The sequence below is a fragment of the Plantactinospora sp. CNZ321 genome, assembly GCF_004217235.1.
Genome location: NZ_SHKQ01000001.1, coordinates 2480326 through 2536831, shown reverse-complemented (window position 1 = coordinate 2536831; position 56506 = coordinate 2480326). Strand labels below are relative to the sequence as shown.

The 56506-nt window shown below is 71.8% G+C and carries 57 protein-coding genes, 3 pseudogenes and 1 riboswitch (2 of these 61 running past the window's edge); of the genes and pseudogenes, 15 read left to right on the top strand and 45 right to left on the bottom strand.

Translation table 11 applies throughout. From position 1 onward, the window contains the following. The 7 genes from EV371_RS11355 to EV371_RS11325 form a co-directional block, all read left to right on the top strand. Positions 1–1338: the 3' portion of a molybdopterin oxidoreductase family protein gene (locus tag EV371_RS11355; RefSeq protein ID WP_130462002.1), read on the top strand. 825 nt of this gene lie to the left of the window's left edge; 1338 of the gene's 2163 nt are visible here — the last part of the coding sequence; the start codon falls outside the window, past its left edge; its stop codon occupies positions 1336–1338. After that, positions 1335–2822 (top strand): FAD-dependent oxidoreductase, encoded by a 1488-nt coding sequence (locus EV371_RS11350; RefSeq protein ID WP_130462001.1) that lies wholly within the window; start codon positions 1335–1337, stop codon positions 2820–2822. Before EV371_RS11355 ends, EV371_RS11350 begins: the two co-directional genes overlap by 4 nt. Positions 2823–2898: 76 nt before the next feature. Then, positions 2899–5469 carry a nitrite reductase large subunit NirB gene (gene nirB / locus EV371_RS11345; RefSeq protein ID WP_130462000.1) on the top strand — a complete coding sequence of 857 codons (2571 nt, stop codon included), beginning with the start codon at positions 2899–2901 and terminating at the stop codon, positions 5467–5469. A 110-nt stretch (positions 5470–5579) separates the two neighbouring features. Then, complete coding sequence (gene nirD / locus EV371_RS11340) at positions 5580–5918, top strand: nitrite reductase small subunit NirD (protein ID WP_130465825.1); 339 nt, start codon at positions 5580–5582, stop codon at positions 5916–5918. Further along, entirely contained in the window at positions 5918–7006 is a 1089-nt protein-coding gene (locus EV371_RS11335) for a uroporphyrinogen-III synthase (RefSeq protein WP_130461999.1), read from the top strand. Before nirD ends, EV371_RS11335 begins: the two co-directional genes overlap by 1 nt. Positions 7007–7550: 544 nt before the next feature. Beyond that, the gene (locus tag EV371_RS11330) at positions 7551–8576 is read left to right on the top strand and encodes an ABC transporter substrate-binding protein (RefSeq protein ID WP_130461998.1); all 1026 of its coding nucleotides are present in this window, start codon (positions 7551–7553) and stop codon (positions 8574–8576) included. Positions 8577–8711: 135 nt separating this feature from the next. Next, positions 8712–9488, top strand: coding sequence for an ABC transporter permease subunit (locus tag EV371_RS11325; protein ID WP_130461997.1), 777 nt, complete (start codon positions 8712–8714; stop codon positions 9486–9488). 32 nt (positions 9489–9520) lie between these two features. Here EV371_RS11325 and EV371_RS11320 read toward each other — a convergent pair whose 3' ends face one another. From EV371_RS11320 to EV371_RS11300, 5 genes are all read right to left on the bottom strand, one after another. Further along, positions 9521–10240, bottom strand: coding sequence for an SDR family oxidoreductase (locus EV371_RS11320; RefSeq protein ID WP_130461996.1), 720 nt, complete (start codon positions 10238–10240; stop codon positions 9521–9523). A 73-nt stretch (positions 10241–10313) separates the two neighbouring features. Continuing rightward, positions 10314–10958 carry an ATP/GTP-binding protein gene (locus tag EV371_RS11315; RefSeq protein ID WP_130461995.1) on the bottom strand — a complete coding sequence of 215 codons (645 nt, stop codon included), beginning with the start codon at positions 10956–10958 and terminating at the stop codon, positions 10314–10316. Beyond that, positions 10939–11304, bottom strand: coding sequence for a DUF742 domain-containing protein (locus tag EV371_RS11310; RefSeq protein ID WP_130461994.1), 366 nt, complete (start codon positions 11302–11304; stop codon positions 10939–10941). The genes EV371_RS11315 and EV371_RS11310 overlap by 20 nt, the downstream gene beginning before the upstream one ends. Positions 11305–11366: 62 nt before the next feature. Continuing rightward, the gene (locus tag EV371_RS11305) at positions 11367–11777 is read right to left on the bottom strand and encodes a roadblock/LC7 domain-containing protein (RefSeq protein WP_130461993.1); all 411 of its coding nucleotides are present in this window, start codon (positions 11775–11777) and stop codon (positions 11367–11369) included. After that, positions 11774–14875: a nitrate- and nitrite sensing domain-containing protein gene (locus tag EV371_RS11300; protein ID WP_130461992.1), complete on the bottom strand. Its 3102-nt coding sequence runs from the start codon at positions 14873–14875 to the stop codon at positions 11774–11776. The genes EV371_RS11305 and EV371_RS11300 overlap by 4 nt, the downstream gene beginning before the upstream one ends. Positions 14876–15332: 457 nt before the next feature. On the opposite strand from EV371_RS11300, the gene EV371_RS11295 reads away from it, so the two are divergent. The 3 genes from EV371_RS11295 to EV371_RS11285 all read left to right on the top strand — a co-directional run bounded on the left by EV371_RS11295 (position 15333) and on the right by EV371_RS11285 (position 19997). Then, positions 15333–16526 carry an ABC transporter substrate-binding protein gene (locus EV371_RS11295; protein ID WP_130461991.1) on the top strand — a complete coding sequence of 398 codons (1194 nt, stop codon included), beginning with the start codon at positions 15333–15335 and terminating at the stop codon, positions 16524–16526. 107 nt (positions 16527–16633) lie between these two features. Beyond that, entirely contained in the window at positions 16634–17410 is a 777-nt protein-coding gene (locus EV371_RS11290; protein WP_130461990.1) for an ATP-binding cassette domain-containing protein, read from the top strand. Between the two features lie 124 nt (positions 17411–17534). Further along, complete coding sequence (locus tag EV371_RS11285; RefSeq protein ID WP_130461989.1) at positions 17535–19997, top strand: hypothetical protein; 2463 nt, start codon at positions 17535–17537, stop codon at positions 19995–19997. 88 nt (positions 19998–20085) lie between these two features. On the opposite strand, the gene thiC is transcribed toward EV371_RS11285, so the two are convergent. The 7 genes and pseudogenes from thiC to thiE form a co-directional block, all read right to left on the bottom strand. Beyond that, entirely contained in the window at positions 20086–21678 is a 1593-nt protein-coding gene (gene thiC, locus EV371_RS11280) for a phosphomethylpyrimidine synthase ThiC (protein ID WP_130461988.1), read from the bottom strand. A gap of 130 nt (positions 21679–21808) precedes the next feature. Continuing rightward, the gene (gene thiD, locus EV371_RS11275) at positions 21809–22738 is read right to left on the bottom strand and encodes a bifunctional hydroxymethylpyrimidine kinase/phosphomethylpyrimidine kinase (protein ID WP_130461987.1); all 930 of its coding nucleotides are present in this window, start codon (positions 22736–22738) and stop codon (positions 21809–21811) included. 58 nt (positions 22739–22796) lie between these two features. Continuing rightward, complete coding sequence (locus EV371_RS11270; protein WP_130461986.1) at positions 22797–23429, bottom strand: thiamine phosphate synthase; 633 nt, start codon at positions 23427–23429, stop codon at positions 22797–22799. Further along, the gene (locus EV371_RS11265; RefSeq protein WP_130461985.1) at positions 23426–24223 is read right to left on the bottom strand and encodes a thiazole synthase; all 798 of its coding nucleotides are present in this window, start codon (positions 24221–24223) and stop codon (positions 23426–23428) included. The genes EV371_RS11270 and EV371_RS11265 overlap by 4 nt, the downstream gene beginning before the upstream one ends. 5 nt (positions 24224–24228) lie before the next feature. Next, entirely contained in the window at positions 24229–24429 is a 201-nt protein-coding gene (gene thiS / locus EV371_RS11260; RefSeq protein ID WP_130461984.1) for a sulfur carrier protein ThiS, read from the bottom strand. 296 nt (positions 24430–24725) lie between these two features. Further along, positions 24726–25820, bottom strand: a pseudogene (gene thiO, locus EV371_RS11255) (glycine oxidase ThiO); the annotation flags it as partial. A 101-nt stretch (positions 25821–25921) separates the two neighbouring features. Beyond that, a pseudogene (gene thiE / locus EV371_RS11250) lies at positions 25922–26539 on the bottom strand (thiamine phosphate synthase); the annotation flags it as partial. Next, positions 26534–26644, bottom strand: a riboswitch (TPP riboswitch). (Overlaps the previous pseudogene by 6 nt.) A 455-nt stretch (positions 26645–27099) precedes the next feature. Between thiE and EV371_RS11240 the strand changes: the two are divergent. Beyond that, positions 27100–28065 carry a PDDEXK family nuclease gene (locus EV371_RS11240; protein WP_486484573.1) on the top strand — a complete coding sequence of 322 codons (966 nt, stop codon included), beginning with the start codon at positions 27100–27102 and terminating at the stop codon, positions 28063–28065. A 69-nt stretch (positions 28066–28134) separates the two neighbouring features. Here the strand turns inward: EV371_RS11240 and EV371_RS11235 are convergent, their stop codons facing one another. Then, positions 28135–29082 (bottom strand): aldo/keto reductase, encoded by a 948-nt coding sequence (locus EV371_RS11235; RefSeq protein ID WP_130465823.1) that lies wholly within the window; start codon positions 29080–29082, stop codon positions 28135–28137. Between the two features lie 292 nt (positions 29083–29374). On the opposite strand from EV371_RS11235, the gene EV371_RS11230 reads away from it, so the two are divergent. Together EV371_RS11230 and EV371_RS11225 are read left to right on the top strand one after the other, a co-directional pair. Beyond that, entirely contained in the window at positions 29375–30322 is a 948-nt protein-coding gene (locus tag EV371_RS11230; RefSeq protein WP_130461982.1) for a glycosyltransferase family 2 protein, read from the top strand. Then, positions 30319–31935, top strand: a complete 1617-nt coding sequence (locus EV371_RS11225) for a glycosyltransferase family protein (protein ID WP_130461981.1) — start codon at positions 30319–30321, stop codon at positions 31933–31935. Before EV371_RS11230 ends, EV371_RS11225 begins: the two co-directional genes overlap by 4 nt. Before the next feature lie 155 nt (positions 31936–32090). On the opposite strand, the gene EV371_RS11220 is transcribed toward EV371_RS11225, so the two are convergent. The 5 genes from EV371_RS11220 to EV371_RS11200 form a co-directional block, all read right to left on the bottom strand. Next, on the bottom strand, positions 32091–32903 hold the full coding sequence (locus EV371_RS11220) for a class I SAM-dependent methyltransferase (RefSeq protein WP_130461980.1): 813 nt from the start codon (positions 32901–32903) through the stop codon (positions 32091–32093). Beyond that, positions 32900–34177 (bottom strand): glycosyltransferase, encoded by a 1278-nt coding sequence (locus EV371_RS11215; RefSeq protein ID WP_207230459.1) that lies wholly within the window; start codon positions 34175–34177, stop codon positions 32900–32902. The genes EV371_RS11220 and EV371_RS11215 overlap by 4 nt, the downstream gene beginning before the upstream one ends. A gap of 23 nt (positions 34178–34200) precedes the next feature. After that, positions 34201–35190, bottom strand: a complete 990-nt coding sequence (locus tag EV371_RS11210; RefSeq protein ID WP_165436665.1) for a lysylphosphatidylglycerol synthase domain-containing protein — start codon at positions 35188–35190, stop codon at positions 34201–34203. A 156-nt stretch (positions 35191–35346) separates the two neighbouring features. Beyond that, positions 35347–37026, bottom strand: coding sequence for an ATP-binding cassette domain-containing protein (locus EV371_RS11205; protein WP_130461978.1), 1680 nt, complete (start codon positions 37024–37026; stop codon positions 35347–35349). Between the two features lie 120 nt (positions 37027–37146). Beyond that, positions 37147–37752 carry a methyltransferase gene (locus tag EV371_RS11200; RefSeq protein ID WP_130461977.1) on the bottom strand — a complete coding sequence of 202 codons (606 nt, stop codon included), beginning with the start codon at positions 37750–37752 and terminating at the stop codon, positions 37147–37149. A gap of 671 nt (positions 37753–38423) precedes the next feature. On the opposite strand from EV371_RS11200, the gene EV371_RS11195 reads away from it, so the two are divergent. Next, complete coding sequence (locus EV371_RS11195; protein WP_130461976.1) at positions 38424–38690, top strand: hypothetical protein; 267 nt, start codon at positions 38424–38426, stop codon at positions 38688–38690. A 1154-nt stretch (positions 38691–39844) separates the two neighbouring features. Next, on the top strand, positions 39845–40723 hold the full coding sequence (locus tag EV371_RS11190) for a hypothetical protein (RefSeq protein ID WP_130461975.1): 879 nt from the start codon (positions 39845–39847) through the stop codon (positions 40721–40723). Between the two features lie 136 nt (positions 40724–40859). On the opposite strand, the gene truA is transcribed toward EV371_RS11190, so the two are convergent. The 27 genes and pseudogenes from truA to rplV form a co-directional block, all read right to left on the bottom strand. Continuing rightward, entirely contained in the window at positions 40860–41693 is an 834-nt protein-coding gene (truA, locus tag EV371_RS11185) for a tRNA pseudouridine(38-40) synthase TruA (RefSeq protein ID WP_130465821.1), read from the bottom strand. An 81-nt stretch (positions 41694–41774) separates the two neighbouring features. Then, on the bottom strand, positions 41775–42332 hold the full coding sequence (gene rplQ / locus EV371_RS11180; RefSeq protein WP_130461974.1) for a 50S ribosomal protein L17: 558 nt from the start codon (positions 42330–42332) through the stop codon (positions 41775–41777). A 68-nt stretch (positions 42333–42400) separates the two neighbouring features. Next, complete coding sequence (locus EV371_RS11175) at positions 42401–43423, bottom strand: DNA-directed RNA polymerase subunit alpha (RefSeq protein ID WP_130461973.1); 1023 nt, start codon at positions 43421–43423, stop codon at positions 42401–42403. A gap of 113 nt (positions 43424–43536) precedes the next feature. Beyond that, entirely contained in the window at positions 43537–44163 is a 627-nt protein-coding gene (rpsD, locus tag EV371_RS11170; RefSeq protein WP_130461972.1) for a 30S ribosomal protein S4, read from the bottom strand. A gap of 16 nt (positions 44164–44179) precedes the next feature. After that, positions 44180–44587, bottom strand: coding sequence for a 30S ribosomal protein S11 (gene rpsK, locus EV371_RS11165; RefSeq protein ID WP_030329919.1), 408 nt, complete (start codon positions 44585–44587; stop codon positions 44180–44182). A gap of 142 nt (positions 44588–44729) precedes the next feature. After that, positions 44730–45110 (bottom strand): 30S ribosomal protein S13, encoded by a 381-nt coding sequence (gene rpsM, locus EV371_RS11160; protein WP_130461971.1) that lies wholly within the window; start codon positions 45108–45110, stop codon positions 44730–44732. Positions 45111–45333: 223 nt separating this feature from the next. Continuing rightward, positions 45334–45447, bottom strand: coding sequence for a 50S ribosomal protein L36 (gene rpmJ, locus EV371_RS11155; protein WP_012184307.1), 114 nt, complete (start codon positions 45445–45447; stop codon positions 45334–45336). Positions 45448–45573: 126 nt separating this feature from the next. Continuing rightward, positions 45574–45795 carry a translation initiation factor IF-1 gene (gene infA / locus EV371_RS11150; protein WP_007073013.1) on the bottom strand — a complete coding sequence of 74 codons (222 nt, stop codon included), beginning with the start codon at positions 45793–45795 and terminating at the stop codon, positions 45574–45576. A gap of 215 nt (positions 45796–46010) precedes the next feature. After that, complete coding sequence (locus tag EV371_RS11145) at positions 46011–46586, bottom strand: DUF1707 SHOCT-like domain-containing protein (protein ID WP_486484572.1); 576 nt, start codon at positions 46584–46586, stop codon at positions 46011–46013. A 104-nt stretch (positions 46587–46690) separates the two neighbouring features. Then, the gene (gene map, locus EV371_RS11140; protein WP_130461970.1) at positions 46691–47542 is read right to left on the bottom strand and encodes a type I methionyl aminopeptidase; all 852 of its coding nucleotides are present in this window, start codon (positions 47540–47542) and stop codon (positions 46691–46693) included. 10 nt (positions 47543–47552) lie between these two features. Then, positions 47553–48206, bottom strand: coding sequence for an adenylate kinase (locus EV371_RS11135; RefSeq protein ID WP_130461969.1), 654 nt, complete (start codon positions 48204–48206; stop codon positions 47553–47555). Further along, positions 48207–49538 carry a preprotein translocase subunit SecY gene (secY, locus tag EV371_RS11130; protein ID WP_130461968.1) on the bottom strand — a complete coding sequence of 444 codons (1332 nt, stop codon included), beginning with the start codon at positions 49536–49538 and terminating at the stop codon, positions 48207–48209. It lies immediately after the preceding gene. 232 nt (positions 49539–49770) lie between these two features. Further along, a complete protein-coding gene (gene rplO, locus EV371_RS11125; RefSeq protein ID WP_101368131.1) occupies positions 49771–50214 on the bottom strand; it encodes a 50S ribosomal protein L15 in 444 nt (147 codons plus the stop codon). Further along, complete coding sequence (gene rpmD, locus EV371_RS11120) at positions 50214–50396, bottom strand: 50S ribosomal protein L30 (protein ID WP_130461967.1); 183 nt, start codon at positions 50394–50396, stop codon at positions 50214–50216. Before rpmD ends, rplO begins: the two co-directional genes overlap by 1 nt. After that, on the bottom strand, positions 50396–51010 hold the full coding sequence (gene rpsE / locus EV371_RS11115; RefSeq protein ID WP_130461966.1) for a 30S ribosomal protein S5: 615 nt from the start codon (positions 51008–51010) through the stop codon (positions 50396–50398). Before rpsE ends, rpmD begins: the two co-directional genes overlap by 1 nt. Before the next feature lie 68 nt (positions 51011–51078). Continuing rightward, complete coding sequence (rplR, locus tag EV371_RS11110) at positions 51079–51468, bottom strand: 50S ribosomal protein L18 (RefSeq protein ID WP_130461965.1); 390 nt, start codon at positions 51466–51468, stop codon at positions 51079–51081. Between the two features lie 61 nt (positions 51469–51529). After that, positions 51530–52072: a 50S ribosomal protein L6 gene (gene rplF / locus EV371_RS11105; protein ID WP_130461964.1), complete on the bottom strand. Its 543-nt coding sequence runs from the start codon at positions 52070–52072 to the stop codon at positions 51530–51532. 74 nt (positions 52073–52146) lie between these two features. Then, positions 52147–52554: a 30S ribosomal protein S8 gene (gene rpsH / locus EV371_RS11100; protein ID WP_018784557.1), complete on the bottom strand. Its 408-nt coding sequence runs from the start codon at positions 52552–52554 to the stop codon at positions 52147–52149. Positions 52555–52708: 154 nt separating this feature from the next. After that, positions 52709–52894 (bottom strand): type Z 30S ribosomal protein S14, encoded by a 186-nt coding sequence (locus EV371_RS11095; RefSeq protein WP_007073023.1) that lies wholly within the window; start codon positions 52892–52894, stop codon positions 52709–52711. 41 nt (positions 52895–52935) lie between these two features. Further along, complete coding sequence (gene rplE, locus EV371_RS11090; RefSeq protein WP_130461963.1) at positions 52936–53505, bottom strand: 50S ribosomal protein L5; 570 nt, start codon at positions 53503–53505, stop codon at positions 52936–52938. After that, positions 53502–53816, bottom strand: a complete 315-nt coding sequence (gene rplX / locus EV371_RS11085; RefSeq protein ID WP_130461962.1) for a 50S ribosomal protein L24 — start codon at positions 53814–53816, stop codon at positions 53502–53504. Before rplX ends, rplE begins: the two co-directional genes overlap by 4 nt. Positions 53817–53898: 82 nt before the next feature. Then, a complete protein-coding gene (gene rplN, locus EV371_RS11080) occupies positions 53899–54267 on the bottom strand; it encodes a 50S ribosomal protein L14 (RefSeq protein WP_116067066.1) in 369 nt (122 codons plus the stop codon). A 113-nt stretch (positions 54268–54380) separates the two neighbouring features. Next, positions 54381–54659 (bottom strand): 30S ribosomal protein S17, encoded by a 279-nt coding sequence (gene rpsQ / locus EV371_RS11075; protein WP_130461961.1) that lies wholly within the window; start codon positions 54657–54659, stop codon positions 54381–54383. A gap of 76 nt (positions 54660–54735) precedes the next feature. Next, positions 54736–54972 (bottom strand): 50S ribosomal protein L29, encoded by a 237-nt coding sequence (rpmC, locus tag EV371_RS11070; RefSeq protein ID WP_130461960.1) that lies wholly within the window; start codon positions 54970–54972, stop codon positions 54736–54738. Further along, entirely contained in the window at positions 54972–55397 is a 426-nt protein-coding gene (rplP, locus tag EV371_RS11065; protein ID WP_088647000.1) for a 50S ribosomal protein L16, read from the bottom strand. Before rplP ends, rpmC begins: the two co-directional genes overlap by 1 nt. Positions 55398–55400: 3 nt before the next feature. Then, positions 55401–56279, bottom strand: coding sequence for a 30S ribosomal protein S3 (gene rpsC, locus EV371_RS11060; protein ID WP_130461959.1), 879 nt, complete (start codon positions 56277–56279; stop codon positions 55401–55403). Between the two features lie 77 nt (positions 56280–56356). Beyond that, positions 56357–56506 (bottom strand): annotated as a pseudogene (gene rplV / locus EV371_RS11055) (50S ribosomal protein L22); its annotated part runs 309 nt beyond the window's last position; the annotation flags it as partial.

Sequence of the window (56506 nt, the reverse complement as noted above, 5' to 3'; positions counted from 1 at the left end):
GCCGAGCGGCTCTCCGGGGTGCCGGTCGCCGACCTGGAGGCCGCGGCCCGGACGCTCGGCACCGCCGACCGGGCGATCATCCTCACCGCGCGCGGCGCCGAACAGCACGCCAAGGGCGTGGACACGGTGACCGCCTTCGTCAACCTGGCCCTCGCGCTCGGCCTGCCCGGCCGGCCCGGCTCCGGGTACGGCTGCCTCACCGGGCAGGGCAACGGCCAGGGCGGCCGCGAACACGGGCAGAAGGCCGACCAGCTGCCCGGCTACCGCCGCATCGACGACCCGGCCGCCCGGGCACACGTCGCCGGTGTCTGGGGGGTGCACCCCGACCTGCTACCCGGGCCGGGTGTGTCGGCGTACGAGCTGCTCGACTCGCTCGGCACCGACGGCGGCCCGAGAGGGCTGCTGGTGTTCGGCTCCAACCCGGTCGTCTCGGCACCCCGGGCGGCCCGGGTCACCCGCCGGCTGCGCGACCTCGACCTGCTGGTGGTGGCCGACTTCGTCCTGTCCGAGACGGCCGAGATCGCCGACGTGGTGCTGCCGACCGCGCAGTGGGCCGAGGAGGACGGCACGATGACCAACCTGGAGGGCCGGGTGCTGCGCCGCCGCGCGCTCCGGCCGCCACCGCCGGGCGTACGCACCGACCTGGCCCTGCTGGCCGACCTCGCCGACCGGCTGGACCACGTCGACGGGGCGGCCGGGTCGGAACGCTCCCGCTTCCCGACCGCACCCGAACAGGTCTTCGCGGAGCTGCGTCGCGCCTCGGCCGGCGGTGCCGCCGACTACGCCGGGATCACCTGGGCGCGGATCGACGCCGAGGACGGCGTCTTCTGGCCCTGTCCCGCGCAGGACGGACCGGGGACACCACGGCTGTTCACCGACCGGTTCCCGACCCCGGACGGGCGGGCCCGGTTCCTGCCGGTGGAACACCGGCCGGTCGCCGAGGAGGTCTGCCCGGACTATCCGGTCTACCTCACCACCGGACGGGTGCTGACGCAGTACCAGTCCGGTGCGCAGACCCGGCGGGTCGAGGCGCTGCGCCGGGTCGCCCCGGACGCCTTCGTGGAGCTGCATCCCGACCTGGCCGCCCGGCTCGGGGTGGACGACGGCGACGAGGTACGGGTGATCAGTCGCCGGGGCGAGATGCGGGCGCCGGCCCGGCTGACCCCGACCATCCGACCGGACACCGTCTTCGCACCGTTCCACTGGGCCGGCGCGGCCCGGGTCAACTCGGTGACCAACGACGCCCTCGATCCGGTCTCCGGGATGCCCGAGTTCAAGGTCTGCGCGGTCCGGGTGGAGCGGGTCCAGTCAGCGAACACCGAGGTGACAGCCCCATGACCGCAGTGGAAGCGCACGGGCCACGGAACCGGTTCGTGATCGTCGGGTACGGCATGGCCGGCGCCCGGCTGGCCGCCGAGTTGGCCGCCCGGCGCGGCGACGCGAAGATCACGGTACTCGGCGCCGAGTTGCACCGGGCGTACAACCGGATCATGTTGTCGAGCCTGCTCGCCGGCAAGGTGGACGAGTCCGGGGTGCGGCTGGCCGAGGCGGCCGGGCACGGCATCGACGTACGGCCCGGGGTCGAGGTCACCGCTGTCGACCCGGCGGCTCGGACGGTGACCACCGGCCAGGGCGACCTGATCGGGTACGACCACCTGGTGCTCGCCACCGGCGGGCGGGCCCTGATCCCGCCGCTGGCCGGGCTGGACCGGGCGGCGCTGCCGGACCGGGTCGCCGTGTTCCGCACCCTGGACGACTGCCGGCGCATCCTGGCCGCCGCGGCCGGAGCCCGCCGCGCCCTGGTGCTCGGCGGTGGGCTGCTGGGGCTGGAGGCGGCCCGGGGGCTGGCCGCCCGAGGGCTCGACGTGCACGTGGTGCACCCGGTCGGGCACCTGATGGAGCGGCAGCTCGATCCGGCGGCCGGCGCGGTGCTGGCCCGTACCCTGACCGGGCTCGGTGTCAGCACCCACCTGGACGTGGCGGCCAGCGCCGTGCACGCCCGGTCGGACGGCCTCGCCCTGACCCTCTCCGACGGACGGGTACTCGACGCCGACCTGCTGGTGCTCTCCTGCGGGGTACGCCCCGACGTGACACTGGCCCGCGCCGCCGGGCTCACCGTGGACCGGGGCGTGGTGGTCGACGACCGGCTGCGCACCAGCGACCCGCACATCTCGGCGATCGGCGACTGCGCGCAACACGCGGGCGTGGTCACCGGCCTGGTCGCCCCGGCCTGGGAGCAGGCCCGGGTGCTGGCCCAGGTGCTGGCCGGGCACGATCCCGGCGCGCGCTACCGACCGCAGCCACCGGTCACCCGGCTCAAGGCCGCCGGCATCGACCTGGCCGCGATGGGGGACGCGGCCGCCGGCCCGGCTCCGGACGTCGAGGAACTCAGCTTCTCCGACCCGGTCCGCGGCACCTACGCCCGGCTGCGGATCGTCGGCGAACGGCTCACCGGGGCGATCATGCTCGGCGACAACCCGGCGGTCGGCACGGTGATCCAGCTCTTCGACCGGGGTACGCCGGTGCCGGTCGACCGCCGCACCCTGCTGCTCGGCCGCAGCCGGGACAGCGCGAGTCCGGCGCTGGTCGAGTCACCGGCGCTGATGCCGGACGCGGCCACGGTCTGCCAGTGCAACACCGTGCGCAAGGGTGCGCTGGTGCGCTGCTGGCGGGCCGGGGCGAGGTCCCTGGACGACGTCGTCGCAGCGACCCGGGCCACCACCGGCTGCGGCGGTTGCCGGGACGCCGTCGAGGGGATCCTCGGCTGGCTCTCCTCGATCGACACTCCCGACCCGGTGGAAGCGGAGGCGACAGCAGCATGAGCGAACGAAGTGAGCGAATCGGCCAGCTCAGGGCGGGCGTGCCTCATGACGGCACGGAGCGAAGCGGAGTGCCGTCATGAGAGCACAAGGTGAGCGACTTGTGGTGGTCGGCAACGGCATGGTGGGGCAGCGCTTCGTCGAGGCGCTGCGCTCCCGGGACACCGAGGGCCGCTGGCAGGTCACGGTGCTGGCCGAGGAGGGGCGGCCGGCGTACGACCGGGTGCGGCTCTCGGCGTTCTTCGACGGGGTGGACGCCGACGAGCTGAGCCTGCACCGTCCCGACGACGGGGTGGACCTGCGGCTGGGTGAGCCGGTGGTGGAACTCGACCGGGCCGGGCGGCGGGTGGTCACCGGTGGCGGGGAGTACCGGTACGACGCGCTGGTGCTGGCGACCGGGTCGTACCCGTTCGTGCCGCCGATCGACGGCGCCTACGTGGCGAGGGGGCCGGACGCGCCCGGGCCGACGCCGTCGCTGCGGCCCGGGGTCTTCGTCTACCGCACCCTGGACGACCTGACCGCGATCCGCGACTTCGCCAAGGGCCGGCGCACCGGAGCGGTGATCGGGGGTGGGCTGCTCGGCCTGGAAGCGGCGAACGCGCTGCGGCTGCTCGGCCTGTCCACCTCGGTGGTCGAGTTCGCCCCCCGGCTGATGCCGGTGCAGGTCGACGAGGCCGGCGGCGCGATGCTGCGCCGCTACGTCGAGGAGTTGGGCGTGGTGCCCCGGCTCGGGGTGGCCACCACCGCGATCCGGTCCCGCCCGGACGGCGAGTTGGCCGGGCTGACCCTCTCGGACGGCAGCTGGCTCCCCACCGACCTGGTGGTGGTGGCCGCCGGCATCCGGCCCCGGGACGAGTTGGCCCGGGACGCCGGTCTGCCGCTGGGCGAACGGGGCGGGATCCGGGTCGACCAGAGCTGCCGAAGCGTCGACGAGCGGATCTGGGCGATCGGTGAGTGCGCCGCCGTCGACGGCACCTGCTACGGCCTGGTCGCCCCGGGCTACGCGATGGCGGAGGTGGTGGCCGACCGGCTGGTCGGTGGCACGGCGACCTTTCCCGGCGCCGATCTCTCCACCAAGCTGAAGCTGCTCGGGGTGGACGTCGCCTCGTTCGGCGACGCGCACGGCCGGACCCCGGGCTGCCTCGACGTGACCTTCACCGACCCGGCCACCCGGGTCTACGCCAGGCTGGTCCTCTCCGACGACGCGAAGACCCTGCTCGGCGGGGTGCTGGTCGGTGACGTGTCGGCGTACCCGGCGTTGCGGGCCAGCGTGGGCGGCGCGCTGCCCGGCCCGCCGCTGGCCCTGCTCGCCCCGGCCGGCGACGGCGGCGGGACCGGTGCCGGGATCGCCGCGCTGCCCGGCTCGGCCCAGGTCTGCTCCTGCAACGGGGTGACCAAGGACCAGCTCGTCGACGCCATCGCCGAGGGCTGCACGGACGTACCGGGGCTGAAGGCGTGCACCCGGGCCGGAACGAGCTGCGGCTCCTGCGTACCGATGCTCAAGCAGTTGCTGGCGGTCTCCGGGGTGCCCCTCAGCCGGGCGCTCTGCGAGCACTTCGCGCAGAGCCGGCAGGAGCTCTTCGAGATCATCCGGGTACGCGGGATCCGCACCTTCTCCCGGCTGGTCGCCGAGCACGGCCGGGGCCGGGGCTGCGACATCTGCAAGCCGGCGGTCGCCTCGATCCTCGCCTCGCTCGGGAACGGCTACGTGCTCGACGGCGAGCAGGCGTCGCTGCAGGACACCAACGACCACTTTCTGGCCAACATCCAGCGGGACGGGACCTACTCGGTGGTGCCGAGGATCCCGGGCGGCGAGATCACCCCGGAGAAGCTGATCGTGATCGGCGAGGTCGCCCGGGACTTCCAGCTCTACACGAAGATCACCGGCGGGCAGCGGATCGACCTCTTCGGCGCCCGGGTCGAACAGTTGCCGCAGATCTGGCGCCGGCTGGTCGACGCCGGTTTCGAGTCCGGGCACGCCTACGGCAAGGCGCTGCGGACCGTCAAGTCCTGCGTCGGCTCGACCTGGTGCCGGTACGGGGTGCAGGACTCGGTCGGGCTGGCGATCGCCCTGGAGCTGCGCTACCGGGGACTCCGCGCACCGCACAAGATCAAGTCAGCGGTCTCCGGCTGCGCCCGGGAGTGCGCCGAGGCCCGGAGCAAGGACTTCGGGATCATCGCCACCGAGGGCGGCTGGAACCTCTACCTCGGCGGCAACGGCGGCTTCCGGCCCCGGCACGCCGAACTCTTCGGCCAGGACCTGTCGACCGAGGAACTGGTCCGGTACGTCGACCGGTTCCTGATGTTCTACATCCGCACCGCCGACCGGTTACAGCGGACGGCCGCCTGGATCGAGGCGCTGGAGGGCGGCCTGGAACACCTGCGAGCGGTCATCGTCGACGACTCGCTCGGGCTCTGCGCCGAACTCGACGCCGCGCTGGCCCGGCACGTCGGGTCGTACTCCGACGAGTGGCGGGACACGCTGGCGGACCCGGACCGGCTGCGCCGGTTCGCCTCCTTCGTCAACGCGCCCGACGTACCGGACCCGTCGATCACGTTCGAGGTGGAACGGGGACAGCCCGTCCCGGCCCTGGGGGAGCGTCGACCGGTGGCGCTCGGCCTGCCGACGACCGTGGGGGTACCGAGTTGACTTCGCACACCACGCACACCACGCACACCACGACTTCGCACACCACGATCGGCGACGGCCCGCCGGTCGACGACGAGTTGACCGAGGTCGCCGGTACGGGCGGCCAGGCGGTGCGCTGGACGGTCGTCTGCCCGTACCGCCGGCTGGAGCCGGAGCGCGGGGTGGCCGCGCTGGTCGGCGGCGAGCAGGTGGCGGTCTTCCGCACCCACGACGGCCGGGTCTACGCGATCGGCCAGCGGGACCCGGTGGCCGGCGCGCACGTGATGGCCCGGGGCATCGTCGGCAGCCGCGGCGAGATCCCGACCGTCGCCTCCCCGCTGCACAAACAGGTGTACGACCTGCGTACCGGCGACTGCCTGGACCTGCCCGGGGTGGCGGTGCCGACCTACCGGGTGCGGTGCCGTGACGGGCTGGTCGAGGTGGCGGCCCGGCCGCCCGGGGACACCTGATGTCCGGCGAACTCTCCGGCTTCACGGTCGGGGTCACCGCCGACCGGCGGCGCGACGAACTGACCGCGCTGCTGGAACGGCGCGGCGCCCGGGTGGTGCTCGCCCCGGCCCTGCGGATCGTGCCACTCGCCGACGACACCGAGCTGCGCGCGGCGACCCGGGCCTGCCTGGACAACCCGCCCGACGTCCTGATGGCGAACACCGGGATCGGGATGCGCGGCTGGCTGGAGGCGGCCGAGGGCTGGGGGCTGGCCGAGCCGCTGCGCGCGGTGCTCTCCCGGGCCTACATCGTCAGCCGGGGGCCGAAGGCCCGGGGCGCGATCCGGGCCGCCGGTCTGCGCGACGAGTGGTCCCCCGCCTCGGAGAGCTGTGACGAGGTGATCGAACACCTTCGGCAGCGCGGCGTACGCGGCCAGTTGATCGCGATGCAGTTGCACGGCGAGCGGCAGCCGGAGTGCACGGCCGCGCTGGAGGCGGCCGGCGCGAGCGTACTCGAGGTGCCGGTCTATCGCTGGGCGGCGCCGACCGACCCGGCCCCGCTGCACCGGCTGGTCGACCTGATCGCCGGCCGGCTGGTGGACGCGGTCACCTTCACCTCCGCACCCGCGGTCGGCGCGCTGCTGCGGGCCGCCGGCCCCAACACCGAGGCGGTGCTGGACGCGATGCGCTCCGACGTCCTGGCCGCCTGCGTCGGGCCGGTCACCGCCGCCCCGCTGCGCCGGCACGGCGTGCCGGTGGTGTCGCCGGGTCGGGCCCGGCTCGGCGCCCTGGTCCGGATCATCGTGGACGAGCTGCCGCAACGGGCGGTCAGCGTCAAGGTCGCCGGGCACCTGCTGACCCTGCGCGGGCACGCGGCCATCCTGGACGGTGAGCTGCGACCGCTGGCCCCCGCCCCGATGGCGGTGCTCCGCGCCCTGGCCGGTACGCCCGGCCGGGTGATGTCCCGGGCCGCCCTGCTGCGTACCCTGCCGAGGGGCGCCGACGAGCACGCCGTCGAAATGGCGGTGGCCCGGTTGCGAGCCGGATTACGTACCCCGGGCGTGGTGCAGACCGTGGTCAAACGCGGTTACCGGCTGCCGGTCGACTGACCGCTCCTCGGCCCGAGCTTTTCTGATCTGGCCTTTTCCGACCTGATCTTCTTCAACCCGACCTGATCTTCTTCAACCCGACCTGATCTTCTTCAACCCGACCTGAATCTTCTTCGACCCGGCCGGAATCCTTCTCGATCCGGCCGGAATCCTCTTCGGTCAGACCGGAGGACCGCCGCCTCACGCTTGGGTATCGGCTCGGTTTGATCCCTTGACTGCCCGACAGGCGGTTGGCAATGTAAGGCCGCAACGTCCCGAGAGCCGTAGGAACTCTCCTCCGGGACTGCGCACAGGGGACTGGTGGGCCGCCTCGTCACCCTGGTCGAACCCATTTCAGGTCGCGTCGCACCTGCTCGCACGCGCGTCAGGAGGACTGCCCGAGACACCGAGCGAGGCATTACGGTCATGGCGGATCCGGCCGTCGAAGGCCGTCAAAGGCCGCCGATTGTGCCGCCCGCCCGCGGAGCCATCGGGACGCGGCCGATAGCGCACCTGACAGCCCATTCACATCCTCAATGAAATCTCCTCTCAAGGACGGGTAGGAATGACGAGGCGCATACGCGTGCTGGCCGCCGTGGCACTGGCAACGGGCCTGCTGGTCACCGCCGGCTGTTCGGGTTCGGACTCGGATGGCGCCGGCGGAAACGACACCGGCGGCAAGACCCCGGACCGGGTGACCTACCTCACCGGATTCGGCACCGGCGGACACGACGCGTTCGCCTGGGTGGCGAAGGACAAGGGCTTCTTCGAGGAGGCCGGGATCGACGTCACCATCCAGAAGGGCGCCCCGGCCACCAACAACCAGGGCCTGCTCTCCGGCAAGGCGCAGTTCACCTACAGCGACGTCACGCAGTTGATGATTCAGACCGGAAAGGGCCAGATCACCGACCTGCGGGTGATCGCCGCGGTGCACCAGAGCACCCTGGTCGCGATCTTCGCCCCGCCCGGTTCCGGCGTGACGAAGCCGAAGGACCTCGAGGGCAAGCGGGTCGGGGTGGCCCAGGGCTCGATCACCCGGAGTCTGCTCCCGGCGTACGGCAGGCTCGCCGGCTTCGACGCGAGCAAGCTCCAGTTCGTCGAGGCGACCCCGCAGACCCTGGTGAGCCTGCTGGTGGGCAAGAAGGTCGACGTACTCAGCACCTTCGTCATCACCCGGAACACCGTGGAGACGGTGACCAAACAGCAGATGACGGTCCTGCCGGTCGCCGACTACCTCGGTGACCTGCTCGGCACCGGTCTCACCACCACCGCCACGTACGCGCAGGCGAACCCGGACGTCGTCAAGCGGTTCCGGGACGCGGCCCTGAAGGGCCTCAGGTACACGGTGGAAAATCCCGACGAGGCCGCGAAGATCATGAAAGCCAACAACCCGAACGTGCAGGAACAGGGGGCGGCGGCGGAGATCAAGCTCATGACGCCGTACGTCACCTCGGCCCCGGGCAACGCCATCGGCGCGCTCGACGAGCAGCGTGCCGCCCGGGCCATCGCCGTCCTCCAGGGCGCTGAACTCATCCCGAGCGGTCTCACCCCGGAGAAGGTCATCGACTTCTCCATCGCGCCCGGGTCCTGACCGGCCGGCGTGACACCTCTGGGACGGCGAGTGGGCAGCCACTCGCCGTCCCCTTTCGCGACGCAGAGGAGAGCACACGTTGCGCGTCTGGACCCCTCCGGGTGGATCGCACGACACCCCCTCCGGGCGGATCAGATGACCGTTAGCCGCGACCTGTCCCCCGGCACCCGGATCGTGCTGCCGATCGCCGGCACCGTCGTCGCGATCGGGCTCTGGTGGCTGGTGACCATCGTCTTCGACGTCGAGACCCTCTTCCTGCCGTCCCCGCCGGAGGTCGTCGACGCCTTCGACCGGGAGCCCGCCTACCTGTTCGAGGCGGCCTGGGCGACGCTCTGGGGGACGCTCGCCGGCTTCGGCATCGCGGCGGCCGGCGGGGTGGTCGCGGCGTTGCTGCTGACCGGCTCACGCCTGATCGAGCAGGCCACCCTGCCGATGATCGTCGCCTTCAACGCGGTGCCGAAGGTCTCCCTCGTACCGCTGTTGATCCTCTGGATCGGGTACGACTCGCGGGCCAAGGTCACCCTGGTCGTCCTGATCGCCTTCTTCCCGATCATGGTGGCCACCATGGCGGGCCTGACCTCGACCCCGGCCGACCTCTACGAACTGGCCCGGTCGCTGGACGCCTCCCGGCTGAAGATCTATCTCAAGGTACGGCTGCCGTGGGCGCTGCCCCAGGTCTTCGTGGGGCTGAAGCTCGGCATCACACTCTCGCTGATCGGCGCCGTGGTGGCCGAGTTGCAGACCCTTAACGAGGGTCTGGGAGCGGTCATCTACAGCACCCAGCAGTCGTTCGACACCCCGCTGGCGTTCGCCGCGATCGCCCTGACCGGGGTGCTCGGCATCGGCCTCTTCTACGCCGTGGTCGGGGCGGAACGACTCGCGGTGCCGTGGGCCAGGAAGATCTCCGGCTGAGCCACCCCCGCTCCGCACCGCCATGCGCAGGGTTAGGCCAGTCCGGCACCGCCGTTGAGGTCGAGGTTGACCGCGTTGACGGCCGGGTTCTCCAGCAGGAAGACGGCGGCGTCGGTGACGTCCGCCATCGTGGTGAGCCGGCCCGTCAGGGTGCGCGCCGTGTAGGTCGCGTGCACCTCGGCCGGCTGCCCGGCCCAGAACGGGCTGTCGGCGACGATCCCCGGGTGCAGCGCGTTGACCCGGACCGGCCGCAGCTCGGCGGCGAGCACGTTCACCAGGCCCACCACTCCGGCGTTCACCGTGGAGACCGTCGCCGAACCGGGAAACGGCCGGTCCTTGGAACCGCCGCCGAAGAGCAGCACGGAAGCCTTCGGTGAGAGCCTGTTCCGGAGGGTGTGCGCCACCTCGGTGTAGCCGACCAGCTTGACCGTGACCAGGCTGACCGCGCGGTCGATCTGGTAGTCGGAGACCTTGTTGACGTCGCGGACGAACGCGGCGAGGACAAGGTGCCTGACCTCGCCGATCCCGGCGAGCGCGGCGGCGACCGACCCGGGCTCGGTGAGGTCGACGGCGACACCCGTCGTCCGGCCGCCGATCTCGGCGGCGACCCGATCGGTCCGGGCCGGGTCCCGCCCGGTCACGACGACCTCGAGCCCTCGCTTCGCGTAGTGCTCGGCCAGGTCCCGGCCGAGGCCGGAGGTACCCCCGATGACGACCACGCAGCCGCCATCGGGGCCACTGTGCTGCGGCATGTCCGTCCCCCTCGTTGTGCAGGATCGAAGCGCGGAGCCTCCCCGGCCCGGCAATCCTGCCCAACCGCGAGAGTCAGCCGACCGGAGTGGGCCGCCCCCGACCGTGCTCCGCGCGCAACGTCTCCATCGCGTGCTGTACCACGTTCACCAGCACATGCTTGACCGACTCGCGGTGTCGGGCGTCGCACATCACCAGCGGCACGTGCGGGGCGATCGCGAGCGCCTCGCGTACCTCCTCCGGCTCGTACTGCGGCGCGCCGTCGAAGCGGTTCAACGCCACGACGTACGGCAGGTGCCGGTTCTCGAAGTAGTCCAGTGGTGCGAAGGCGTCGGCGATCCGCCGGGTGTCGACCAGCACCGCCGCGCCGACCGCACCGCGGATGATCTCGTCCCACATGAACCAGAACCGCGTCTGTCCGGGCGTGCCGAACAGGTAGAGGATCAGGTCCTGGGCCATCGTGATCCGGCCGAAGTCCATGGCGACCGTGGTGGTCTCCTTGCCCGGCACCTTCGACGGATCGTCGATGCCGACACCGGCCGCGGTCATCACCGCCTCGGTGGTCAGCGGGGTGATCTCGGAGACCGCGCCCACGAGCGTCGTCTTGCCGACGCCGAACCCGCCGGCAATAACGATCTTCGCGGAGGTGATACCGCCACCACCGCCACCACCACCGCCGCCGCGACGCGGCCCGGCCGGGTCATAGCCTGCGAAGTCCACTTAGCACCCTCTCAAGCAGTTCCATCCGCTCCTCGTACGCCTCCGGTGGAGCGGCATTGTGCAGCGTCAGCAGGCTGTCCGCCACCATGTCGGCGACCAGCACCCGGGCGACACCCAGCGGCAGCCGGGTGTACGCGGCGATCTCCGCCAGTGACTGCGCCCGGCCTTCGCAGATCGTGGCGATGCGGTGCTTGTCATGGCCGGCGAACCGAGACTCCACGACCGCCGCCGGACTCGCCACGAGCACCGCCTCCAGCGCGATGTCCTGGCGAGGTTCGGTACGGCCGCGGGTGACCGCGTACGGTCGGACGAGCGCGCCACGCGGGTCGTCGCGTCGTCCCTCCATACCGTGGTCACCTCCTCAGCGTCGAGTCGCGGTTGCACCGTTGCCATCCTTGATCTCCCCGGCTAGGGACGGGAGACAGCCTCGCGCGGCAATGGCACCAGCGCGGCGCCGACCCGTTCCACCAGCAGTGCCATCTCGTAGCCGACCTGGCCCACGTCACAGCTCCGGGCCGCCAGCACGGCCATCGAGGAGCCGTCGCTGATGGACATCAGGAAGAGGTACCCGCTGTCCATCTCGATCACGGTTTGCAGCACCCCACCGGCGCTGAACATCCGGGAGGCGCCGTCGGTCAGGCTGACCACGCCGGAGGTGATCGCCGCGAGCTGGTCGGCCCGGTCCGCCGGCAGGTCCCGGGAGGAGGCGAGGAGCAGTCCGTCCGCCGAGACCGCGACGACGTGTGCGATGCCGGCGACACTGTCGGCGAAATTGCTGAGCAGCCAACCCATGTCCTGTATCGCTGCTGGCCTGTTCATCCGCTGGTCTCCTTGGTTGGGATCATGCCGTTCTGCTCGGAACCGGCCGTCCGGCCGCGCTGTACGCCACGGTGGTAGGCCGACAACAGACCACGTACCTCGTCCGGGGTACGCCTGGTCCGCTCACGCGCACTCTTGGGCTCGACGCCACCGGGCACCAGCTGTGCCTGGGGCACCCGCTTGGGCAGGCCGGACCGGGTCGTACCGGCGTTGGCTGGCTCCGCCGCCCGGCTGGCCCGGGCCCAACCCTCGTCGGCCGCCGTCCGCCAGGCTCCCCCGTTCCCGTTCGGCGCGGCCGGCGCCGGCGGGGCGGCCGGCGCGGGGGCCGGCGGTGGCGGCGCGGCGGCAGGTGGCGGCGCCGGCGGCGCGTAGGGGGCCGGCGGCGGTGCGGAACGGCCCGGAGTGCGGGCGGTCAGCGGGGCCCGGCCGGGGGTCGCCCCGCTCGGTGCCGGCGGCGACTGGTAGCCGTCCGGCGGCACGGTGAAGATCGCGGTCGAGTCCGACCCGTGCGAACGGAACCAGACCGCCTCCATCTCGCGGAAGATCGGTGCTTCGCCGGTGTCCTCCACCCGGGGCGCGACCGCGGATGCGGCGCTGACCGGGGTGCCCGCGACCGGACCGGAAGGCAGGCCGGAGGGTGCCGCCGCCGGCGTCATGGCGTGCGTCGGTGCCGCGCCGGCGCCGGCGGCGCCGCGCTGCGGCAGCGACGACGCGACCGTCGGGTACTGCACGGTCGGCGAGCTGACCCCGGTCGAACCGGCCAGGCCCGTGTGGGCCGGCGGGGCCGTGGACGCCGGATTCTGGTACGTCGGCGTCATGCCCTGCTGGTACGCCGGGGTGGGCGCGGCCGGCAGCTGGCTCGCCGTCAGATGGCTGTTGACCGGTGCTCCGGTGCCGGCCGGCATCGCACCGGTCTGGTCACCCGCGGTCTGCCACTGCTGGTTGCCCGCCGCGCTGCGCCACTGTTCGGTCAGGCTGCCGCCGGCACGCGACGCGCCGACCGGAGAGAGGGTCTCCTGCCAGGCGGCACCGGTCGACTGCCGGCTCGCGGCCGGTGCCTGCTCGACCGCGAGCGGCTGCCGCTGCCGGCCGAGGACCTGGTCTCGGCCACGCGGGTTCGGCAGTACCACCGTGCTGGCCGGCAGGGTGACCTGGGCGACCGTACCGCCCTCGACGTTGCGGCGCAGGTCGACCCGGATCTCGTGCCGGTGCGCCAGCCGACCGACCACCGCGAGACCCATCAGCCGGAAGGCCGCCACGTCGACCGCCGGCGGCTCGGCCAGCCGGCGGTTCAGGGCGTCCATCTGCTCCTCGCTGAGGCCGAGTCCCCGGTCCTCCACCTGGATCAGCACGTAGTCGCGGATCCGGCGCGCGTCGGCGACCACCGTGGTGTGCGGCGGCGAGAAGCGGGTCGCGTTGTCGAGCAGCTCGGCGACCAGCCGGACCACGTCGTTGACCGCGTGCGCGGCGACCGAGATGTCCGGGTCGACGGTGCCGAACTCGATCCGGTTGTAGAGCTCCACCTCGGACTGCGCGGCCCGCAGCGCGTCGATCAGCAGCGCGTCGTCGCGGCGGGGTGCCGTCGAGTCTGCGCCGGCCAGCACGAGCAGGTTCTCGTCGTTGCGGCGCATTCGGGTGGCCAGGTGGTCGAGCTCGAAGAGCTGGGCCAGCCGCTTCGGGTCCTCCTCGCCGCGCTCGATCGCGTCGAGTTCACCGATCATCCGGTCCACCAGGGTCTGGCTTCGGCGGGCCAGGCTGAGGAACATCGCCGAGACGCTGGTCCGCAGGGCGGCCTGCTCGGCCGCGATCCGGACCGCTTCCTTGTGGACGACGTTGAAGGCGAGCGCGACCTGGCCCACCTCGTCCTTGTGGTTGAGTCGGATCGGGTCCCGGACCTGTCGGACGATCTCCTCGACGCCACCGTCACCGATGGTGCCGACGTCCCGCAGCCGGCGGACCGCCTCCGGCAGGTCGTGGTTGGCCACCGAGAGCGCGCCCTCACGGAGCCGGCGCAGCGACTGGTTGAGGGACCGGGCCAGTACCACGGCGAGGGCGAGCGCGATGATCAGCGTGATCAGCACGATCACCGACTCGATGATCGCCTGTTGGACGACGTCGGCCCGAGCCGCCTCGGCCTGGTCGAGCAGGTCGGACTCGAGAAGGGTCTCCGCCCAGCGCATCAGGTCGTTGATCGAGCCGACCGTGATCGCCGCCTCGCTCGCGCTGATCGACGCCTTCTGCCCGACGGACCGGTTCAGGTCCCGCCCCACCTTGTCCGCGAGGATCACCGCGTCACCGGTGACGGCACCGTTGAGCACCGCCGCCTGCCGGGTGTCCGCGGAGGCGAAGAAGGCGAGCAGTGCCTCCTGCCTGCTGGTCTGGGTGGCGATGTAGGCGGCGAACTGCTCCTGGTCCAGCACCCCGTTGCCGCTGGCCAGGGCGGTGTAGACCACCGCCTCCTCCTTGGCCACCGCCTCCTTGGCCCGGGCGAGCGAGGCGAGGGTACGCAGGCTGTCACCGACCGCGCTCTCACCGGAGATCTCACCGAGGTTCTCGCCGTACGCCACGAGGTCGCCGATGATCACCTCGTACCGGAGGGTGACCTCGCCGGGCGCCATCTGCGGGCGTTCCAGCACCTCCTGCCGGGTGCCGTTGAGCGTGGCCAGTCGATCGTCGATGACCCGCAGCCGGGTCTCCACCGAGTCGGGGATGTCACTGAGCTGCGCCCGCCGGTCGTTGTACGCGGCGATCCGGGCATCGGTGCGCTGCACGTACGCGTCGAACGTCTCGGTCGTCGTCTCCGGCGACTTGGCACGCAGCCGCGCGCCGGCGATCCGCTCCTTGTGCACGTCCTGGGTGAGCGCCGAGATGTCGCTGGAGAGTTCGGTCAGCGACCGGAGCACACCGGCGTCGTAGGCGCCCCGTCCGATGTCGACCAGCCGGATCGTGGCCAGCGCGAGAACCGCGACGACAGGCACGACGAGCAGCAGCGCGAGCTTCGACCGGATCCGGGTGTCCCGTAGCCGGGGTAGCCAGCGGCGTGGTGCAGCGCCCCCCCGCATACCTTTTGCGGGCAGGGTCGTAGGTCCGGTGCTCACGACATCGCCTCCGTCGTTTCAATACGTGACCCGTCGACCGATGCCTGCTGCAGCGGATCGAGCCGCACGCGGCACGGCCGCGATTTCATCAGAAGAAGGCCGCTTTGGGAAGCGACGGGAGGGCAGCAAAGGTCCATCATGGGACGTCGACTACCCTCGAAGCCGAGAGATCGATGAGGCAGCAAGTCTCTGATCAGCACATATATCACTAGAGTGGTCGCTTGTATCTGGAAAGTTATCCCGCACCCGTACCCCCTCTTATCACTATGTGAGACCCGTCATCCCGAAACCGGCCGGGTGTCCAGCGCTTGACCCAGGCGGCCGGCATTGGCAAGGTTTTGCGGGTTTGAAGGCTTCGCGTGAACCGTACGGCAGATGTTGTTGCCCATCCATTGTGGACGACTAGATCGGCGGCCGGGCAAGCCCCCCGCCCGCGCCGGATACCTGGAGGACTGAGTTGAGGCCCATCCGCTCCGCGATACCCGCGTTGCTCGCGTCGGCCATCCTGGCAACTTCATTGACCGGCTGCCAGTTCGGCGCGCCGGCGAAGGAGTCCGGAGAGATCGTCATCGGTGCCGACCTGGAGCTGTCCGGCGCAGCCCCGCAGGTGGGTAAGGCCTACCAGCGGGCCCTGGAACTCAAGGTCGAGCAGTTGAACGAGTCCGGCGCGCTGGGCGGCCGCCGGGTCCGCCTGGAAGTCAAGGACAACAAGTTCGACGCGAGCGTCTCGGCAGCCAACATCAGCGATTTCACCGCCGATCCGTCGATCAGCGGCATCATCATGGGCAGCTGCAACGACTGCGCCATCGGTGCCGCGAAGTCTGTCAAAACCAAGCAGGTTCCGACGATCGCGCTCGCGCCGGCCAGTGACGTGACCGCCGGACCGGACCGCGAATACATGTTCAAGCTCGGCCCGAACGCCCGCGACAACGTCGCCGCCATCGCCGCCGAACTCCGTGCCCGCCGGATCGGAACGGTGGCACTGCTGCGCACCGCCGACAAGTACGGCGCGGAGGGCGCGACGACGCTGAAGAACGAACTCGTCGGCGTCGAGGAGGACGCGAACGACATCCCGATTCTGCTGGAGCGGCAGGTAAAGGTCACCGACACCGACGTCAGCCAGGCGGTCGGCGCGCTGGTGGCGGAAGAACCCGAGGCGATCGTGGTGTGGACCCCCGCCGACCAGGCCAACCTGGCGATCGCGAGCCTCCGCGCCGAGGGCTACCAGGGTCACGTCTTCTTCGACGCGGTGGCCGCCGGCGACCTCTTCATCGGCAACAGCGGCCGCGCGGCGGAGAACATCACCCTGGTCTTCACCCAGACCATGGTGATCGACGACGTGATCGCGACCACCCCGGCCAAGGCGGCGAGCAAGCAGTGGTTCCGCGACTACACCGCCCGGTTCGGCGGATACTACGGATACTCGTCGTTCGCCGCCGACGCGCTGCAACTGCTCGTAGACTCGGCGATTCGGGCCGGCGGTGACAGCGAGGAACCGGACCGCCCGCGGATCCGCAGCCTGCTGGAGACCGCCGAGACCGACGGCCTCTCCGGTCCGATCCGGATGACGCCGGAAAACCACTCGGGGCTGATGCCCCAGGCGCTGAGCCTGCTGGTGGCCCGTGGCGGCCGGTGGCGGCTGGCCAGCTGAGTCAACGACCGACGCACCTTCCGGCGGCGGGGAACGGGTCTCGCCGCCGGAGGGTGTCCGGGATAGCCTGTCGACACTGTCTACCTGCCGAATGGGGTGGCCTAGCCATGATCCGACTCTCCGGAGTGTCCCGGACCTTCGGTGGTCGGTCCGGTTCCGTTGAGGCGCTGCGGGGCATCGACCTCGACGTCGCCGAGGGCGAGTTCCTCGCCGTGGTGGGCCGCTCCGGCTGCGGCAAGTCGACCCTGCTGCGCCTGGTGGCCGGCCTGCTGCCGGTTACCGCGGGCGAGATCCGGGTGGCGGACGAGGTCGTCAGCCGGCCGCGGCGGGATATCGCCATGGTCTTCCAGCGTCCGGCACTGCTGCCCTGGCGGTCGGTGCTCGACAACGTGCTGCTGCCCACCGAGATCTTCGGCTGGAGCAGGGCCGCACACCGCGGACGGGCCCGCGACCTGCTGTCGATGGTCGGGCTCAGCGAGTTCGAGAAGCGGCTTCCACACGAGCTGTCCGGCGGCATGCAGCAGCGGGTGTCGCTGTGCCGGGCCCTGATCCAGCAGCCGAAGGTGCTGCTGATGGACGAGCCGTTCTCCGCGCTGGACGCACTGACCCGGGAGGAGTTGTCGGTCGAGCTTCAGCGCATCCACATGGAACACTCGGCGACGATTCTCTTCGTGACGCACTCGATCGACGAGGCGGTGCTGCTCGCCGACCGGGTCGTCGTGCTCAGCCCACGGCCCGGGCAGATCCGCAAGGTGCTCGGCATCGACATCCCCCGCCCCCGTTCACTTGGCCGCAACGCGCACTTCGAGGATGTCGCACGGGCCAGCGCGGAGCTGCACGAACTCCTGCTCGACCGCCCCAGCCCGGCCCCGGCCTGGCACTGACCGGCGGCATGCGGGCTGACCAACAGCGCCGATCCGACGCTCAGTAGTTGATCGGATACGCCGGCTACGCCCGACCTCCGGCCCAGGGTGGCGGGCACGGGTAGGGGTGCGTAACGTGCCCGGCATGGCCTACCGGACCTGGGGCAGAGTGCTGCTCGCCGCACTCGTGGTCGGGATCGTCAGCGGCGCCGGTCAGCTGGGGATCGCGTACGGGCTCGGCCTCGTCCGCCTCGACCGCGACTTCGGCGCGGCCCCGAACCAGTGGCCCGCCCAGCTCGTCTGGGTCGGATGGTTCGCCATGGTCGCGACCGTGGCCGGCGCGTTGCTGGCCGACCGGCTCGCCCGCAGGTACACCCTGCCCACCGCGCTCGGCGGCCGGGCGGCCATCTCGGGGCTGGCGGCCCTCGGCGCGCTCGCGGTCGCCCCGCTCGCCATGCAGCCCGCCCGGACGGCCCAGGTCGCCGCGGCCGACCCGGTGACCCTGGCCGGCGTGGCCGCCGTGCTCGGTGCCGGGGTCGGATTCGTCGCCGCCCTGGCCGCACTCAGCCAGCGTCCGGTGCTCTGGAACCTCGCTGCGGTGACCGGCGCGCTCTGGTTCCTCGCCATACTCTCCGTACTCCCCTCGCTCGGCCCCACCGACCCACTGCCCGCCGTACGGCTCGGCGGCGTCGACCCGAGCTGGCTGGGCAGCGGCGCCAGTCAGCGGCTCGCCGTCGTCACCATGCCGGCGCTGGCCCTGGTCGCGGGCGCGGTCACCGGTGCCCTGGCCCGCTGGCGCGAACTGCCGGTGCCGGTGCCGGTGGTCGCCGGCTGCGGAGTGGCGGGGCCGTTGACGCTCGCCATGGCGTACGCCGTCGCCGGCCGGGGCGACTCGACCGACCCCTACCAGGCAGCCCCGTACTGGGGAGCGCTGATCGCCGTCGGCGCGGGTGCACTGGGTTCGGCGCTGGCGACCTGGGCCCGCTGGCCGCTGACCACGGCCGCCCCGGCGGGGGCCGACGACACCGGCACGACGCCGGCCGACCGCGACACGAGGTCGACCAGCGGGGACACGAAACCCACCGAAAGTGGCACGAGGCCGACCGACAACGACGCGCCGACCGCGGTCATCCCGACGGTGGCCTCGCCCGACCGTGGCATCCCGGCCGAGCGGACCTGGCGGCTGGAGATGCCGAGCAGCGAACCTCCGGCGGGCTCCACCGAGACCGGTACCGCGCCGGTCACCGAGACGACGGCCCCCGCCTGGACGCCCGGCTCGGCCGCCGGCGGGCGGACTGACCGGGTGCCGGAACCGTCCCGGGGGCATTCGCCTGCTTCGGAAAACCGGCCATTCGACATCACCGCCGGCATTCCGGCACCCCGCCCGTCGACCGAGAACTCGACGCTCACCGAGCGGTTCGGTGCACCGACGCCGATCGCGCCCCCGACCTCGCCCGAGCGCGGTCATCGACGCACCACCGCGCCGGTCGGCCCAACCCCCGAACCGGTCAGCCCAGCTTCCGAACCGGTCGAGCCGGCCAGTGAGAAGGCCAACGAACCGACCAGCGCGGCCAGCGGCGGGCCGAACACCGGTACGGGAGATGACGCCGAGCTCCCGGCCGGCCGGCCAGGGGCCCGTCGACTGCGTACCGAGGACTTCTGGCCGACCAGCACGGCGCCGACAACACCGGCGCGATCAGCTGCGACCGCGCCGGCAGCACCCGAGACACCGGCCACGAAGACACCGCCCGCACCACCGGCGCCACCGCCCATGCGGCCAGCGCCACCGCCCACCACACCGGCGCCATGGTCCACGCCGCAGCCGGCGACGTCCGCCCGCACCGACGACGCCTGGGACGCCTTCGCGCCGGCCAGTCGCCCCCGGCCGGACCGTCCTGAGCCGTCGACCGAGGCCGCACGGCGGCCTGGCGGGGACGGCGACGCCGTTACTTCCAGCCCCGGCACCATCGGCACCGGCGGTTCCGGCCCCGGCTCGGACAGTGTCGGGCGGACCGGTGCGGACCGGTCGCCCCCGGGCGGCACCCCGGAGGAACCGGACCAGAGCCGGCCAGCGCAGGCCGGCTCGGGAACGGACGGAGCGAAGGCGGGCAGATCGGGCACGGGCAGGTCGGAGGCGGTCCGGACCGGGCGGATCTCCGCCGTTCCGGTGGTCTCCGGAGATGCACCCGTCGAGGCGACAACGGATCGTGTCGCGTCCCCGGCCGAACCCGGCCCCCCGGAAAGCACTGCCGAACCCGGCTTGGGAAGCACTGCCGAGGGCAGATCCGACGCAGAGGCCGAAGGACCGGATCGGCCGACCGGGCGAATCCGTCGCGGTCTTTTCCGGCGCAACCGGGGCAACACCGAACCCGCGCAGACCGGCGCCGTCGAGACCGACAAAAGCGCTGCCAAGCAGGACAAGGGCGAGTCGAAGCAGCGGGAGACGAAAGGGCGGAACCGTACGGAGGAACCCGTGCCGGCCCGCGACGAGGAGTACGTCGACTGGGTGAGCGGGCTCAGCGAGCCTGACCCGACCGCCGACGGCCTCGGGCTGGACCGCAGCGTACGACGGTCACTGCGATCGACCGGCCGCCACCACGCCGACTGACCGTCCCAAGTGCCCCGGTGCCGGGGGCAGCATCCGCTCCCCGGTGCCGGAGGCGCCACCCCGTTCGGCAACGCCTCCGGGCCCACACTCAGGCCAACGGCAGGTACACCCTGCCGCCCGAGGCCAGAAACTCGGTCGACTTCTCCTGCATGCCTCGCGCCGCGTACTCCTTGAGTTCCTGCGTGATCTTCATGGAGCAGAACTTCGGGCCGCACATTGAGCAGAAGTGTGCTGTCTTGGCGGGCGTCGCGGGCAGGGTGGCGTCGTGGTACGCCCGCGCGGTCTCCGGGTCCAGCGACAGGTTGAACTGGTCCTCCCAGCGGAACTCGAACCGCGCCTTCGACAGCGCGTCGTCCCAGGCCTGCGCCCCGGGGTGCCCCTTGGCCAGGTCTGCCGCGTGGGCCGCGATCTTGTAGGCGATCACCCCCGCCTTCACGTCGTCCCGGTCCGGCAGTCCCAGGTGCTCCTTCGGGGTGACGTAGCAGAGCATGGCGGTACCGAACATGCCGATCATCGCGGCACCGATCGCCGACGTGATGTGGTCGTACGCCGGGGCGATGTCGGTGGTCAGTGGGCCAAGAGTGTAGAAAGGCGCCTCGTGGCACAGCTCCTGCTGGAGGTCCACGTTCTCCTTGATCTTGTGCATCGGCACGTGACCGGGTCCCTCGATCATCACCTGGACCCCGTGCTCCCAGGCCACCGAGGTCAGCTCCCCGAGGGTACGCAGCTCGGCGAACTGCGCCTCGTCGTTCGCGTCCGCGATCGAGCCGGGCCGCAGCCCGTCGCCGAGCGAGAACGTGACGTCGTACCGGGCGAGGATCTCGCAGAGTTCGGCGAAGTTCGTGTAGAGGAAGTTCTCCTGATGGTGTGCGAGGCACCAGGCCGCCATGATCGAGCCGCCTCGGGAGACGATCCCGGTGACCCGGTCGACGGCGAGCGGCACGTAGCCGAGGCGTACTCCGGCGTGCACCGTCATGTAGTCGACGCCCTGCTCGGCCTGCTCGATCACCGTCTCCCGGAAGACCTCCCAGGAGAGTCTCACCGGGTCGCCGCCGACCTTCTCCAGGGCCTGGTAGATCGGGACGGTTCCGATCGGCACCGGGGAGTTGCGGATGATCGCTTCCCGGGTCTCGTGGATCCGCCTACCTGTGGAGAGGTCCATCACGGTGTCCGCGCCCCACCGCGTCGCCCAGCTGAGCTTTTCCACCTCCTCGGCGACCGACGAGGTGACCGCCGAGGTGCCGATGTTGGCGTTGACCTTCACCAGGAAGCGCTTGCCGATGATCGCCGGCTCGCACTCCGGATGGTTCACGTTGAGCGGCAGCACGGCCCGGCCGGCGGCGATCTCCTCGCGTACCACCTCGGCCGGCATGCCCTCCCGGACCGCCACGAACTCCATCTCGGGGGTGACGACCCCGGACCGGGCGTAGACCAGTTGGGTGGGCCGGGCACCGTCCCGACCGGCCAGTGGAGTGCCGGCGCCGCGTACCGGAGCCACGTCGCCCCGTTCCGCGATCCACGCCCCGCGCAGCGGAGGCAGCCCCTCGGCAGGGTCCGAACCGGGACCGGACGTATCGTAGAGCCGTACCGGCGGTTCGTCACCGGTCAGCTCGACCTCCGCGAACGGCACCCGGACGTCCGGACGCGCCCCCGTCACGTACACCTTGCGGCGAGCCTTCATCGAGAGCCGCCCGCGACACCACTGGGCTGCGCCAGGGGGAGGCGTGAACGGTCGGGTGTGGTCTTGGTTCTCGGCATGGCGTCGACTCCTCTGTCTGTTGGAGCTGTGCGACTAGCCCGGAACTGTCGGACTAGGCAGAACTGTCAGACCGGGCGGACCTGTCGGGCTGGGTGGGACTGTCAGACCGGGCGGACCTGTCGGGCTGGGTGGGACTGTCGGGCTGGGTGAGACTGTCGGATGCCGCGCCGGACCAACCGAAGTGATCCAGCGGGCCGTGACCGCTCCCCACCGACCAGGTCCGGGCACCGAGCAACGCGCGAGTGACGTACTCCTTGGCGAAGGCCACCGCGTCCGGCACCTGGTCGCCGAGCGCCAGCCGGGCGGCGATCGCGGCCGAGAACGAACAGCCGGTGCCGTGGGTGTTCCGGCTCGGCACCCACGGCCGGCGCAACAGTCGCACCTCGGTACCGGTGCAGAACGCGTCGACCGCACCACCGAACGCCTCGCCGCCGCCAGTCGCCAACCCCGACTCGTCGCTGTCGCCGCCGGTCACCACCACATACCGGGGGCCGCCCGCGGCGAGCTGCCGGGCCGCCTCCGCCATCTCGTCGGGACCGGAGACCGTACGGCCGAGGATCGCCGCCGCCTCCGCCCGGTTCGGCGTCGCCACCAGGGCGTACGGCAGCAGCCGCTCGATCGCTGCGACAACGCCGAGCCGGGCTCCGCTGGTCGACACGAGCACCGGGTCGACCACCAGATTGGGCAGCAGGCCGGCCCGCGCTGCCCCGGCCACCGCGTCCGCGACCTTCACGTCACCGAGCATTCCGGTCTTCACCGCCACCGGGGGCAGATCGTCGATCAACGTACGCAGCTGCGCGCCCACCATGTCGGCAGCGACCTGCAGGACGGCCCGTACCTCGCGGGTGTTCTGCGCCGTGACGGCGGTGAGCACCGACGTGCCGTAGACCCCGAGCGCGGCGAAGACCTTCAGGTCGGCCTGAATCCCCGCGCCCGCCCCGGAGTCCGAGCCGGCCACGGTCAGTACCACCGGCGGCGTCACGACGCACACCCGGAACCGGCAGGCCGGACGCCGCCGTCCGTCCCCACCACCGGCGGCGTCACGACGCACATCCCGAACCGGCAGGTACTGCCCGGTGGTCCGTTCGTGGCTCGGCCGCCGCGCAGAGGTGCCGGACCAGCCCGGCCGGGTCGTCCGAGCGCATCACCGCACCCATCACCGCCACCCCGGCCGCGCCCGCCGCCAGGCACGCACCGACCTGGGCGGGCGTACCGACGCCGCCGAGCGCGACAACCGGCACCCGGCTCCGCCCGACCAGCCCGGCCAGGCCGTCGGGTCCGAGCGGCGGCCCGTAGCCGGGCTTGGACGGACTCGGATAGACCGGCGAAAGCGTCAGGTAGTCCTCCGTGGAGAGCCGACCGAGCTCGGTCAGGTCGTGGCAGGATCGGCCGACCAACGGCAGCCCCGGCGGCGGATAGGGGCCGACGGCCGGCAGGTGCACCGCGTCACCGCCGAGCGGGTCCGGGCCGGCGACCAGCAGGGTGCCGTGCACCGGGGCCAGGATCGCCCGCAGTCGCCGGGCCAGTTCGAGCCGCTCCGGCCGGGGCAGGTCCCGTTCCCGCAGCAGAACCCAGCGGGCACCGCCGTCGACCGCTGCCCGTACCACCTCGTCGAGTGGCCGGCTGGCCTGCCGCCGGTCGGTGACCAGCACGATCCCCCGAGGCGCGCTCACAGCTCGGGCCGCCCCTCGTCCGGGGTGGACGCCAGCGCGTGGAAGCGCCGTGGTATCCGTCCCGCACCGGCGGCCAGCCGTCCCGCCTCGACGGCGAACCGCATGGCGGTGGCCATGCGTACCGGGTCGGCCGCCCGGGTCACCGCGCTGGCCAGCATCACCGCGTCACAGCCCAGTTCCATCGCCAGCGCGGCATCGGAGGCGGTGCCGACACCCGCGTCCAGGATCACCGGTACGTCCACGTTCTGCCGCAGCAGCCGCAGGTTGTGTGGGTTGTTGATGCCCAGCCCGGAGCCGATCGGCGCGCCCGCCGGCATCACGGCGGCACAGCCGAGGTCTTCCAGCCGGCGGGCCAGCACCGGGTCGTCGGTGACGTACGGCAGCACCGTGAACCCGTCGGCGACCAGCCGCTCGGCGGCGGTGACCAGCTCGACCGTGTCCGGCAGCAGGGTCCGCTCGTCGCCGATCACCTCCAGCTTGACCCACGAGGTCTCGAATGCCTCCCGGGCGAGCTGAGCCACCGTGATCGCTTCGGCGGCGGTACGGCATCCCGCGGTGTTCGGCAGCAGCCGTACGCCACACCGACCGAGCACCTCCAGTAGGCCGCCGCCCATGGTGGCGTCACTGTCGATCCGGCGCAGCGCGACGGTGACCAGCTCGGTGCCGCTGGCCCGGATCGCCTGCTCCAGGACGTACGGGCTGGGCGCCCCGCCGGTGCCGAGGATCAGCCGGGAGCCGAACTTCTCACCGGCGAGCACGAACCCGGGTTCGGGATCGGAGGGCCCGAACGACATCTCGGTCACCCGCCCTGGGCCGCGGTCAGCACCTCGACCCGGTCGCCGTCCCGGAGCAGCCGGGCCGGCCAGCCGCCGCGCGGCACCACCTCGCCGTTCACCGCGACCGCCACGCCCCGGTGTGCGCTGGTGACCCGTTCCACCAGGTCCGCCACGGTCAACTCGCCGGGCAGCCGCTGTTCGACTCCGTTCACGGTCAGCTCCACCGCGTCCTCGCCTCCCTGGTCGTTGGGTCGTCCGGCCCCGGCTCCCCGCCGTTCCCCGGCCCCTCCACCGCCTCCGTGTGGCTCACGTTCCGGCTGCCGCGCTCGGCGTCCTGACGCTCGGGCCGGGCATCCGCCGGCCACGTCCCCGACACCGCATCCCCGACCGATTCCGACCGCCGCCCGACCGACACCGCATCCCCGACCGATTCCGACCGCCGCCCGACCGACACCGCATCCCCGACCGATTCCGACCGCCGCCCGACCGACACCGCATCCCCGACCGATTCCGACCGCCGCGCGACCGGCACCGGTTGGCCGAACCGGGCCGGCGACAGCGACGCGAGTGCCGGATCGGGCACTCCGGTGGCCAGCAGGTCGGCAACCAGGTCGGCGGTGAGCGGGGTGAGCACGATGCCGTGCCGGAAGTGCCCGGCCGCGACCACGAGTTCGGGCCGGCCGGGCAGCGGGCCGAGCAGCGGTGCGTTGTCCGGCGTCCCGGGACGCAGCCCGGAACGCGCCTCGACCAGCTCGTACTCGGCCAGTTCCGGGATCACCTCGGTGGCGGACCGGAGCAGGTCGAGTACCGCCCCGGCGGTGACGTCGAGGTCGGCGCGCTCCTCGACGGTCGCCCCGACCACCACCTCGCCATCGGTCCTCGGCACCAGGTAGACGTGTCGGCCGTCCGCGTGACCCCGGATCACGTGCCGGAAGCCGGGTGCCGCGCCGCCGGGCGCGCGCAGCCGCAGGATCTGCCCCTTCACCGGCCGAACGGGCAGGCCGGTCAGCGCCGCCGTACCGCAGCCGGCCGCGACGACCGTCGCCGTCGCGTCCAGCTCCGCGAGGTCCCGCACCGGCCGGGACACCATGGTCACCCCGGCGCGTTCGACGGCGACCCGCAGCGCGGCGACCAGCCGGCGCGGGTCGACCTGGTGGTCGCCGGGGGCGAGCGCACCGCCGCGCAGCCGGGTGGCCAGCAGCGGTTCGCGGTCCCGCAGCTCCGCCGGCCGCAGCGGGGTCACCGGCAGGCCGAGATTCCGCTGGTACGCCCAGAGCCGCTCCGCCTCGGCCAGGTCGTCGGAGGTGAGCGCGACGGTCAGCGTCCCCTCGGTCCGGTAGCCCAGGTCCCGCCCGGCGTACTCGGCGAGTTCGGCGGCGAACGCCGGCCACCGGGCCGCGGACTCGACCAGCAGTCCGGTCAGGACCCGCTCGCCGAAGTAGGTTTCGGCGACCGGGGCGAGCATGCCGGCCGCCACGTCGGAGGCGCCCGAGCCGGGCGTCGCGTCGTACACGCTTACCCGCATGCCCCGGGCGGCGCACCGCCAGGCGACGGCGAGCCCGATCGGCCCCCCGCCCACCACCGCGACGTCGGATGCCCCGCCCTCGCCTAGCATCCTTGCGCCCCCGCACCCCGACCCGACAACGACGAACTCCGCCGGGGTGCGACCCCCGGCGATGTTCCCCGTTCCGGGTGGGGTGGGGGCGGGGCGGCGCCGAGGCTGGTGAGGAGTGCGGCGGTGGCCCGGGCCGGGTCGGCGGCGGTGGAGACGGCGCCCACCACGGCGACCCCGTACGCCCCGGCGGCCATAAGCGCGGGCACCCGCTCCGGGGTGATCCCGCCGATCGCGATAACCGGTACCGGCACCGCCGAGGCGACCAGGCGGACACCCTCGGGGCCGATCGGCACGGGCAGCCCGTCCTTGGTGGAGGTGGCGTGGCAGGGGCCGACGCCGAGGTAGCTGGCACCGGCCGCGACCGCCGCCGCCCCCGTCTCCGGGTCCCGTGCGGTCGCGCCGAGCACGGCGGTCGGGCCGAGCACCCGGCGGGCGGCGTCGACCGGCAGGTCCCGGGCGCCGACGTGCCCGCCCGTCGCCCCGATCGCGAGCGCGAGATGCAGCCGGTCGTTGACCAGGCAGCTCGCCCCGACGGTGGCACAGCGGCCGGCCACCTCGACGGCAAGCTCGTACGCCGCCCGGTCGTCGGTGTCGTCCGCGACCCGAACCTGTACGACCAGTTCGGGGCCGGCGACCGAGAGGGCCGCCTCGACCACCGCGAGCGGGTCCCGCCCGGGCCGGGTGTCGGTGATGAGGTGAAGTCGTCCGATCGGTGGCACGGCAACGCTCCTCCCTGCGCCGGCATTACCCGGATCAGGTTCGACGGTCGGGGGCTCGACAGCCCCCCTCTCAGCCCGGTCCACCGGGCTCCCGTGGGTTACTTGTCGGCGAGCGTACGCGCTCGGTCACGGATCCGTAAAGAGCCGTGACAATTCACACAGTGTCCACACTCGACCACGTACCGCCCCGGTCATGCTGTCGGCCGACCACACTCACCTGGACACCAGAGGCGCTATCCGCACCGGTTAACGCCTCTGCTGTCCAGGTCAACCACGCATGACCGCCACGGCGTGCAGTGGGGCGGGCGGTGCGCGGGCGGGCAGGCGCGGGCGCGAGTGGGCAGGCGGGCGCGAGTGGGCGGGTGGGCTGGGCGGACGGGCGCGAGTGGGCGGGGCCGGCACGGACGGGGCCGGCACGGACGGGGCCGGCACGGACGGGGCCGGCACGGGCGGGGCCGGCACGGGTGAGCGGGCGGGCGTGGGTGAGCGGGCGGGCGTGGGTGAGCGGGTGGGCGTGGGTGAGCGGGCGGGCAGTGGGTGGTGGTGGTGAAGTGTGGCTGATGGGCGGGGCAGCGGAGCGGCGGGAGGTGCGGCAGGCTGGTGCGATGGCTCGTCCGCCCCGGGTACCGGCACAGCTGGCGTTCCTGCCGTTCTCCGCCCGCGCCGCAGTGGCGAAAGGGCTGGTCACCCGGAGCATGTTGCGCGGTCCGGCCTGGCGCCGGCTTCTCCCCGACATCTACGTCCACCGCGACGGCTACCGGGAGGACGACCATCGGATGTGGTGTGACGCGGCCGCACTCAGCCTGCCGTCGGGGGCGGCCATCGGCGGGTTGAGTGCCGCATACCTGTGGGGCGTCCATCTGCTCCCCCGGGACGCCCCGGTCACCGTGTTGGTGCCGGGTGTCACCCGGCCACGTCCGCGGCTACGGGTTCGCTACACACTCGCGAAACTCTCGCCCGGCGACGTGACCCGGTTCGGCGGCCTGCCGGTCACCACGCCGCTTCGTACCGCGTTCGACCTTGGGCGACGGCCGCCGCGTACCGAGGCGGTGGTGGCGGTGGACGCGCTGCTGAACCGCCGGCTGGTGAAGCGCGCCGCCCTCACCGACTACCTCGCCGCGCGCCCCGGCTGGCCCGGGGTACCGCTGTTGCGGGAGGTGCTCGGCCTGGCGGAACCGCTCAGCGAGTCACCGATGGAGACCCGGCTCCGGCTGCTGCTCGTCGACGCCGGTCTGCCGGTACCGACCGCGCAGTACGACGTGTACGACGGTCGCGGACGATTCCTGGGCCGGGTGGACCTCGCCTATCCCCGGCTGCGAATCGCGCTGGAGTACGAGGGTGACCACCACCGCGAGCGGGCACATTTCCGCCACGACGTCGCCCGGCTGAACGATCTCCGCGCCGCCGGCTGGGCGGTACTCCGCTTCACCGCCGACGACGTCCTGCGCCATCCCGCCCGGCTCGTCGCCCAGGTGGCCCAGGCCGTGCGGGAACGCCTCCCGTCACCTGGACACCAGATGCGCTAACCGGTCGCGGTAACGCCTCTGGTGTCCAGGTCGACGCGCTGGGACCGGCGGCGGGAGGGACGCTCGGGGTCAGAGGAGGGTGCGGAGGGTGATGAGGTCGTCCGGGGTCGGCTGCCAGCCGCCGGCGTTGGCGTTGGCGCGTACCTGGTCGGGGGTGGTGGCACCGGCGATCACCGAGGTCACCGCCGGCTGGGCGGCCAGGCCGCCGATCGCCACGTCGAGCAGGGAGCGGCCGCGCTCGGCCGCGTACTTCTCCAGCGCCTCGATGGTGTCCCACGGGGCGGAGGCCAGCCGGGCGGCGTACCTCGGGCTGCTGCTGGCGAGCCGGCTGTCCGACGGCGGCTGGGCGCCCCGCTTGTACTTGCCGGTGAGCAGCCCGTCGGCGAGCGGGAAGAACGGCAGCAGGCCGAGCCCGAAGTGCTGGGCGGCCGGCACGACCTCGGTCTCCACGCCCCGGTTCAGCAGGCTGTACTCGTTCTGCGCACTGATGAAGGGCGTCAGGCCGCGGGTGCGCGCCGTCCAGGCGGCGTCGGCGATCTGCCAGCCGGCGAAGTTGGAGTTGCCGAGGTAGCGGACCTTACCGGCCCGGACCAGATCGTCGAGCGCGTTCAGGGTCTCCTCGATCGGCGTACCCGGGTCGGGCTCGTGCATCTGGTAGAGGTCGATGTGGTCGGTGCCGAGCCGGCGCAGTGAAGCCTCGACCGCCCGGGCGACGTAGCGCCGGGCGCCCCGGGCGCCGTGGTCCGGTCCGTTCATCCCCGACATGCTCATGCCGAACTTGGATGCCAGCACGACGTCGTCCCGCCGGCCGCGTAGCGCGGCACCGAGCTGCTCCTCCGACCCGCCGTGCGGTTCGCCGTAGATGTCGGCGGTGTCGAAGAAGTTGATGCCGGCGTCGAGGGCCGCGTCGACCACGGCCCGGGTACCGGCGGCGTCGAGCTTGCGGCCGAAGTTGTTGCACCCGACTCCGACGACGGACACCACGAGCCCGGAGTCGCCCAACCGGCGATAGGTCATCTCAGTCACGAGATCAACCCTATGCCGCCGTGGTCCGCCCCGGACTCCGCACCGGAGTTCGCTCACCCGGCCAGGGGACCACCATTCAGGAAAACAATTCGACGACGATTCGCGTCTGTAAAACAGAATGAGACGCTGGCGCGTCGCGCGCGAACCTCGAAAACTGCTATATCGTGGGCGCGGAAATGGCGACCGTGGCAATAACCCCCGTGCCGTCCAGGTCGCCGCGCGAGGCGTCGAAAGGCGGGTTCACATGGCGGTGAACGGCCGGTTCGACCGGCCTGGCACGGAGATGTCCGTCGTCCCCGCCCAGGTCAGCCGGGAGAGCAACGCGCCGGTAGAGGTGACCGTCGTACTCCCCTGCTACAACGAACAGGCGCACGTACTGGCGGAGATCGAGCGCATCTGCGCGGCAATGGACGACAGCGGCCTGCATTACGAGCTACTCGCGATCGACGACGCCTCCACCGACGGCACGTTGGAGATCCTGCGCGAGGCGACCGCCCGGTTCCCCCGGCTCCGGCTGCTGGCGTTCCACCGCAACGGCGGTTCGGGCACCGCGCGCCGGATCGGTACGGAACAGGCCCGCGGCACCATCGTGGTGTGGACCGACGCGGACATGACCTACCCGAACGAGCGGATCCCGGAGTTCGTCCGGCTGCTGCTCCGGGACCCGCACGTCGACCAGGTCGTCGGCGCCCGCACCAGTGAGCAGGGCAGCCACAAGCTCCTCCGGGTACCGGCGAAGTGGCTCATCCGCAAGATCGCCGAACGGCTCGCCGGCACCCGCATCCCCGACCTCAACTCCGGGCTACGGGCCTTCCGCCGGGACGTGTCCCTGCCCTACCTGCGACTACTCCCGCCCGGCTTCTCCTGCGTCACCACCATCACGATGGCGTTCCTGCACAACCAGCACGACGTGCACTACCTGCCGATCGCCTACGCCCGCCGGTCGGGCTCGTCGAAGTTCCACTTCGTCCGGGACGCCTACCGCTACCTCCTGCAGGTGCTCCGGATGGTGATGTACTTCAACCCGCTCAAGGTGCTGATGCCACCGTCGCTGCTGCTGCTCACCGTCGGCTCCGGAAAGATCGTGTACGACCTGGTCGCGCATCCGGTCCGGATCGCCACCAACACCGTGCTGCTGCTCTGTGCCGGCCTGATCGTCGGCGCGGTGGCGCTGCTCGCCGACCTCATCGTGCGGTCCAGAATCGACTGGCCGCCCGGAAACCGCTCGTGAACGACGCGGTGTCGGCCGCCGCCGCGCTGCTCCGGGTCCGGGGCATCGGTCCCCGGGTCCGGAATTCGGTCGCCCGGGTTCGCCAGGTCGGGCCGGCACCGCCCGCCGGCCGTCCGGCGATGCCCGACGACAGTCCGTCCGGTCCAGACCCGCGCCGGGTCGATCGGCGGGATCCACGCCGGGTCGATCGGCAGGGCTGGGCCGGCGTCGCCGCGCTCACCGGTCTCGTCGCGCTGACCTGGCTCCCGCTGCTCGGTATGCCGTTCGGCGACGACCACCTGGGCCGGATCATCGGCCGGTACGCGCTGCACCTGCGGAACCTTCAGGAGCAGGGCATTCTCGGCTCGCACTTCGGTGCCGACTGGCTGCCGTACGCCTCGGCGCCGTACGCGCACCACCCCCCGCTGTTCAACCTCCTCACCGCGCTGACCGGCCTGCTGCCCGGCGACGGCGAGTACCAGGTGTGGCTGCCGGCGTACCTGCTGGCCCTGCTGATCATCCCGGCCGGCGCCGCACTTCTGCGCGGGCTCGGCCTGCGCTGGTCGGCCACCCTGCTGGCAGTCGGCCTGATGGTGGCCACGCCCTTCTACTGGGTCTACAGCCCGCTGATGTTCGACCTGGGACCGATCCTGGCCCTCTCCGCCCTGGTGGTACGGCTGCGTGCCCAACCCGATCCGGCCCGTCGGCTCGTGGTCGCGGCCTGCGTCGCCGCGCTGCTCACCACCCTGGTCTCCTGGCCCGGTGTCGGGTTCGCCGCCGTACTCGGGCTGTGGCTGCTTGCGGCACGCCGGGTCGACCGGGTGACGGTCCTGGTCGGAGCAAGCATGCTGGCCGGGGTCGTGATCAGCCTGGTCTTCGTCGTCGGGGTGACCGGGATGACCGTGCTCGGCGGGCAGGCCGAGCTGCGCAGCACCGGTGGCGGGTACACCGCGCGACAGTTCCTCCGCCGGCAGTGGCAGTACGCGTACGGCCTGCTGCCGGTCTGGTACATCGGCGCGCTGCCGATCGGTGCGGTCGTCGGGCTGCTGGACCGGCGTACCCGGGTCTACCTGGCAATGGCGGTCGCATTCACCGCCACCTGGATCCTCGGGCTGAGCAACGGTGCCTTCGTCCACTCGTACTGGTCCTATCCGGTCCTGGTGGTCGGACTCGTCGGGATGGGCGTGCTGCTGGACCGGTTCGTCGGGGCCGGGAGGTGGCTGGCGCGACGGCGGGTCCGGGTGACGGTGGCGGCGCTGGTCGGTACAGCGCTCGGGGCCTACCTCGGGGTGCTGGTCATCGGCCCGCCGCGGGACCGTCTGGTCGACGAACCGGCTCGGGCCGGCCGGCTCGTGGCCGGGCACCCACCTCCGGAGGGCCAGCGGTACGCCTGGGTCGCCGGCGCGGGCGTGACGAGTCCGCGCTGGCTCGCCTACTACTGGCGGCTGAAACCCCGGCTGCTCACCGCCACGACGCTGCGCACCGAACCGACCCGCCCGGAGGACCTGGTCCTGATCGACCTGCGCAAGCGACCCGGGTGGTTGCCCGAGTCGGCCGACACGCACGCCGTGGCGCGGGACGGACCCTACGCGCTCTTCCCGGTCGCCGTGCTCAGCAGTGCCGTCGGCTCCTGACCGAGCACTCCTGACCCGGTCCCGCCTGGCCAGCGAGCAACTGCCGACCGGGCGGGCGAGCAACTGCCGACCGGGCGGGCGAGCAACTGCCGACCGGGCGGGCGAGCAACTGCCGACCGGGCGGGCGAGCAACTGCCGACCGGGCGGGCGAGCAGCTACGGTCGGGTCGCGAGCGCGACGAGTCCCGGCCCGCGGTCCGGGCGCATCCGCTGCAGGGCGAGAAACGGTGAGACGGCCAGCCGGATCGCCTCGCCGGCCAGCGCCCCGCGCGGTTGCAGGATCCGCCCCGAGGTCGAGGTGCGCTCCTCCGCGGTCCCGCCATTCACGCGTTGCCCGCCGGTCGAGACGCGTTCCCCGCCGGTCGAGCCCGGCCCGGCCCGTGGTCGATCGGCGGGTCGATCGGCGCGGCGGCCCGCCCAGCGGTTCCGTACGGAGTCGAGCAGGTAGCCGAGCGGCCAGCCGTAGTGCACCACCCGTACGTCGGTGGCACCGGCGTCGAGCAGCCGCTGCCGCAACTGTCCGGCCGAGTACCGCCGGTAGTGCCCGACCAGGGTGTCCCAGGCGCCGAACCGCTCCGGGTCGGCGGGTACCGACAGCAGGAGGTGGCCACCGGGCCTGACCAGGGTCAGCCACTCCGCCAGCACCGGCAGGTCGTCGGCGATGTGCTCCAGCACCTCGAACGCGCAGACCAGGTCGTAGCCGCCGCCCGGGGGAAGCTGCCGGTGATCCCCGTTCAGCACCGTCCCGCCCAGCGGGGTGATCCGGGCGTGCGCGGTCTGGAAGCTGCGCGGGTCGGGCTCGGCCGCGGTGTAGTTTGCCAGCCGGGCCAGCCGGGTGCCGACGGAGCCGAGGCCGCAGCCGAGTTCCAGGATGGTCCCGGGCCGGCACTCCGCCACGATCCGGCGTACGACGTTCCAGCGCAGGGCCGCCCGGGGCGGCAGCGGCGGGTCGGCCGGCAACGCGGTCATCCGACCCACCAGACCGGGTCGGTCGTCAGGTCGCCGCCGGCCGCCATCGTTGCGCCGGACGGGGCTGCCAGGGGCGCGGGCGTGGCAGCGTCCGGGTGGACGGTGGCGCCGAGCCGGTGCCGGACCGGGGTCACCACGGCCGCCGGCCAGAAGTGTTCGACCGCCCGTCGCCGTGCGGCCCGCCGCAGCCGGGCGAGTCGGTCCGGGTCCGCGGCCAGTTCGCGCAGGGCGGTGGCGAGTGCGAACGGGTCGCCGGCCGGTACGAAGACGGCCGCGTCGCCGAGTGCCCGGCGCTGTGCTGCGGTGTCGGAGGTGACGATGGCGCAGCCGGCGGCGGCGCCCTGGTAGACCTTCGTCGGCACCACCCGGCCGGCCTTTGCCGTCTCGCCGAAGATGCCCAGCGACACGTGGTGTCCGGCCACCAGGGCGGGCAGCTCACCCGCCGGTATCCAGTCGTACCAGGTGACGCGCGGGTTGCCGGCGGCGGCCCGGCGGCAGGCGGGGTGTTCCTGTCCGGTGCCGACCACGGTCGCCTCGATCGAGTCGTCGGCGGCGAGCGCGGCCAGCGCGGCGCCCAGGGTCCGGGTGCCGTGCAGCGGGGTGAACAGCCCGACGAAGACCACCCGCAGTCGCCGCCGGCCGCCGCCGGCCGGTTCGCCGGTCCAGCGGTGCCGGGCGGTACGGGCTCCGGCGGCGAACCACTCCGCGCCGGCTCCGACCGGTACCACGACCCCCCGGTCCCGGTCCGGTGGAGGCAGTGTTTCGAGGTGCTCGGCGGTGTCCACCAGTACGACGTCGGCCCGGCGCAGCGCGGCGGCGTCGATCGCCCGCATCAGCCGTTCCCGGGCGCTGCCGGCGTCGCCGAGCCCTCGGTCCCGGGCCGTGCCGGCGGCCGACACGAGGTGGTCGAGCACGATCGGGGTACCCCGGAACAGCAGCCGGGCCAGGTGTACGTCGAAATGCCCGAGATAACCGACCAGTACGGCGTCGCCCGCGCCCTCTCCCGCACCGGTGGCTCGTCGGTGCCGGAGGGCCCGCACGACCAGCAGGGCCCAGCACCGGGTCAGCCTGCCGACGAGCAGCGGAAGCCGCCACGGCTGCCGGAGCAGGGCTATCCGGGCGGCGGTGTCCAGGTTCAACGGTTCGTTCAGCTCGGTCACGTCGTCGCCGGCTCCCCGCAGCCCTTCGACGAGTACGCCGACCCGGGGATGTCGCCGTACGTCGTAGCTGCCGAACACCACCCAGCGCACGAGCAGCAGCGTAACGTCGCGCACCCCACTCGGCACGCTCCGTCACATCACGGGCGCGTCGCGGAATCCGTCGACCCCGCCTGCCGGGACTGCCCGGGCACCGGGGGTCCGAGGGGTGGCGACTGCCGGGGTACCCGGCGGGCCAGCCGGCGGCCCGACCACCGCAGCGAGATCGCGACGGCCGGCAGGAGCAGGTCCACCAGGGTCAGCAGCAGCCGGGACAGCACCGTGGCGACCAGCGCGGCCGACCCGGCGACGGTCGGGCCGAGCAGCAGGGGCAGCGCCACCTCCCGGGGACCGACCCCGGCCGGGGCCACGGCCAGCAGAAACCCGACCGACCAGGAACCTGCGAAGGCACCGATCGCCCCGAACAGCAGGTCCGGGCCGCCCGCGCCGACGTCGGCCAGGAGCAGCCAGAGGTGCGTACCGTAGCCGAGCCAGGTCGCCAGTGACCAGCCCACGGCCCCGCCGATGCCGCGCAGGGACAGCGGCCGGGGCATCGGCTCGCGGCGGGCCAGCCGGAGCAGCACGGCGAGGATCCGGTTGACCAGTGCCGGCCAGAGCAGCAGCAGCGCGGGTGGGAGCGCCAGCAGGATCCACCAGTAGTCCGCGACGGCCCGCCGGCCCAGCACCGGCAGGGCGAGCGCGGTAAGCAGCAGGCCGGTGCCGAGGGTGACCAGCATCGCCAGTAACGACGCCGCCGCCGAGGCCCGCCCGGGCACCCCGTACGCCCGGCCGAGCCGGGCCTGGACCAGGATCGGCCAGACCTTGCCGGGCAGGTACTTCGCCAACTGCCCGACGAAGAAGATCCGTGCCGCGCAGCGCAGCGAGAGGTCGGCGCCGAAGTCCGCCAGGATGGCCCGCCAGGCCAGGCAGCCGCAGAGCCCGCCCGCGACGGCGGCCAGTCCGGCCAGCAGCACGCCGGGTACGGACAGTTCGCCGAGCACGGCCGGCACCTCGTCCCACCGCCTGGCGACCGACCAGCCGACAACGCCGATCAGGACCCCGGTCACCGCGGCCTGGGCTGTCCTGCGCACCAGACGCCACCTCACGGTTCCGGATGGCAGCACAACACGGACCATACTCGGCGTAGCGCCATCACCCCGGAGAGCCACGCTGCCCGTCGTCGGGCCACCCGGAAAGCCACCGCGGCACCACGGTGGAAGACGAACGGCGGCCTCGACCGCCCCTGCTCAGGCGACGTCCCAGACCGGTTCCGGCGTCTCGACCACCTCGCCGTCGCCGCGGAACAGCAGGAACCGGTCGAACGAGCGGGTGAACCAGCGGTCGTGGGTGACCGCCAGCACCGTCCCCTCGAACGCCCGCAGGCCCGCCTCCAGGGCTTCGGCCGAGGCGAGGTCCAGGTTGTCGGTCGGCTCGTCGAGCAACAGCAGGGTCGCGCCGGAGAGTTCAAGCAACAGCACAAGGAACCGCGCCTGCTGTCCACCGGAGAGCGTGCCGAACCGCTGGTCCCCCTGGCCGGCCAACTCGTACCTGTTCAGCGCCTTCATCGCGGCGTGCCGGTCCATCCCGGCCCGGTGGTCGTCACCCCGCCAGAGCGCCTCGACCAGGGTCTTGTCGAGCAGCTCCGGACGGTCGTGGGTCTGGGAGAAGTGGCCCGGCCTGACCCGGGCACCCAACCGGGCCATCCCGCCGTGCCGAACGGGGGCCAGGGCCAGGCCACCGTCTACCGGGCTGTTGGCCGGGTCCGGATCGGTGCCGCCCCGGGCGAGCAGGCGGAGGAAGTGCGACTTCCCGGTGCCGTTCGCGCCGAGTACGGCGACCCGGTCGCCGTACCAGACCTCCAGGTCGAACGGGAAGGTGAGGTCGTCCAGCTCGACCTGCTCGCAGACGATCGCCCGCTTGCCGGTACGCCCGCCGGTCAGTCGCATCCGGATGTCCTGGTCCTTCGGCGGTACGGGCGGTGGTCCGGCCTCCTCGAACTTGCGCAACCTGGTCTGCGCCGCCTGGTAGCGGGAGGCCATCCCGTCGTTGTACGCCGCCTTCTGCTTGTACATCAGCATCAGCTCGCGCAGCTTCTGATGCTCCTCGTCCCAGCGGCGGCGCTGCTCCTCCAGCCGGTCGTGCCGGGCGAGCCGGGCCTCGTGCCAACTGCCGAAACCACCCGGGTGCACCCAGGCGCTGCCGCCCTCCACCGCGACCACCCGGTCGGCGGTGCGGGCCAGCAACTCCCGGTCGTGCGAGACGTAGAGCACCGACTTCGCCGACTCCCGCAGCCGCCCCTCCAGCCAGCGTTTGCCCGGCACGTCGAGGAAGTTGTCCGGCTCGTCGAGCAGCAGCACCTCGTCGGCGCCGCGCAGCAGCAACTCCAGGGCGAACCGCTTCTGCTGCCCGCCGGAGAGGGTGCGTACCGGCCGGTCGCGGGTCTTCTCCCAGGGCAGCTCCAGCACGATCGTGGAGACGGTGTCGAAGAGCACCTCGGCGTCGTAGCCCCCGGCCTCGCCCCAGGCGGTCAGCGCCTCCGCGTACGCCAGTTGGGCCTTGCCGGCGGCGCTGCTGAACTTGCCGCGCACCTCGGCGGCATGCAGCGCCACCTCGGCCGCCGCCAGCCGCTCCCCCGCCGCGCGCACCCCGGGTGGCGAGAGCGAGAGTACGAGGTCGTGCAGCGTCGACTCGTCGCCGATCATGCCGATGAACTGACGCATCACGCCCAGCCCGCCGGCGCGGGCGATGGTTCCGGTCCGGGTGGGCAGGTCCCCGGCGACCATCTTCAGCAGGGTGGTCTTGCCGGCGCCGTTCGGCCCGACCAGGGCGACCTTGGCGCCCTCGCCCACCCGGAAGGAGACGTCGGCGAACAACTGCCGGCCATCCGGCAGGATGTGCCCGACTCCGGCGACGTCTACATAACCCACGTCGGCATCCTGCCCCAACCACCCCGCCCGACGACACCGGGTTTCGGCCCGCTGACACCGGGCTTCGGCCTGCTGGAACGGGTCCCGGCCCGCTGAACCGGCCCGGCCCGCCGGCCGCGCTCAGCGGGTGACCCGGAGCACCCGGTAACCCTTCTGGCTGGCGTGGCGCTCGACCCGCCAGCCGTCCTCGACGAGCCAGCGCTGGAGCGAGTCACCACCGAGATGCCGGGCCACCACCAGCCACGCCACGCCGTCCGGGGCCAACCGGGGCAGCCAGCGCCGCAGCATGCCGTGCAGCTCTGCCTTGCCGATCCGGATCGGCGGGTTGGACCACAGTTGGGTGAAGGTGAGGTCCTCCGGGACCTCGTCCGGCGCGGTGACGCGTACCCGGTCGGCCAGGCCGAGCCGCTGCGCGTTCTCGCTGGTGAGTTCACGCGCCCGGGCGTTGACGTCGACCGCCCAGACGGTGGCCTTACTCGCCCCGGTGGCGAGTACGCAGGTGATCGGCCCGTAACCACAGCCCAGGTCGAGCAGGGCTCCGCTGGTCTCCGCCCCGGGAAGTTCGGCCTTGCGCAGCAGTACTGCCGTGCCTGGATCGAGCCGGTCGGCGGAGAAGACTCCGGCCGAAGAGGTCAGCGAGTAGTCGTACCCCTCGACGGAGAACGCCACCGTACGCCGATCGGCGCTGGTCGCGGGCTCGGTGCTGAAATAGTGGTCGCCGGTCACGCCACGCATTGTCGCCTACCGCGTGGCCGCTCTGCCCGCTGGCCGTATCCCCGGGCCCCGCCCAGGCTCGGGCAAATACCTACTCTCTCATCAAGTGTGACTCATCGGCGGCGGCGCGCCGATCCGCATTTCCGTTACCCTGTGCGACATGGCTTATGGGCGTGGACCTCGACCGGGCGGTGGATCGCCACGCTCCCGACGAGATCCCGCCGACCAGCCTCCGGTCGAGCCGGATCCGGCGGCCGGTCCCCCGCCGGGCCGGGCCGTCCGGCGGCGTTCCGGACCGGACCGGACCGACGGGCTACCGGCGTCCTCCCGCTTCCGTCCGTCCACTCCGGAGAACCCGGGCCCGCGTTCTTCCCACGGCTGGCCGGAGGAGGGGGCGGCACGGCCGGCGGACCGTCCAGGTCGGTCGGCGGCGGCGCCAGACCGCCCCATCGGCCCCTTCGGCGGCCCTCCGGACGCCTTCGGTGGCCCCTCCGACGTGCCGGGCCGGTACCCGGACGCAGCGACCAGCCGGCAGCCCGACACACCGAGCCGACACCCGAACGGACCGACCAGCCGGCACCCGGACAGGCCCGGCGGCCAGTACCCGGCCGGACCTCCCGGCCAGTACCCGGCCGGACCTGCCGGCAGACACTCGGACGGCCCCACCGGCCGGTACCCGGAGGGTGCGCCCCGAGGACGTACGCCGGACGGCATCGCGGGTCCGGTGGAGCCCTCCGGTCGACCCCGTCGGGCTCGGCACGGCGCGCCCGGACCCGACGGCCCCGGCGCGGCTGCCGCTGCCGGCTATCCGCCGGTACGCGAGCCGCTCCCCGACCCACTCGGCGCGCCCGGCGGCCAGCCTCGCGACCGGCTGTCGTCGGCTCGTCCCGGTCACGATCGTCCGCCCCCGGCTGCGCCGGCCCACGGTGCGGGTGGCGGGCGCCACCTGATCACCCCCGAGGACGGACTCCCGGCCGGCGGTCGATCGTCCCCGAGTGGCGCCCGGCCGGCCACCGGCGGCCCACCCGGCCCTCGGGACCGGATGGCCCCCGGCGGCAGGCCGGTTCCCGGCACCCGGATGCCCTCCGACGAGCTGTCCGGCGCCGGCGGCAGGCCGGGTCCGGTCGGTCGCCCGCCCCGGACGGCTGGCCGCGGTGTCCCAGTCGGACCGGTCCCCTCCGATGCCGACTCGTTCGGGCCGCCCCGCCCCGCGTCGGGCCCGGCCGCGGGCGGGAGTACGGATTCGCCGGAGCGTCCCCACGGTGGTCGACGGCCCGGGGCAGGTTCGGCCCCGTCCCGTCCGCGTCCCCAGCCCGACCCCGTTCCCGGGCCGGACGTTCCGTACCGACCGGGCGCCGGGGAGGACCCGCTCGCCGGGCCACGCCCTGCACCGGTACCACGTCAGCGACGCGCTCCCTCGGCCGACCGGGAGCCGCTCCGGCCCGGCCGTCCCGACCTCGCCGGGCCGCCCGCCGGACGGCGCAGGTCCGCCGACCTGCCGGCCGACGGTCCGGTGGACCGTCGCGGTGACCGGGCGGGTACCGTCGGCTCCCCCCGTTCCGGTCCGCCACCCCCCGGGGGTACGCCGACGGGGCTGCCGCGCCCCCGACCAGGAGACCCTGGGCCGGTTGCCGGCACCCGGCCCGACCTGCGGCCAGGTGGCCCGGCGCAGGCCGGTCCACCGCCCCCGCGTCGATCCAGGCACGCCGGCGACCCGCCCGGCTCACCCGCCGGACCCCGCACCGCCCCGCCATCTGACCGGGTCCCGGGCTCGCCGGCAGGCCCGCGCTCGGCGCCACCCGGCGCCGCACGGCGGGACCGGGCGCCGGGCTCACCCGCCGGACCGCGCTCGGCGCCACCCGGCGCCGCACCGCTGGACCGGGCGCCAGGCTCACCCGCCGGACCGCGCCTCGGTCCGGACGGCGCAGCACGATCAGCCGCAGTTCCCCGTCCGGGTCCGCCGTATGACCGGGCCCCGGCGGAACCGGCCGGTGACAGGTCGGGGCCGCCGGCACCGGGTGGGCGTACCGGACCGGTGGCCGAGGGCTCCCCGGTCGCTCCGACGCGTACGCAGGGGCCATCCCGTACGCCGGAGCCGCGGCGGGTGCCCAAGCCGGCAGCGGTCGCACCGCCCGGTTCCGCTCCGGCGCCGGCTCGGGCTCCGGGGAGCACCCCGGGCAGGCCCGCCGCCGGCTCCTCGGTCGCCACCGTGTCGTCGACGTCCGGCGAGACGGACGCACCGCTACGCCGTTCCCAGCGGACCTGGCAGTTGGTCGTCGGTTCGCTCGGCGTGCTGCTCCTGCTCGGCATCTGCGGGCTCAGTTCCTACTTCTTCATGGTCGACGACCCGGTCGGCCGGGACTCCCGGGCGGCCGACGGGACCGGCGCCGGCGCCAGCCCCCGGGACATCAGCTCCCGCACCGCCGACCCGGCTCCGCTGACCGTCAAGGAGGTCTTCCCGGACGGCAAACAGGTGCTGGTCGATCCCGAGCAGTCGGCGTACGAGCTGCTCAAGACCCAGGCGGCAGAGGACTGCGGGCTCGCCGCCGACGGCCAGATCGAGGTGGTGCTGCAGGACGCGGGGTGCAGTCAGTTCGTCCGAGGCACCGTACGCTCCCCCACCGGCCTCTACGTCGCGACCGCCGGGATCGTGAACCTGGCGGACGAGGCGGGGGCGACCTCGGCACGCGAGAAGATCAAGCCGATCGTGGACGGCCGGAAGGGGCGTTTCCTGGGCCTCGCCGCCGGCAGCGGCACCGAGCCCGTCACGGCCGCCTCGGCCCAGGCCGGCTGGCACGTCCGCGGCCACTTCCTGATCTACTGTGTCGTCGCCAAGAGCGACGGCAAGATCATCGGCGAGGACGACCTGTTCGCCCGACAGATCCTCTCCGACATGATCGAGGTGTACCTGCGCGGGAAGGTGCTCGACCAGCGGATCGTCGCCGCCCCGACCGGAGCGCCGAACCCGGTGCAGTCCGACTGAACCTTTTTCAACCTCCCCTTGCGGTCCGTCGGAGCGCAAGGTCGGACGCGATGTGTGAGCGCCGCGCGGTTCAGGTTGAAAAAGGTTCACTGACCACCGGCCACCGCCGCGACGGCGCCGGATCCGGCGGCGGCCTTCAGGCCGAGGCGGTGATCCGGAGCCGGCGGGTACGCAGCGCCCGGCTGGCGTATTCGGCGGGGTCCTCGGGGTAGCCGACCGCGACCAGCGTCAACCCGTACGGCGGTGCCACGCTCACCTCGCTGGCCCGCTCCCGCCGCCGGAGCAGGCCACCCGGCCAGTCGACCGGACGGCGCCCGTCCCCGGCCACCAGCATCGCCCCGACCAGACTGCGCACCATCGACTGGCAGAACGCGTCGGCCTGCACCGTGGCCACCAGCACACCGTCCGGATCCCGCCGCCAGTCCAGCCGGGTCAGTTCCCGCACCGTCGTGGCGTTCTCCTTGCGCCGGCAGTACGCCGCGAAGTCGTGCTCGCCGACCAACCCGGCGGCGGCCTGGTTCAGCGCCGCCAGGTCGAGCGGGCGCGGCCAGGCGAGCACCTCGTGCCGGCGCAACGGCTCGGCACCGTACGGGGCGTCGGTGACCCGGTACTCGTAGCGCCGGAAGGTGGCCGAGAACCGGGCGTCGAACTCGGCCGGCACCTCGGCGACGGCCCGGACCCGGACGTCGGGTGGCAGCACCCCGGCGAGCCGGCGCAGCAGCGTCTCCGCCCACTGCCGCCACACCGCGCCCGGCAGGTCGAGATGGCAGACCTGCCCGCTGGCGTGCACACCGGCGTCGGTGCGCCCCGCCACGGTCAGCCCACGCACCCGATCCGGCCCGACGATCCGGGTCAGCGCCTCGACCAGCACCCCGGCGACGGTACGCCGGCCGGGCTGGACGGCCCATCCGGAGAAGTCACCGCCGTCGTAGGCGACGTCCAGGCGTACCCGGGTCTGCTCCTCATCCACCTCGCGCTCCACGGCCAGCTCCAGACATGCCACGGCCCGACACCCCCGCGGGGATGCCGGGCCCGGCGTCGTTCCTCGGTCCTACTTGTTGTCCGCCTCGTCGGTGTCCGCCCGGGCCCCATCGGTGTCGCCGGAGCGCGACTCCGGCGACTCGGCGTCCTGGTCGCCGTCGGATGACGAGGCACGCGGGGTCTCCTCGTCCGGGGCGAGCGCCTCGACCTTGTCCTGCTGCGCCGCCTTGCGGGCGGCGGTCTTCTTCGCCGGCGCCGCCGGAGCCTCGACCAGCTCCTCGACCAGCTCGATGATGGCCATCGGCGCGTTGTCCCCCTTGCGCGGGACGGTCTTCACGATCCGGGTGTAGCCACCGTTGCGGTTGGCGAACCGGGGAGCGATCTGGTCGAACAGGGTGAAGACCACGTCCTTGTCCCGTACGACGGTCAGCACCCGCCGGCGGGATGCCAGGTCTCCCCGCTTGGCCTTGGTGATGAGCTGCTCCGCGAGCGGACGGAGCCGCTTGGCCTTCGTCTGGGTGGTCGTGATGCGGCCGTGCTCGAACAGCGCGGTGGCCAGGTTGGCCAGGATCATCCGCTCGTGCGCGGGGCTACCGCCGAGGCGGGGGCCCTTGCTGGGCGTGGGCATTCTTGGTGCTCCTCAATAGTGGGTGGCCGGATCTCCAGTGGGTGGCCGGATCTCCGGCTAGCCCCGGACTAAAGCTGCTCGGTCTCGCGGTAGTCGTCGGTGTCGTAGTCGGCCTCGCCGAAGGAGTCGACGACGTGCGCCGGGTCGAAGTTGGGCGCCGAGTCCTTCAGCCCCAGCCCCATGCCGGCGAGCTTCATCTTGACCTCGTCGATCGACTTCTGCCCGAAGTTCCGGATGTCGAGCAGATCGGCCTCGGTGCGTCCGATGAGCTCGCCAACCGTGTTGATGCCCTCGCGCTTGAGGCAGTTGTAGGACCGGACGGTGAGGTCCAGTTCCTCGATCGGCAGCGCCAGGTCGGCGGCGAGCTGCGCATCCTGCGGCGACGGGCCGATGTCGATGCCCTCGGCGCTCTCGTCCAGCTCCCGGGCCAGCCCGAAGAGCTCGACCAGCGTGGAGCCGGCGGAGGCGAGCGCGGTACGCGGCCCGATCGAGGCCTTGGTCTCGACGTCGATGATCAGCCGGTCGAAGTCGGTACGCTGCTCGACCCGGGTCGCCTCGACCCGGTACGTCACCTTCAGCACCGGCGAGTAGATCGAGTCGACCGGAATCCGGCCGATCTCGGCACCGGCCTGCTTGTTCTGCGCGGCGGTGACGTAGCCGCGGCCCCGCTCGACGGTCAGTTCCATGTCGAGCCGGCCCTTGCCGTTGAGCGTGGCGAGCTTGAGGTCGGCGTTGTGCACGGAGACACCGGCCGGGGGCTGGATGTCACCGGCCGTGACGTCACCGGGGCCCTGCTTGCGCAGGTACATGCTGACCGGCTCGTCGTGGTCGGAGCTGACGCAGAGCTCCTTCACGTTCATGACGAGCTCGACCACGTCCTCCTTGACCCCCGGGATGGTGGTGAACTCGTGCAGTACGCCGTCGACCTTGATCGAGGTGACCGCCGCGCCCGGAATGGAGGAGAGCAGGGTCCGCCGGAGCGAGTTGCCCAGGGTGTACCCGAAACCCGGCTCGAGCGGCTCGATGGTGAACCGGGACCGGGTCTCGTTGATCGACTCCTCGGTGAGGGTCGGCCGCTGGGTGATGAGCATGTTGTTTCCTTTTCGTTCGGGGCACCCGCTATTTGATGCCCAAACTCATGTCCGGCGCTCCGCGCCGCTGCCGGCGGAAGGCCGGGCAGTCGGCGCGGAGACGCCAGGAACCGCTACTTCGAGTAGAGCTCGACGATCAGCTGCTCCTGGACCTGGGTGTCGATGACGCCCCGGGCCGGAAGCGAGTGGACCAGCACCTTCATCTGGCTGGGGATCGCCTCCAGCCAGGCCGGCACCGTCTTCGAGCCGGCCTCGGCCTGCGCCACGATGAACGGCGTCAGCTCCTTGGACTTGGCCCGGACCTCGACGATGTCGTGCTCCTTCACCCGGTACGACGGGATGTCGACCTTGCGGCCGTTCACCGTCAGGTGACCGTGCTTGACGAGCTGCCGCGCGTGGTCGCGCGACTTCGCCAGGCCGGCCCGGTAGACCACGTTGTCGAGGCGCGACTCGAGGATCTGCAGGAGGATCTCGCCGGTCTTGCCACTCTTGGCGACGGCCTCCTCGTAGTACCCCCGGAACTGCTTCTCCAGCACGCCGTAGACCCGGCGGGCCTTCTGCTTCTCACGGAGCTGGATCAGGTACTCCGTCTCCTTGGTACGGCCCCGGCCGTGCTGCCCGGGCGGGAACGGCCGGGACTCGAACGGGCACTTCGGGCCATCGCACTTGCTGCCCTTGAGGAACAGCTTCATCTTCTCCCGACGGCAACGGCGGCAGTCGGCACCGGTGTAACGAGCCATGTTCTTCGTCTACCTCTCAGACCCGACGACGCTTCGGCGGACGGCACCCGTTGTGCGGCTGTGGCGTGACGTCGGCGATCTGGCCGACCTCAAGGCCGACGGCCTGCAGCGAACGGATGGCGGTCTCCCGGCCGGAGCCGGGGCCCTTGACGAACACGTCGACCTTGCGCATGCCGTGCTCCATGGCCCGACGCGCGGCGGCCTCGGCGGCCAGCTGCGCGGCGAACGGAGTCGACTTGCGGGAACCCTTGAAGCCCACCTGGCCGGCGGAGGCCCAGGAGATGACGGCACCGGTCGGGTCCGTGATGGAGACGATGGTGTTGTTGAACGTGCTCTTGATATGCGCCTGCCCGTGGGCGACGTTCTTGCGTTCCTTGCGCCGGACCTTCTTGACGGCGGCCCCGGCGCGAGCCTTCGGTGGCATAAGTCTGTGCGCTCCTAGTTGACTTTCCCGGAACGGATCCCGGCCCTGCCGAGCAGGGCCGGCCGGTCACCGGACAACTCTTCGGTTCGGGTTGGAGTCCCGGCCTACCTCGACGGGCACCGACCCGGATTCCGATTGAGTCCTACTTCTTGCCGGGCTTCTTCTTGCCGGCGACGGTCCGCTTCGGGCCCTTCCGGGTCCGGGCGTTGGTACGGGTCCGCTGGCCACGGACGGGCAGACCCCGGCGGTGCCGGATGCCCGCGTAGCAGCCGATCTCGACCTTGCGGCGGATGTCAGCGGCGACCTCGCGGCGCAGGTCGCCCTCTACCTTGTAGTTGGCCTCGATGTGGTTCCGGAGCTGGACCAGCTCCTCGTCCGTGAGGTCCTTGGCGCGCTTGTCCGGGGAGATGCCGGTGGCGGCGAGCGTCTCGACCGCGCGGGTCCGACCGACCCCGAAAATGTAGGTGAGCGCGATCTCCAGCCGCTTCTCGCGGGGGAGATCGACGCCGACTAGCCGTGCCATGTGCGGGCGTACTCCTCAGGTTACTTCGCGGAGGTCTGGACCCGCCCCACCCCGCCTGCCCAAAACCTGCGGGCCCCGGCCTCCGACCGGGGGTGGGCCACGACTGCGCTATCGCTGGGCGATCTCGCCGCTCGCGGCTGGGACGAGCTTGTGTTGTTGTACGGGATCTGCGGCCCGGACCCACCGTCGACGCCGCCGGCACGTCACCGGCCGGCGGTCGCGATCAGCCCTGGCGCTGCTTGTGGCGCGGGTCGGTGCAGATGACCATGACCCGGCCGTGCCGGCGGATCACCCGGCACTTGTTGCAGATCCGCTTGACGCTCGGCTTGACCTTCACGGTTGCCTTACTTCCCATCTGTGCCCGGCAGCGCGCTGACGCCGTCGAGTCTTGAGGACGGACACGGACACCCGGCCGTCGTCAGGCAGTTCACGAACCCCGGACCGACACCCGGCCCGGCGACGTTCACTTGTAGCGGTAGACGATGCGCCCTCGGGTCAGGTCGTACGGCGAAAGCTCGACGACGACCCGGTCCTCGGGCAGGATGCGGATGTAGTGCTGCCGCATCTTGCCGCTGATGTGAGCCAGCACCTTGTGGCCGTTGGCGAGTTCCACCCGGAACATGGCGTTCGGGAGTGGCTCGATCACTCGACCCTCGATCTCGATGGCTCCGTCTTTTTTCGGCATGTCCTCCGCTGTCCTGACGTCGGTTACTCCGGACGGCTCACAACGCCTTTCCCGGACGGAGAATCATCCGAGCCAGCCGCGGCTCCGGCCCCACCGAAGCGCGGGTGGGCATGCCGGAGTGGACGCTGTGCGCCGATCAGCCAGTGTACGCGCGCCCGCACGCCAGCGCCAACCCGGGGACTCCCGGGCCGTCGGATCGGACGAAGGCGACTATATCAGGCGAGTTCCTCCTGGCCGCCCTGCTCGTCCAGGCGGCGTTTCCGCTCCGCTGTCCGGGCTCGCTTCTCGATCTTCGCCTGTCGCTTCGCCGCCTGCTCGGCGGCCCAGCGCTGCGGCTCCCCCTTCGCCAACCCGGTGACGGTACGGAGCAGCAGCATCGCGCCCAGCGGCCCCGCCACCCAACCCGGCCAGAAGTAGAGCAGGTCGGCCGAGAGCGCCGAGGTGACCGCCCAGATGGTGACCACGACGCCGACCAGGCCGAGGTAGCCCTCCCAGGTCTCGACCAGCCAGGCCCGGGTGGCGCCCGGATAGCGAACGGCGGGTTCGGCACGGAACACCGGCGGCTCCGGGGCACCGGCCGGCACCAGTCCGGCCTGGTCGACCGGCACCGTACCCGGCAGGTCGGTGAGCAGCCCGTCGAGGTCCCCGTACGTCTTGGCCGCGTACGCCCGCTGGAGCCGATCATCGTATTCGCCCAGATCGAGCCGTCCCTCGTTCAGGGCCTGCCGGAGCTGATCGGCCACGGCCGCGCGATCGGAGTCCGCCGCACGCATCTGGTCCCGCCGGTCCATGCTACGAGGATGCCACTACGGAGCCAGCCCGCCCAACGAGGCCGGCGGGCCGAGCCGGCCGGGGCCATCGGGGTTACAGTCGATCACCGGGTCGCAGCGGACCGTCAACCGAAGGAGGACCGGGCGGGTTCTCGGCCGGTCACCAGGTCGCCGAGCCGGGCCCGACCGCCGTCCGGCGCGGTCAGCACCCAGACGCCGTCGTCCAGCAGCGCCATAGTGTGCTCGACGTGGGCCGCGATCGACCCGTCGCGGGTGATCACCGTCCAGCCATCGTCCAGCTCGACCGTCCGGGGGGAGCCCAGGGTGACCATCGGCTCGATCGCCAGCGCCATCCCCGGCACCAACCGGGGGCCGCGACCTGGCCGGCCATGGTTGAGCACGTGCGGGTCCTGGTGCATCTCGGTGCCGATGCCGTGCCCGCCGTACCCCTCGACGATGCCGTACCGGCCACCGGCCCGGACCGCGCGCTCCACCGCGTACGAGATGTCGGTCAGCCGGCCGCGACCGCTGAGCATGCCGCGCGCCGCGGCCCGGATTCCCGCCCACATCGCGTCCTCGGCGACCTCGGCCATGCGGTGCAGCTCCGGACGGACCTCGCCGACCGCGACGGTGATCGCGGCGTCGCCGTGCCAGCCGTCGAGGATGGCGCCGCAGTCGATCGAGATCAGGTCACCGTCCCGGAGCACCTGGGCCGAGGCCGGGATGGCGTGCACGATCTGCTCGTTGACCGAGGAACAGATCGACGCCGGATAGCCGTGGTAGCCCTTGAACGAGGGGACGCCGCCAGCCTCCCGAATCACCGACTCGGCGATCGCGTCGAGGTCGGCGGTGGAGACACCGGGGGCGACCGCCACCCGCATCCGCTCCAGGGCCGCCGCGACGACGAGCCCGGCCCTGCGCATCAGCTCGATCTGCTCCGGGGTCTTCAGCTGGATGTCCAGCTGGGGACGGCGCATGGTACCCAGCCTATCCGCCGTAGGACCGCAGGGCGTCGATAGCCCGGACGGTGACGTCCTCCACCGGCCCGGTGGCGTCGATGCCGACGAGCTTGCCCTGTGCGCCGTAGTAGTCGATCAGCGGTGCGGTCTTGTTGGCGTACTCGCGCAGCCGCTCGGCGATCGTCTCGGCCTTGTCGTCGTCCCGCTGGAACAGCTCGCCGCCGCACCGGTCACAGATGCCCGCCACCGAGGGGGCGTCGAACTCGATGTGCCAGACCTTTGCACAGCCCCGGCAGGTACGCCGGCCGGAGAGCCGCCGGATCACCTCGTCGTCGTCGACGACCAGTTCCATGACCAGGTCCAGCGCGGTGCCGAGATCAGCCAGCAGCTTGTCCAGCGCCGCCGCCTGCGGGGTGGTCCGAGGGAATCCGTCGAGCAGGAAACCCTCGGACGCGTCCGGGCTGGCGAGCCGGTCCCGGACCATGTTGATGGTCACTTCGTCGGGCACCAGCTTGCCGGCGTCCATGTAACGCTTGGCCTCGACTCCGAGGGGGGTGCCCTGCGAGACGTTGGCCCGGAAGATTTCCCCCGTCGAAATCTTGGGCACAGCGAGGTGGGCGGCGATGAACTCGGCCTGGGTCCCCTTGCCCGCCCCGGGGGGACCGACCAGAACGAGTCGCATCTACCGCAGGAACCCTTCGTAGTTCCGCTGCATGAGCTGGCTCTCGATCTGCTTCACGGTCTCCAGCCCGACACCGACCATGATCAGTACGGCGACGCCACCGAACGGGAAGTTCTGGTACTGCTGGCTGTCCAGCCAGATGAAGAAGAAGTTCGGCAGGATGGAGATCAGACCCAGGTAGAGGGCACCGGGGAGGGTGATCCGGCTCAGGATGAAGTCCAGGTAGTCGGCCGTCGGCTTGCCGGGCCGGATGCCGGGGACGAACCCGCCGTACTTCTTCATGTTGTCCGCGACCTCGGTCGGGTTGAACGTGATCGAGACGTAGAAGTACGTGAAGAAGATGATCAGCAGGAAGTACACGCTGATGTAGGTCGGGCTGTCCGGCTGCACCAGGTGGTTCTGCACCCAGGTCTGCCAGTCGTTCAGGTTGTTCTGGTCGAAGAACTGGAGCAGCAGCGAAGGTAGGTACAGCAGCGACGAGGCGAAGATGACCGGAATCACACCCGCCTGGTTCACCTTCAGCGGGATGTAGGTGGAGGTGCCGCCGTACATCCGCCGGCCGATCATGCGCTTGGCGTACTGCACCGGGATGCGGCGCTGGGCCTGCTCGATGAAGACGACCGCGGTGATGACGACCAGGACCAGGACCAGGACCAGCCCGAACATCCCCCAGCCCTTGTTGTTCTTGATGGTCCAGCCTTCGCTGGGCAGCCGGGCCGCGATCGAGGTGAAGATCAGCACCGACATGCCGTTGCCGACGCCCCGGTCGGTGATCAGCTCGCCGAGCCACATCACCACGCCGGTGCCGGCGGTCATCGTGGTCACCAGGATGGAGACGGTCAGCCAGTTCGGCAGGCCGGTGCCCTCCGGAATGATCGGGAACTCCTGGCACATCCCGTTGAAGAGCTGACCGGAGCGGGCCAGCGCCACGAAGGCCGAGGCCTGCAGGACACCCAGACCGAGGGTCAGGTAACGGGTGTACTGCGTGATCTTCGCTTGACCTGCCTGGCCCTCCTTGCGGAGCTGCTCCAGCCGCGGGATGACGACGGCGAGCAGCTGCAGGATGATCGAGGCGGTGATGTAGGGCATGATGCCCAGCGCGAAGACCGACAGCGACAGCAGCGCGCCGCCGGAGAAGAGGTTGAGCAGGTTGAAGACACCGTTGCCTTCGCCCGACTCCATGGTCTGGATGCACTTCTGCACGTTGCCGTAGGAGACGCCCGGGCTGGGCAGCGTCGCGCCGAGCCGGTAGACCGCGATGATGCCTACTGTGAACAGCAGCTTCTTGCGCAGGTCAGGCGTGCGGAACGCACTGAGAAAGGCGGAGAGCAACTTCTTCCTCCTGCGCGAGGCGGCCGCCGATGGTGCATGGCGGGACGGGGTGGTTGTCGGGCGATCGACCCGAACCCATAGCTGGGATCGGACTCTAACAGTCCGGAGCGCTCTCGGGCAGATCCACCCGGAGAACATTCACCGCTTACGATGTTAACGGGGGGATTGGCCCGTTAGTAAGCCGGGCGCCCGCCAGTTGCGCTGAACGGGCGAGCGCCTCGACCACGACGTCCTACAGCTCCGTCACCGAGCCGCCGGCAGCGGTGATCTTCTCCTTGGCCGACGCGCTGAACGCGTGCGCCGACACCTGGAGGGCGACCCCGCCCAGCTCCCCGGTACCGAGAACCTTCACCGGCTGCCCCTTGCGGACGGCGCCGGCCTGGACCAGCTCCTGCGGACCGACCTGGCCGCCCTCCGGGAACAACTCGGCGAGCCGGTCCAGGTTGACCACCTGGAACACGACCTTGAACTTGTTCTTGAAGCCCTTCAGCTTCGGCAGCCGCATGTGGATGGGCATCTGCCCGCCCTCGAAGGCCGCCGAGATGTTCTTCCGGGCCTTGGAGCCCTTGGTACCGCGACCGGCGGTCTTCCCCTTCGAGCCCTCACCGCGACCCACCCGGGTCTTCTCGGTCTTGGCCCCGGGAGCCGGACGCAGGTGGTGGACCTTGATCGTCATTACTCGACCTCCTCGACCTTCACGAGGTGGCTCACGGTGAAGATCATGCCCCGAATCTCGGGGCGGTCCTCCTTGACCACCACGTCGTTGATCCGCTTGAGACCGAGCGACCGCAGCGACTCGCGCTGGTTGTGCTTGGTCCCAATGTTGGACCGGACCTGGGTCACCTTCAGGCGTGCCATCAGGCCGTCACCCCCGCCTGGGCCGCCAGCATGGCGGCCGGGGCGACGTCCTCGACCGGCAGGCCCCGACGCTTCGCGATCGCCTCCGGCGACTCCAGCCCCTTCAGGGCCGTCACCGTGGCGTGCACGATGTTGATCGGGTTCGACGAGCCGAGGCTCTTGGAGAGCACGTCGTGGATGCCCGCGCACTCCAGAACCGCTCGGACCGGCCCACCGGCGATGACACCCGTACCGGCACTGGCCGGCTTGAGCAGCACCACACCGGCGGCGTCCTCACCGGTCACCGGGTGCGGGATCGAGGAACCGATCCGCGGCACCTTGAAGAAGTGCTTCTTGGCCTCCTCGACGCCCTTGGCGATCGCCGCGGGCACCTCCTTGGCCTTTCCGTAACCCACGCCGACCGTGCCGTCGCCGTCGCCCACGACCACCAGGGCGGTGAAGCTGAAGCGACGACCGCCCTTCACGACCTTGGCAACCCGGTTGATGGCGACGACCCGCTCAAGGTGCGGCGTCTTCTCGGCGGGCGCGTTTCCGCGACCGCCCTCACGGCGGTTGTCGCGGCGACCACCCTCGTTGCCACCGGACCCGCCGCCACGGCGCTGTTGACCTGGCATCAGCAGCTTTCCTCTCTTCTCGTGACGGGGTTAGTTACGATCCTCGTCTGATTGCGCATCAAACGCCGTCAGAACTCGAGCCCGGCTTCGCGGGCCGCGTCGGCCAGCGCGGCGATCCGCCCCGCGTACTGGTTGCCACCACGGTCGAAGACGACCCTGGAGATCCCGGCCGCCTTGGCCCGCTCGGCGACGAGCGCGCCGACCTTGCCGGCCAGGGCGCTCTTGTCGCCCTCGGTACCCCGGATCGAGTCGTCCATGGTCGAGGCGTAGACCAGCGTGTGGCCCCGGCCGTCGTCCACGATCTGCGCGGTGATGTGCCGCAGCGAGCGGGTGACCACGAGTCGCGGCCGCTCGGCGGTGCCGACGACGGTCTTGCGCACCCGGAAGTGCCGACGCGCCCGCCCGACGGCGCGCTTGGCGGCGACCCCGCGGCGACGCTTGAGCAGTGTGGCGGTCACTTCTTACCTGCCTTTCTCCCGACCTCGCGGCCGGCGGACGACTTCGCCCCGGAACCGGCGGTCACTTCTTGCCCGCCTTTCCGGCCTTGCGGCGAATCACTTCGCCCTGGTACTTAACGCCCTTGCCCTTGTACGGCTCCGGCGGACGGATCTTCCGGATGTTCGAGGCCACCTCGCCGACCTGCTGCTTGTCGATGCCGGCCACGTGGAACAGGGTGGGCCGCTCGACGGTGAAGGTGATCCCGGGCGGGGCCTTCACCTGCACCGGGTGCGAGAACCCGAGCGCGAACTCCAGGTCGCTGCCCTTGGCGGTGACCCGGTAACCGGTGCCGGCGATCTCCAGGGTCTTGCGGTAGCCCTCGGTGACTCCGACGATCATGTTCGCCACCAGCGTACGGCTCAGGCCGTGCAGCTCCTTGGCCTCGCGCTCGTCGTTCGGCCGGTTGACGTGCAGCTGGCCGTCCTCGCCCCGCTCCACCGTGATCGGCGCGGCCAGGGTGTGCGACAGCTCGCCCTTCGGCCCCTTGACCTTGACGGTCGAGCCGTCGATGGTCACCTCGACGCCGGCCGGTACCGGGATCGACTTACGTCCAATACGCGACATTATCGATCGTTTCCTTCGTTCGCGACTGCGGGGCTCCGCTTCGCTGCGCTCCTCGCGCTCACGGCATGCCTCCGTTACCAGACGAAGGCGAGGACTTCCCCGCCAACGCTCCGCTTGCGAGCCTGCCGGTCGGTCAGCAGTCCCTGGGACGTCGAAATGATCGCCACGCCCAGTCCGCCGAGCACCCGCGGGAGCCCGTCCGACTTGGCGTACACCCGGAGGCCGGGCTTGGACACGCGCTTGATGCCGGCCAGGCTCCGCTCCCGGTTCTGGCCGTACTTAAGCTCGACGACCAGTCGCTTGCCGACGGCGCCCTCCTCGGGCTCCTCGACCGACCAGGTCGCGATGTAGCCCTCGGACTTGAGGACCTCGGCGATGTTCGCCTTGATCTTCGAGTAGGGCATCGTCACCCGGTCGTGGTACGCCTGGTTGGCGTTACGCAGACGCGTCAGCATGTCTGCGATCGGGTCGGTCATCGTCATGGATCTCGTCAGCCTTTCTCGCCGGGGTTCCCGGGGCACTGGCCCGGGCCTACGGCGTTGCGATCCTCGCCCCGGATATCGGTCGGGACGTGGCTGGGCCCAAAGCGGGTGGCGGTGCGGTCCTCGCTCCGCCACCCACGGATGGGGCGCAGGGTCACCAGGAAGCCTTCGACACGCCGGGCAGCTCACCGCGGTGCGCCATCTCCCGGATGCAGACCCGGCAGAGGCCGAACTTGCGGTAGACCGCCTTCGGCCGCCCGCAACGCTGGCAGCGGGTGTACGCGCGAACCGAGAACTTCGGCTTCGCGGCGGCCTTGAGGATCAGCGCCTTCTTCGCCATATCAGTCCTCAGTTCTCCTTGTTTCGATCCGTCACGGCTGCTCAGCTCTCCTTGAACGGGAAGCCGAGGAGCTTGAGCAGTGCCCGGCCCTCGTCGTCGGTCTTGGCGGTGGTCACCACCGTGATGTCCATGCCCCGCACGCGGTCGATCCGGTCCTGGTCGATCTCGTGGAACACCGACTGCTCGGTCAGGCCGAACGTGTAGTTGCCGTGTCCGTCGAGCTTGCGCCCGTCCAGACCGCGGAAGTCCCGGATCCGGGGCAGCGCGATCGAGAGCAGCCGGTCCAGGAACTCCCACATCCGGTCGCCGCGCAGGGTCACCTTGGCACCGATCGGCATGCCCTCGCGGAGCTTGAACTGCGCGATGGACTTGCGGGCCCGGCGGACCTGCGGCTTCTGGCCGGAGATGGTGGCCAGGTCGCGTACGGCGCCGTCGATCAACTTCGCGTCCCGGGCCGCCTCGCCGACACCCATGTTGACGACGATCTTGACCAGGCCGGGCACCTGCATCGGGTTGCCGTACTGGAACTGCTCACGGAGCTGTCCCGCGACCTCGTCGCGGTAGCGCTGCTTGAGCCGGGGCAGCGTCTTGGTCTCGGTTGCCGTCATCACAGGTCCTTACCGGTGCTACGCGCGATACGGACCTTCTGGCCGCCCTCGTCGATCCGGTACCCGACCCGCGTCGGGTTGCCGTCGGAGTCCACGACCATCACGTTCGAGACGTGGATCGCGGCCTCCTGCGTGACGATGCCACCGGTCTGCGCACCGCGCTGGGTGGTGCGGATGCGGGTGTGCTTCTTGACCCGGTTCACGCCCTCGACCAGGACCTTGTCCTGCCGCGGGTAGGCCGCGATGACCTTGCCCTTGGCACCCTTGTCCTTACCGGCGATGACGATGACCGTGTCGCCCTTCTTCACCTTCATGCCCGCGCCTCCCTCCGGTCGGCGCGCGCCTGAAGCTTGCACCTACTGCGCTTGCTGGTTCCCTCGCTGCGCTCGGTCACGGTTACAACACCTCCGGCGCGAGTGAGATGATCTTCATGAACCGCTTGTCCCGCAGCTCACGGCCAACCGGGCCAAAGATACGGGTACCTCGCGGGTCGCCACCATCCTTGATGATCACGGCCGCGTTCTCGTCGAATCGGATGTACGAGCCGTCCGGCCGCCGCTTCTCCTTCGCGGTGCGGACGATGACCGCCTTGACGACGTCGCCCTTCTTCACACCGGCTCCGGGAATGGCGTCCTTGACCGTGGCCACGATGACGTCGCCGATGCCCGCGTAGCGCCGACCGGAGCCACCGAGTACCCGGATGCACAGGATCTCCCGGGCGCCCGTGTTGTCGGCGACGCGCAGTCGCGACTCCTGCTGAATCACGTCTATCTCCTATGTCTGCCAGTTCTCAGCCGGCGGTTCATCCGGCCTGCCTTCGTCGACCGAAGTCCCGTGCCGGCTGAGCTTGGCGGAACCCTGAGCCTGCGGTACGGCTCTTACTTGGCCTTCTCGAGGATCTCCACAACCCGCCACCGCTTGGTGGCGGACAGCGGACGGGTCTCCATGAGCAGCACCCGGTCGCCCACACCACACGCGTTCTGCTCGTCGTGCGCCTTCAACTTGCTGGTGCGGCGCATGACCTTGCCGTACAGCGCGTGCTTGACCCGGTCCTCGACCTCGACGACCACGGTCTTCTCCATCTTGTCGCTGACCACGAGGCCCTCCCGGACCTTGCGCTGGGCCCGCGCCTTCGCAGTGCTGGTTTCCTCGCTCATGACTTCCCCTCGCTTCGCTCGGTGAAGTCACGAGGCTCCACCGCACTGAGCCTGATGATTCGCTCGCTGCGCTCGCTCATGATGCAGTCACCTCAGTCGGCGCGGCCGAAAGCCCAAGCTCACGCTCACGCATGATCGTGTAGATCCGGGCGATCTCCCGGCGGATGACCTGGAGCCGACGGTTGTTGTCCAGCTGACCGGTCGCCGCCTGGACGCGGAGGTTGAACAGCTCCGCCTTGGCCTCCCGGAGCCGGCTCACCAGCTCCTCCTCGGAGAGCTCACGCAGCTCGCTGGCCTTCACGCCCGCGGCCATCAGCTTTCACCCACTTCGCGCGTCACAATGCGGCACTTCATCGGGAGCTTGTGGATCGCGCGACGCATCGCCTCTCGCGCGATCTGCTCGTTGGGGAAGGACATCTCGAAGAGCACCCGCCCCGGCTTCACGTTGGCCACCCACCACTCGGGCGAACCCTTACCGGAACCCATCCGGGTCTCGGCCGGCTTCTTGGTCAGGGCCTGGTCCGGGAAGACCGTGATCCAGACCTTGCCGCCACGCTTGATGTGCCGGGTCATCGCGATACGGGCCGACTCGATCTGCCGGTTGGTCACGTACGCGGGCTCGAGCGCCTGGATTCCGAACTCGCCGAACACCACCCGGTTGCCGCCCTTCGACGCGCCGTGGCGGTCGGGGTGGTGCGGCTTGCGGAAGCCCTTCGGGGGCTTGCGCGGCATCAGCATCTGTCAGCCCTCCTGCGCTGAGCTGTCCGTTCCGGCGGAACCCGCCGGAGTCGCCGCGGCGGTAGCCGGCGCGGCGCTGTCGTTCGTCGCCTCGGCGGGCGGACCGGAGATCCCCGCGGCTGCCGCCCGGCCCGCGTCGGTGCCGCCCGGCGTGGTGCCGGAGGAACCGGAGCGGCCGCGACGCGGCCGATCGGGCCGGTCGCCACGCTCACGGCGTGGACGCGCCGGACCGGTCTCGGCCGGGGCCTCCCGACCGGGTACGGCGTCGCCCTTGTAGATCCAGACCTTCACGCCGATCCGGCCGAAGGTGGTCCGGGCCTCGAAGAAGCCGTACTCGATGTTGGCCCGCAGCGTGTGCAGCGGCACCCGACCCTCGCGGTAGAACTCGGTACGGCTCATCTCGGCGCCACCGAGCCGGCCGGAGACCTGCACCCGGATGCCCCGCACGATCGGGTTCTTCATCGCGGACTGCATGGCCTTGCGCATCGCCCGCCGGAAGCTGACCCGGCTGGAGAGCTGCTCGGCCACGCCCTGCGCGACGAGCTGCGCGTCCGACTCCGGGCTCTTCACCTCGAGGATGTTGAGCTGCACCTGCTTGCCGGTCAGCTTCTCCAGCTCGCCACGGATCCGGTCGGCCTCCGCACCCTTACGGCCGATGACGATGCCCGGCCGAGCGGTGTGGATGTCGACCCGGACCCGGTCCCGGGTCCGCTCGATGTCGACCTTGGAGATGCCGGCCCGCTCCAGGCCCTTGGACATCATCCGCCGGATCTTGACATCCTCGGCGATGTAGTCCTTGTAGAGCTTGTCCGCGTACCAGCGGGACTTCCAGTCGGTCGAGATGCCGAGCCGGAACCCGTGCGGGTGAACCTTCTGACCCATTACTCGGCACCCTCCGTCTTGCTCTGCGTCTGGCCGCCCTCGGTCGCCGGCTCGGTCGACTCGGTCGCCTTGGCCGGCTCGGTCGACTCGTTCGACTTGGCCGGCTCGGCCGACTTGGTCGCCTTGGCCGGAGCGGCCTTCTTCGCCGCGCCCCGCCCGGCCGGCGCCGACGGCGCGACGGACTCCACCACGATGGTGATGTGACAGGTCCGCTTGCGGATCCGGTA

Excerpts from the sequence above, each read along its gene's own strand:
- EV371_RS11175 (WP_130461973.1), bottom strand. The coding sequence starts at position 43,423 with ATGCTCATCACCCAGCGGCCGACCCTCACCGAGGAGTCGATCAACGAG.
- EV371_RS11095 (WP_007073023.1), bottom strand. The coding sequence starts at position 52,894 with ATGGCGAAGAAGGCGCTGATCCTCAAGGCCGCCGCGAAGCCGAAGTTC.
- EV371_RS11290 (WP_130461990.1), top strand. The coding sequence starts at position 16,634 with ATGATCCGACTCTCCGGAGTGTCCCGGACCTTCGGTGGTCGGTCCGGT.
- map (WP_130461970.1), bottom strand. The coding sequence starts at position 47,542 with ATGCGCCGTCCCCAGCTGGACATCCAGCTGAAGACCCCGGAGCAGATC.
- EV371_RS11145 (WP_486484572.1), bottom strand. The coding sequence starts at position 46,586 with ATGGACCGGCGGGACCAGATGCGTGCGGCGGACTCCGATCGCGCGGCC.
- rpsH (WP_018784557.1), bottom strand. The coding sequence starts at position 52,554 with ATGACGATGACCGACCCGATCGCAGACATGCTGACGCGTCTGCGTAAC.
- EV371_RS11350 (WP_130462001.1), top strand. The coding sequence starts at position 1,335 with ATGACCGCAGTGGAAGCGCACGGGCCACGGAACCGGTTCGTGATCGTC.
- EV371_RS11285 (WP_130461989.1), top strand. The coding sequence starts at position 17,535 with ATGGCCTACCGGACCTGGGGCAGAGTGCTGCTCGCCGCACTCGTGGTC.
- nirB (WP_130462000.1), top strand. The coding sequence starts at position 2,899 with ATGAGAGCACAAGGTGAGCGACTTGTGGTGGTCGGCAACGGCATGGTG.
- EV371_RS11235 (WP_130465823.1), bottom strand. The coding sequence starts at position 29,082 with ATGACCTATCGCCGGTTGGGCGACTCCGGGCTCGTGGTGTCCGTCGTC.
- infA (WP_007073013.1), bottom strand. The coding sequence starts at position 45,795 with ATGCCGAAAAAAGACGGAGCCATCGAGATCGAGGGTCGAGTGATCGAG.
- EV371_RS11310 (WP_130461994.1), bottom strand. The coding sequence starts at position 11,304 with ATGGAGGGACGACGCGACGACCCGCGTGGCGCGCTCGTCCGACCGTAC.
- EV371_RS11135 (WP_130461969.1), bottom strand. The coding sequence starts at position 48,206 with ATGCGACTCGTTCTGGTCGGTCCCCCCGGGGCGGGCAAGGGGACCCAG.
- EV371_RS11325 (WP_130461997.1), top strand. The coding sequence starts at position 8,712 with ATGACCGTTAGCCGCGACCTGTCCCCCGGCACCCGGATCGTGCTGCCG.
- EV371_RS11240 (WP_486484573.1), top strand. The coding sequence starts at position 27,100 with ATGGGCGGGGCAGCGGAGCGGCGGGAGGTGCGGCAGGCTGGTGCGATG.
- EV371_RS11220 (WP_130461980.1), bottom strand. The coding sequence starts at position 32,903 with ATGACCGCGTTGCCGGCCGACCCGCCGCTGCCGCCCCGGGCGGCCCTG.
- rpsE (WP_130461966.1), bottom strand. The coding sequence starts at position 51,010 with ATGCCAGGTCAACAGCGCCGTGGCGGCGGGTCCGGTGGCAACGAGGGT.
- rplF (WP_130461964.1), bottom strand. The coding sequence starts at position 52,072 with ATGTCGCGTATTGGACGTAAGTCGATCCCGGTACCGGCCGGCGTCGAG.
- EV371_RS11335 (WP_130461999.1), top strand. The coding sequence starts at position 5,918 with ATGTCCGGCGAACTCTCCGGCTTCACGGTCGGGGTCACCGCCGACCGG.
- EV371_RS11230 (WP_130461982.1), top strand. The coding sequence starts at position 29,375 with ATGTCCGTCGTCCCCGCCCAGGTCAGCCGGGAGAGCAACGCGCCGGTA.
- rplO (WP_101368131.1), bottom strand. The coding sequence starts at position 50,214 with ATGACGATCAAGGTCCACCACCTGCGTCCGGCTCCCGGGGCCAAGACC.
- EV371_RS11330 (WP_130461998.1), top strand. The coding sequence starts at position 7,551 with ATGACGAGGCGCATACGCGTGCTGGCCGCCGTGGCACTGGCAACGGGC.
- rplP (WP_088647000.1), bottom strand. The coding sequence starts at position 55,397 with ATGCTGATGCCGCGCAAGCCCCCGAAGGGCTTCCGCAAGCCGCACCAC.
- rpmC (WP_130461960.1), bottom strand. The coding sequence starts at position 54,972 with ATGGCCGCGGGCGTGAAGGCCAGCGAGCTGCGTGAGCTCTCCGAGGAG.
- rpsQ (WP_130461961.1), bottom strand. The coding sequence starts at position 54,659 with ATGAGCGAGGAAACCAGCACTGCGAAGGCGCGGGCCCAGCGCAAGGTC.
- EV371_RS11305 (WP_130461993.1), bottom strand. The coding sequence starts at position 11,777 with ATGAACAGGCCAGCAGCGATACAGGACATGGGTTGGCTGCTCAGCAAT.
- rplX (WP_130461962.1), bottom strand. The coding sequence starts at position 53,816 with ATGAAGGTGAAGAAGGGCGACACGGTCATCGTCATCGCCGGTAAGGAC.
- rpsC (WP_130461959.1), bottom strand. The coding sequence starts at position 56,279 with ATGGGTCAGAAGGTTCACCCGCACGGGTTCCGGCTCGGCATCTCGACC.
- rpmD (WP_130461967.1), bottom strand. The coding sequence starts at position 50,396 with ATGGCACGCCTGAAGGTGACCCAGGTCCGGTCCAACATTGGGACCAAG.
- EV371_RS11265 (WP_130461985.1), bottom strand. The coding sequence starts at position 24,223 with ATGTCGTTCGGGCCCTCCGATCCCGAACCCGGGTTCGTGCTCGCCGGT.
- EV371_RS11320 (WP_130461996.1), bottom strand. The coding sequence starts at position 10,240 with ATGCCGCAGCACAGTGGCCCCGATGGCGGCTGCGTGGTCGTCATCGGG.
- rpsK (WP_030329919.1), bottom strand. The coding sequence starts at position 44,587 with ATGCCACCGAAGGCTCGCGCCGGGGCCGCCGTCAAGAAGGTCCGGCGC.
- rplQ (WP_130461974.1), bottom strand. The coding sequence starts at position 42,332 with ATGCCCACGCCCAGCAAGGGCCCCCGCCTCGGCGGTAGCCCCGCGCAC.
- rpsM (WP_130461971.1), bottom strand. The coding sequence starts at position 45,110 with ATGGCACGGCTAGTCGGCGTCGATCTCCCCCGCGAGAAGCGGCTGGAG.
- thiC (WP_130461988.1), bottom strand. The coding sequence starts at position 21,678 with ATGAAGGCTCGCCGCAAGGTGTACGTGACGGGGGCGCGTCCGGACGTC.
- rpsD (WP_130461972.1), bottom strand. The coding sequence starts at position 44,163 with ATGGCTCGTTACACCGGTGCCGACTGCCGCCGTTGCCGTCGGGAGAAG.